Consider the following 55950-nt stretch of genomic DNA (forward strand, 5'->3'; position numbering starts at 1 on the left):
CCAGGGCGGCAAGATCCCCCACCGCCCTCAGAACAAGGCTCATTCAGTAAACCGTGACCTTCGTTCCGATCGGAACCTGATCGAAAAGCGCGATGACGTGATCGTTCACCATGCGGATGCACCCGTTCGAGACCGCATGGCCGATGGATTGCGGCTCGGTCGTGCCGTGGATGCGGATCGCGGTATCGCGGCCGTTCTGGTAAAGATAAAGCGCCCGCGCGCCAAGCGGGTTCTTGGGGCCGCCCGGCATGCCATCGGCATAGCGGGCATAGGCGCCGGGATTGCGCTGGATCATTTCGGGCGTGGGTTTCCAGCTTGGCCATTCGACCTTGCGTCCGACCTCTGCCTCGCCACGAAAGACCAGCTCTGCCCGGCCGACCGCCACGCCATAGCGCATCGCCTTGCGTTTCTCGATGACGTGATAAAGGAAAAAGCGATCCGAAAGGATGATGATCGAGCCGGGCTCGTATTCCGGCCGAACCGTCACTTTCGTCGGATAATACTGGGGCGCGATCGGCCATTTCGGCGCGGTTTCCACCTCGGGCGGCGCAGCGGCAACCGTGCGCACGGTCTGCGCCCGCGAAATGGCGGGAACCCCAAGGATCGGCAAAGCGGCAAAAGAAGCGACAAGCGTGCGGCGGTCCATCAAAATCTCCCAAAGACCCGAGAGTTAAGGCTAGCAAAGCCGGCCTTTTCTCTCAACCCGTCGCGCGCCGGAAGGTTCCTTACTGGAAAGCGCAGCCAGCCTTGACGCCGAACTTGGAAAAGATGCGGGCCGCGGGGCAGAAGCCGGTAAAGGCGGATTGCAGCATGTTGGCCCCGACGAAGACCGTAAACCACATGAAATAAGGCGACACGAACTGCGTCAGCACCACGCTCAGCAACACCATAGCGCCTGCGAAGGCGAACATCACACGGTCAAGCGTCATCGGGGTTCTCCTGATTGAATGGATCTTGGCTTCTACATAGCATCGCCCCAAAACAAATTCAATATATCGAATGTATATCGAGTCGCTGTTGACCCCGCCGCCTCTGGGGACCATTTCCATCTTTCGGAAGGAACGCATCATGACAGCCCAGACGACCTTCATCATCGACGGAATGCATTGCGGCGCCTGCACCGGCCGGGTGGAACGCGCCCTGCTGGCCGAGCCCGGCGTCCGCGCGGCCAATGCCAACCTGATCGCGCGCTCGGCCCATGTCGAATTCGATGCCCCCGCCACGCCCGCCTCGCTGGGGGCGGCGCTTCGGAAGGCGGGCTATCCCGCGGCGACGGCCGACATCCGGCTGACGATCGACGGCATGACCTGCGCCTCCTGCGCCGGGCGGGTCGAGCGCGCGCTTGCGGGCACGCCGGGCGTGTTGTCGGCGGCGGTGAACCTGGCGACGAATTCGGCACAGGTCAGCTATGCGCAGGGGGCGGTCGCGCCTTCGGAGCTGGCGCGGATCGTGACCGCGGCGGGCTATCCCGCGCAGGTGGCCGACGACGCAGCCCCCTCTCCCGCCGCGACCGACCGTCAGGCGCACGAGGTCGCGCGGCTGAAACGCGCGACGCTGATCGCGGCGCTGCTGACGCTTCCGGTGTTCGTGCTGGCCATGGGCGGGCACATGATCCCGGCCTTCCATCACTGGATCATGGGCACGCTCGGCACGCCGCTGAACCACGGCATCCAGATGGTGCTGACGGCGGCGGTGCTGGCCGGGCCGGGGCGCGTCTTCCTGCGCCTCGGCATCCCCGCGCTTCTGCGCGGGGCGCCCGAGATGAACTCGCTCGTAGCACTCGGGGCGCTTTCGGCCTTTGCCTATTCGGCGGTGGTGACGCTTGCGCCCGCCCTGCTGCCCCCCTCAGCGCGCGAGGTCTATTTCGAGGCCGCCGCGGTGATCGTGACGCTGATCCTTCTGGGACGCTGGCTTGAGGCACGGGCCCGCGGGCGCGCGGGTCAGGCCATCTCGCGCCTGATCGAGCTGCGCCCGGCAACCGCGCGCGTCGAGCGCGCCAGCGGCGTGGTCGAGCTTCCGGTCGAGGAACTCGCCCCCGGCGACATCGTGCAGCTTCTGCCCGGCGAACGGGTGCCCGTGGACGGGATCGTCACCGAGGGCCACGGCTGGATCGACGAGGCCATGCTGACGGGCGAGCCCGCCCCGGTCGAAAAGACCCAGGGCAGCCCGGTCACCGGGGGCACGGTGAATGGCGCGGCCGCGCTGTCCTTCCGTGTCACCGCGACCGGCGGCGACACGGTCCTGTCGCGCATCATCGCCATGGTCGAGGCCGCGCAGGGCGGCAAGCTGCCGGTGCAGGCGCTGGTCGACAAGGTCACGCGCGTCTTCGTGCCGGTGGTGATGGCGCTGTCGGTTCTGACCTTCATCCTGTGGATGGTCTTCGCGCCCGCCCCCGCGCTGACCCATGCGCTGGTGGCCGCGATCTCGGTGATGATCATCGCCTGCCCCTGCGCGATGGGGCTGGCCACGCCGGTCTCGATCCTCGTGGGGACGGGGCGCGGGGCGGAACTGGGGCTGCTGTTCCGGCGGGGCGACGCGCTGCAACGGCTGGCCGAGGCGCGGATCGTGGCCTTCGACAAGACCGGAACCCTGACCGAGGGGCACCCCGCCCTGACCGATCTGATTCCCGCCGAAGGCATCGACGCGGATGAGGCGCTGCGCCTTGCCGCCGGCGCCGAGGCGCGGTCCGAACACCCGCTGGCACAGGCGATCCTGTCGGCCGCGGCCGATCGCGGGCTGACCCCCGCCCGCGCGCGCAAGGTCACCTCGCTGCCCGGCCGCGGGCTGTCGGCCGAGGCCGATGGCCGGGCGCTGTTGCTGGGCAATGCCCGCGCCATGGCCGAGGCGGAGGTCGACATCTCGGCCCTTCAGGCCCGTGCCGCGCAACTGGCGGATGAGGGCAAGACACCGGTCTGGCTGGCGCTTGACGGCACGCTGGCCGCGCTGATGGCGCTTGCCGATCCGGTCAAGGCCGGGGCGCGGCAGGCGGTGCAGGATTTGCAGCATGCGGGGGTCGAGGTTGCGATGATCTCGGGCGATACGCAGGCGACGGCTGCGGCGGTCGGGCGCATGCTGGGCATCTCGCGCGTGGTGGCCGAGGTGCTGCCCGACGGCAAGGTCGCCACGATCGAGGATCTGGGGCGCGACGGCACGGTGGCCTTTGTCGGGGACGGCATCAACGACGCCCCCGCGCTTGCCGCCGCCGATATCGGCCTGGCCATCGGCACCGGCACCGATGTGGCCATCGAGGCGGCCGAGGTCGTGCTGATGCAGGGCGATCCGCGGGGCGTGGCACGCGCGCTGAACCTTTCGCGCGCGGTGATGCGCAACATCCGGCAGAACCTGTTCTGGGCCTTCGCCTATAACGCGGCGCTGATCCCGGTGGCGATGGGCGTGCTTGTGCCCTTTGGCGGCACCGGCCTGTCGCCCATGCTGGCGGCCGGGGCGATGGCGTTCTCGTCGGTCTTCGTGGTGACGAACGCGCTGCGCCTGCGGCGGGCGGGCAAGGCCGAGGGCTAGCTAGTCCGCCGCCTCCATGATCCCGATCAGCTCGCGCGGACCAAGCGCGACCGGGTTGCCCTTCATCGAACTCGACCCCAGCGCTGCTTCGGCCGCGGCGGCGCGGGCTTCGGGGGCAAGGCCAAGCGCGACCAGCCCCGGCAGCCCCTGATCGCGCGCCCACCGGGCAAGCGTCTCGAAGGCCGCACCCGGCGCCACGCGGAAGACGCGCGCGATCATGCCCCGCACTTCGGCCAGACGCTCGGCCGCGATCCCGGTCGCCCGCGCGCCATTGGCGGCCAGAACCGGGGCCAGCAAGGCCCCGCAGATCGCGCCATGGGGCGCCCCCGTCATGCCGCCGATCGGGCCTGCAAGGCCATGCACCGCCCCCAGCCCGCCATTGGCAAGCGCAAGCCCGCCGCAAAGGCTCGTCCAGGCCAGCTCGTCGCGCGCACGCGGGTCCTCGGCCTGCATCAGGCGCAAAAGCGCGCCCAGCCCCAGCCCGATCGCCGGACGCGCAAGCGCATCGGTGAAGGGCGTGGCCCGGACCGAGACATAAGGCTCGATCACCTGGGTGACCGCATCAAGCCCCGAGGTCAGCGTCACCGCGCGCGGGCAGCGATCGGTCAGGGCCGGGTCGACGATGGCCAGCCGCGCCAGCATCCTGTCATCGCGCAACGACACCTTGCGCGCGTGATCGGGCAATCCGATCACGGCGTTCTTCGTCACCTCGGCCCCGGTGCCCGCGGTGGTGGGGATGGCGATGAAGGGCAGCGGCGGGGCGGCAAGGGGCAGCCCCTTGCCGACCACCTCCAGATGATCCATCGCACCGCCCGGCGCGGGCACCAGCGCGGCAATGGCCTTGGCCATGTCCATGGCCGCCCCGCCCCCCAGCCCAAGGACGCATTCGGCCCCGAAGGCCCGCGCCTGCGCCACCGCCTGTTCCAGCCCCGGCAGGTCGGGTTCGGCCGCGCAGGCAAGCGCCTCGACCGCCACCCCCTGCGCGCGCAGCCCGGCAACCAGCCAGGCGGCCCGCGCGGGATCGGCGCCATGCACCAGAAGGCAGCGCGCGCCGAAAGCGGCGGCAAGGGCGGGGGCCTTCGCGGCCTCGCCCCGGCCGAACAGGATGCGGCCGGGTGCGGCGATCGAGAACGGCGTCATACGCCCATCGTGGCCTGAACGGCACGCCCCCAGCGGGCATATTTGTCGCGCCGCGTGTCTTCGTCCATGGCGGGGGCAAAGCGCCGCTCCAGCGCCCAGCCACGGGCGAAGCTGTCGGCATCGGGGTAAAGCCCGACCCGCATCCCCGCCAGCCAGGCCGCGCCAAGCGCGGTCGTTTCGGTGACCTCGGGGCGGTCCACCGGCGCGCCGATGATGTCCGACAGGAACTGCATCGCCCAGTCCGAGGCCGTCATGCCCCCATCCACGCGCAGCACGCCGTCGGCCGCCCGGCCCCAGTCCGCGCGCATCGCCTCGAGCAGGTCGCGCGTCTGATAGCCCACGCTCTCCAGCGCCGCACGCGCGAATTCGGCCGGGCCGGAATTGCGCGTCAGCCCATAGATCGCGCCGCGGCACTCGGGCCGCCAATAGGGCGCGCCAAGCCCGGTGAAGGCAGGGACCAGAACGACCCCTTGCGCGGGATCGGCGGCCTCGGCCAGGGGCTGGGTCTCGGCCGCGTCGCGGATGATCTTCAGCCCGTCGCGCAGCCATTGCACCACCGCCCCGGCGATGAAGATCGACCCTTCAAGCGCATAGGTGGGCTGGCCGTCGAACTGATAGGCGATGGTGGTCAGCAGCCGGTTCTTCGAGGCGACGAACTGATCGCCCGTGTTCAGTAGCGCGAAACAGCCCGTGCCATAGGTCGATTTCATCATGCCCGGCGCGAAGCAGGCCTGCCCCACCGTCGCGGCCTGCTGGTCGCCCGCCACGCCGGCGATCGCGATCTCATGGCCGAACAGATCGGCGCGGGTCATGCCGAAATCGGCGGCGCAATCCTTCACCTCGGGCAAAAGCGCCACGGGAATATCGAGAAGGGCGCAGATCTCTTCGTCCCAATGCCCCTCGCGGATGTTGTAAAGCATGGTGCGGGCGGCATTGGTGGCATCGGTGGCATGCACCCGCCCGCCGGTCAGCTTCCAGATCAGGAAGCTGTCGACCGTGCCGAAGGCGAGCGCCCCCGCCGCCGCGCGGTCCCTGGCACCGGGGATGGTGTCGAGCAGCCATTTCAGCTTGGTTCCCGAAAAATACGGATCGCATAACAGCCCGGTGCGCGCGGCAATCATCGCCTCGTGCCCCGCCGCGCGCAGCGCCGCGCAGGTATCGGCGGTGCGCCGGTCCTGCCAGACGATGGCATTGTGCAGGGGCTGGCCCGTGGCCCGGTCCCACAGCAGCGTGGTTTCGCGCTGGTTGGTGATGCCGATCGCGGCGATCTCATGCGCATCGATCCCGGCCTTTTCGATCGCGGCCCGCGCGGTGGCGGCCACCGTGGCCCACAGGTCGGTGGGGTCATGCTCGACCCAGCCGGGCTGCGGATAGATCTGGCGGAACTCTTCCTGCGCGACGGCCACCACGCTCAGCCCCGCATCGAACAGGATCGCGCGCGAGGATGTGGTACCCTGGTCGATGGCAAGGATATGGGTCATTGCGCCCCCCTTCTGCTCTTCTCCATGGGAAGCATATTCGCGCCACGGCGGGACGGGCCGCAAGTATGCTTGCCATGAAAAAGGGGGCGGAGGGATTTCCCCCGCCCCCGGCCGGGCAGCTTACTGCCAGGATTTGATCAGCTCGTCGTAATTCACGGTCATGGGCTGTTCCTTCTCGTTCTCGATCTTCAGCTGCGGCGCGAGTGAGCCCGCATCGGTCGCGACCTTGTTCCAGTAGGCAAGGTCGTGTTCCTCGTTCAGCTTCGGACCGATGTCGCCCATGATGCCGGCGCGCTCAAGACGCTCCAGCACGCGCTCCTGTTCGGCGCACAGGCTGTCCATGGCCTCCTGCGCGGTCTTCGCGCCCGAGGCCGCGTCACCGATCGCCTGCCACCACAGCTGCGCGAGCTTGGGATAGTCCGGCACGTTGGTGCCCGTGGGCGACCACTGAAGCCGCGCGGGCGAGCGGTAGAACTCGACCAGACCGCCAAGCTTCGGCGCGCGCTCGGTGAAGCTGTCGTGCTGAAGGGTGGATTCGCGGATGAAGGTCAGGCCGACATGGCTTTTCTTCACATCCACCGTCTTCGAGGTGACGAATTGCGCATAAAGCCAGGCCGCCTTGGCGCGATCCACCGGAGTGCTTTCCATCAGCGTCCACGACCCGGCATCCTGATAGCCAAGCTTCATGCCGTCCTTCCAGTAGACGCCATGCGGGCTTGGCGCCATGCGCCATTTCGGGGTGCCGTCCTCGTTCACCACGGGCAGGCCGTCCTTGACCATGTCGGCGGTGAAGGCGGTATACCAGAAGATCTGCTGCGCGATCTCGCCCTGTGCCGGCACCGGACCGGATTCCCCGAAGGTCATGCCGGCCGCCGCGGGCGGGGCGTATTTGTTCAGCCAGTCGAGGTATTTCTCGATCGCATAGACCGAGGCCGGGCCGTTCGTATCGCCGCCACGCGCCACGCAGGAACCGACGGGACGGCTGTTCTCGTCCACGCGGATGCCCCATTCGTCCACCGGCACGCCGTTCGGGATGCCCTTGTCACCGTTGCCCGCCATCGACAGCCACGCATCGGTGAAGCGCCACCCAAGCGAGGGGTCTTTCTTGCCATAGTCCATATGGCCGTAGATCTTCTTGCCGTCGATCTCGCGCCCGGTGAAGAACTCGGCAATATCCTCATAGGCCGACCAGTTCACGGGGACGCCAAGATCGTAGCCGTATTTCTCCTTGAACTCGGCCTGGATCGCGGGGTCGTTGAACCAGTCGTAGCGGAACCAGTAGAGGTTGGCGAATTGCTGGTCGGGAAGCTGGTAAAGCTCTCCGTCCGGGGCGGTGGTAAAGCTCTTGCCGATGAAATCGTCGATATCGAGGCCCGGATTGGTGACATCGGCACCTTCGCCCGCCATCCAGTCGGTCAGGCTGCGCGCCTGCTTGTAGCGCCAATGCGTGCCGATCAGGTCGCTGTCGTTGATATAGGCGTCATAGATGTTCTCGCCCGATTGCATCTGGGTCTGGAGCTTTTCCACGACATCGCCCTCGCCGATCAGGTCGTGGGTGATCTTGATGCCGGTGATCGCGGTGAAAGCCGGGGCCAGCACCTTGGATTCGTATTCATGCGTGGTGATCGTTTCGGACACGACCTTGATGTCCATGCCTGCAAACGGTGCCGCGGCATCGATGAACCACTGCATTTCGGCTTCCTGATCGGCGCGCGACAGCGCCGACATCTCGCCGATCTCGGCATCGAGGAACGCCGTCGCGGCCTCCATATCGGCCCAGGCGGGCGCGCCGCCGCTGACCATCAGCGCAAGCGCAATGGCGGTTGAGGTTCTGTTCAGTCTCATGTTCTCCTCCCTGAGAATTCAGACCTGGTGGTGGTAGGTTTCCCCGATCAGACCCAGCGGAACACCGCCGCGGCATAGATCAGGCACACGATCAGCGCCGCCCAGAGCGGGGCGCCGAAGACAGCAAGCCAGCCGATACAGATAAAGGCCGAGCCAAGCAGCGAAATGAACAGCCGGTCGCCGCGCGTCGTCTCGATGCGCAGGACACCCGGGCGCGGCGTTTCGGGATAGCGGATCGCCAGCACGGTGAAGATCACCAGAAGGCAGGCGATGGTTGCGAAGAAGATCGCGGTCGGAACGGTCCAGGCCATCCATGCCATGTCACACCCTCCCCAGGGCGAAGCCCTTGGCGATATAGTTGCGGACGAAATAGATCACGAGCGCGCCGGGAATGATGGTCAGCACCCCCGCCGCGGCCAGCACGCCCCAGTCCATCCCGCTGGCCGAGACGGTGCGCGTCATCGTCGCCGCGATCGGCTTGGCATTGACCGAGGTCAGCGTGCGCGATAGCAACAGTTCGACCCAGCTGAACATGAAGCAGAAGAACGCCGCCACCCCGATGCCGCTTGCGATGAGCGGCATGAAGATCTTCACGAAGAAGCGGCCGAAACTGTAGCCGTCGATATAGGCGGTCTCGTCGATCTCCTTGGGCACGCCGCGCATGAACCCTTCAAGGATCCAGACCGCCAGCGGCACGTTGAACAGGCAATGCGCAAGCGCCACCGCGATATGCGTGTCAAACAGCCCGACCGAGGAATAAAGCTGGAAGAAGGGCAGCGCGAAGACCGCGGGCGGCGCCATCCGGTTGGTCAGCAGCCAGAAGAACAGGTGCTTGTCGCCCATGAAGCGGTAGCGGCTGAAAGCATAGGCCGCGGGCAGCGCCACGGTGATCGAGATGACCGTGTTCATCACCACATAGATGATCGAGTTGACATAGCCCATATACCAGGCCGGATCGGTCAGGATCGTGCGGTAATTGGCGAAGGTCAGGTTGCGCGGCCAGAGCGAGAAGCTCGAGGTGATCTCGATATTCGTCTTCAGGCTCATGTTCACCAGCCAGTAGATCGGCACCAGCAGAAACAGCAGATACAGCGTCATCACGACGGCCGAGGATTTCATGCGCATCACGCGCCCTCCTGTTTGTCGAGATTGGTCATCACCGTGTAGAACACCCAGCTGACCAGCAGGATCACAAGGAAATACATGATCGAGAAGGCCGCCGCGGGGCCAAGGTCGAACTGCCCCACCGCCATCTTCACAAGGTCGATTGACAGGAAGGTGGTGGCGTTGCCCGGCCCGCCGCCGGTCACCACGAAGGGTTCGGTATAGATCATGAAGCTGTCCATGAAGCGCAGCAGGACCGCGATCAGCAGCACGCCCGACATCTTGGGCAATTCGATGAAGCGGAACACCGCCCACCGGCTGGCCTGGTCGATCTTGGCGGCCTGGTAATAGGCCTCGGGGATGGATTGCAGCCCCGCATAGCACAAAAGCGCCACAAGCGAGGTCCAGTGCCAGACATCCATCACGATCACCGTGGCCCAGGCGTCGACCTCGTCGTTAGTGTAGTTGTAGTCAAGGCCAAGCGCGGCCAGCGTATGGCCCAGAAGCCCGATATCGACACGGCCGAAGATCTGCCAGATCGTGCCCACCACGTTGAACGGGATCAGAAGCGGCAGCGCCATCAGCACAAGGCAGAAGCTGGCCCAGAAGCCCCGCTTGGGCATGTTGAGCGCCACGAAGATGCCAAGCGGCACCTCGATCGCCAAAATGATGGCCGAAAAGACCACCTGCCTGCCAAGCGCCGCGTGCAGCCGGTCGGAATGGATCATCTCTTCGAACCATTCGAGCCCGGCCCAGAAGAACTGGTTGTTGCCGAAAGTGTCCTGCACGGAATAGTTCACCACCGTCATCAGCGGGATCACCGCCGAAAAGGCCACCAGCGCCAGGACCGGCAGGACCAGAAACCACGCCTTGTTATTGGTTGTCTTGTCCATCACGCGGCCTCCGCCTTGACGCGCCAGTCGTCGGAATAAACGTTGATCTTCTGCCGGGCAAAGCTGACGCGGGTCATCTCGGGGCCGATCGGCATCCCCTCGGGCGCGATGATGTTGACCGGCTGGCCGAAGGCCTCGGCGCGCACGATGCGGTGGCGGCCGACATCCTCGACACGGCGGATCGTCACCGGCAGCCCCCCCTCGTCGCTGAGCGCGCAGAACTCGGGGCGGATGCCGATCTGGGCGCGGCCCCCTATCGGCCCATAGGCCGCGCCCAGCTGCACCGCATGACCGTTGACCACGGCCTGCGATCCCTTGATCTCTGCCTCGAAGAGGTTCATCCCCGGAGAGCCGATGAAATAGCCCACGAAGGTATGCTGCGGTGTCTCGAACAGTTCTTCGGGCGTGCCCATCTGCACGACGCGCCCGTCATACATAACCACGACCTTGTCGGCGAAGGTCAGCGCCTCGGTCTGGTCATGGGTGACATAGATCATCGTATGGCCGAATTCGCGGTGCAGCTTTTTCAGCTGCGTGCGCAATTCCCATTTCATATGCGGGTCGATCACGGTCAGCGGTTCGTCGAACAGGATCGCGTTCACGTCCTCGCGCACCATGCCGCGGCCAAGGCTGATCTTCTGCTTGGCATCCGCCGTCAGGCCGCGCGCCTTGTGATCCAGCGTCGCCTCCATGCCGATCATCTGCGCGATCTGCCCGACCCGCGCGCGGATATAGGCCGCATCCATGCCGCGGTTGCGCAGCGGGAAGGCCAGGTTGTCGCGCACGCTCATCGTGTCGTAGACGACGGGGAACTGGAACACCTGGGCGATGTTGCGCGCCGCGGTGGGCGCATCGGTCACGTCACGCTCGCCGAACAGCACGCGCCCCTGGCTGGGCCGCAGCAGGCCCGAGATGATGTTGAGAAGCGTGGTCTTACCGCAGCCCGACGATCCCAGAAGCGCATAGGCCCCGCCGTCCTGCCAGACATGATCCATCTGCTTGAGCGCGAAATCCGCCTCGGAACGCGGATCGGCCAAGTAGCTGTGCGCAAGGTTCGAAAGCGTGATCTGTGCCATGGTCCCTTCCCCCCTTCAGGCCGCGACCGCATAGGCGGCGGGCGTCACAAGCCGGCCGGCCTCGTCGAACAGGTAGACATGCGCGGGATCGAGCCAGACCGACAGCGCGGCCCCCGGCGCGATTTCCTGCACGCCATGCACCAGCGCGACCCAGCGTTCGCGGCCGTGATCGACATGCAGGAAGGTTTCCGCGCCGGTGATCTCGGACACGGCCAGCGTGCAGCTGAATTCCACCGCATTGCCGGAATGGCGGTTGATCTCCAGATGATTGGCGCGGAACCCGGCCAGGTAGCGCCCCTCGGGCAGGTCGGCAAAGGCCCCGTCGGCCGGTGCATTGGCGTTCTCGCCGAAATTCAGCCGATGCCCGGTTTTCACCACCGGCACGAAATTCATCGGCGGATCGGAAAAGACCCGCGCGGTGGTGGCATCGACCGGCTGGCGATAGACCTGCGGCGTGGGTCCGAACTGCGCAACCCTGCCCTGCCAGAGTGCCGCGGTATTGCCGCCCAGCAAAAGCGCCTCTTCGGGTTCGGTCGTGGCATAGACGAAGATCGCGCCCGAGGCCTCGAAGATGCGCGGGATCTCTGCGCGCAGCTCTTCGCGCAGCTTGTAGTCGAGGTTCGCAAGCGGCTCGTCCAGAAGCACCAGCCCCGCGCCCTTGACCAGCGCCCGCGCAAGCGCGCAGCGCTGCTGCTGGCCGCCTGAAAGTTCCAGCGGCTTGCGCGCAAGCATCGGCGTCAGCTTCAGCATCTCGGCGGTTTCATGCACTGCACGGTCGATCTCGGTGCGGGACCGGCCCATCAGCCGCAGCGGAGAGGCGATGTTGTCGTAAACGCTCATCGCCGGGTAATTGATGAACTGCTGATAGACCATGGCGACCTGCCGGTCCTGCACGCGCAGGCCCGTCACGTCCTGCCCGTGCCACAGGATGCGCCCGGCCGTGGGCACGTCCAGCCCCGCCATCAGCCGCATCAGGCTGGTCTTGCCCGCCAGCGTGGGGCCCAGAAGCACGTTCATCGTGCCCTTCTCCAGCACAAGATCGGTGGGGTGGATATGCACCCGCCCCTCGACCGTTCTGGACACCCCCTTCAACTCCAGAGCCATCGCTCCCCCCTTATTCCGCGGCCGGGCTGACGCAGCGCACAGGCCCCGCCGCCGTTGCCCCGGCCATGTAATCCGCAAGTTCCCCGATCTGGCCGGCATCCAGCCGCAGCCCCAGCTTGGAGCGGCGCCAGACGATATCCTCGGCGGTGCAGGCAAATTCGCGCGCAATCAGCCAACGCACCTCCGCCTCGCTCAGCGTGGCGCCGAAATCGCGCCCCAGATCCTCGGCCACCCGCGCATCACCCAGGATGGCGCGCGCCTCGGTGCCATAGGCGCGCACCAGACGGCCCGCCCAGTATTCCGTCAGGAAGGGATATTCGGCCCGAAGCGCCGCGATCAGCGCGGCCACGCCGTCCTGCGCGAAATCCCCCCCCGGCAGCGGCACCCGCGCGGTCCAGCGCCCCGTTGCCGCCGGAAAGAACGGCGCGAGCCTGGAAAGCGCGGCTTCGGCCAGCCGCCGGTAGGTGGTGATCTTGCCGCCGAAGACATTGAGCAAGGGCGGCCCGTTGCGATCGAGGCTCAGCACATAGTCGCGCGTGGCCGCCGTGGCCGATTTCGCCCCGTCATTGTAAAGCGGCCGGACGCCCGAATAGGTCCAGACGATCTGGTCGCGCGTCACGGGCTTGCGGAAATAGCGGCTGGCGAAGGCGCACAGATAGTCCTGCTCGGCCTCGGTGCAGGCGGCCGATCCGGGCGGGCCGTCATGGTCCTGGTCGGTGGTGCCGATCAGGGTGAAGTCCTGCTCATAGGGAATGGCAAAGATGATCCGGCCATCCTCGCCCTGGAAGAAATAGCAGCGGTCATGACCGAACAGGCGCCGCGTGACGATATGGCTGCCACGCACCAGCCGCACCCCTTCGGAGGAATCGATATGCAGCGTGTTGCGGATCACGTCCTCGACCCAGGGGCCGCCGGCATTGACCAGTGCCCGCGCGCGATAGGTCGCCCGGCCGCCCGGCCCTTCGGTGGTGATGATCCACAGCGCGCCCTGACGTTCGGCGCTGATCACCCTGGTGCGCACCATGATCTTCGCGCCCCGCGCCTCGGCATCGCGGGCGTTCAGCACGACAAGGCGCGAATCCTCGACCCAGCAGTCGGAATATTCGTAGGCACGCCGGAATTTCGGCTGCAAGGCTGCCCCCGCCGGATCGGAGTGCAGATCCAGCGTCCGCGTTCCGGGCAGGATCTTTCGCCCGCCCAGATTGTCATACATGAACAACCCCAGCCGGATAAGCCAGAATGGCCGCCGCCCGCGCATCCATGGCATGAAGAAGCCCAGCAACCGTGAGGTCGGCGTGTCGTTTTCGAACCGCATGTCGCGGTGCATGGGCAGCACGAAGCGCATCGGCCAGCTGATATGCGGCATCGCCACCAGAAGCGTCTCGCGCTCTTCCAGCGCCTCGCGCACAAGGCGGAACTCGAAATATTCCAGATAGCGCAGCCCGCCGTGGAACAGCTTGGTCGAGGCCGAAGAGGTCGCCTGCGCAAGATCGCCCATCTCGGCAAGGGCGACGGAGATGCCGCGCCCGGCGGCATCGCGGGCGATGCCGCAGCCGTTGATCCCGCCTCCGATGATGAACAGATCGAACGGCGTTTCGCCGGTCTGCGCCTTGTCCACGGACTCTCCCCCTAGATACCCGCCAAGGTAAGCGCGCCTCGGTGCGCTTTGTCAAAGATTATTTTCCTTTTTTTGCGTTTTTCACAAAAACGAACCTTTTATCGCAAAAACCGCAAACGCATGCTGGTCTTTCTTCATGACAGGGCTGTGGCGATATGCGAAGAAAGGGCATGTGAGGGGTGGCATGGCGCTCAGCTTCAGACAGTCCGAAATTCTCGACCTCGCCCGCACCGAGGGCCGCGTCGTCGTCGAATCGCTGGCCGAGCGGTTCAATGTCACGCTCCAGACGATCCGCCGCGACCTGAGCGAACTGGCCGATGCGGGCATGCTGGACCGGGTGCATGGCGGCGCGGTGATCCGCACCGGCGTTTCCAATATCGGCTATGGCGAAAGGCGGCGCATGAACGAGGCGGCGAAGGCCGCGATCGGGCGCGCCTGCGCGCAGGCCATCCCGAACAACTGTTCGATCATCCTCAACCTTGGCACCACAACCGAAGCCGTCGCGCGCGAGCTTCTGGGCCATCAGAACATCACCGTGGTGACCAACAACATCAACGTTGCCAATATCCTGCTGGCCAATGACGGCTGCGAGATCATGGTGGCGGGCGGGGCGCTGCGCCGCTCCGACGGGGGGCTGGTGGGCGACCTGACGGCCGATTTCATGCAGCAGTTCAAGGTGGATTACGCGATCATCGGCGTCTCGGCGCTGGACCGCGAGGGCGACCTGCTGGATTTCGACCTGGCCGAGGTGCGCGTCAGCCGCACCATCATCCGCCAGTCGCGCCACACCTTCCTTGTGACCGACGCCTCCAAGCTGGAGCGCTCGGCCCCGGTGCGGATGGCCTCGCTTGGCGATCTGGACGCGGTCTTCATCGACCGTCCCCTACCGCCCGAACTGATGCGCCAATGCGCGGAATGGGACACGCAGGTTCACCTTTGCCCGGCCTGATCGGCAAGGCGCCGCGTATCGCCCCCGGCACGCCCTTCACCGCAGGGCGCGAAAACGCTAAGACAGGTCAACCCCAAGGAGGTTTCATGACCCATCTTTCGCGTCGCTTCGTGTTGTTGTCCGGTCTTGGCATGCTCGCCGCCTGTGGCGGAAAGGGCCGCCGTTCGGACAAGGCCCCGCACAACCCGCAGCTTCACGCTGGCGAAACGCCCGAGCTGCGCGCGCTGATCAACCAGTATGCCGATCACTACGAGGTGCCGCGCAGCCTTGTGCATCGCGTGGTCCAGCGCGAAAGCGGCTATAATCCGGGGGCGCGCAACGGCCCCTATTACGGGCTGATGCAGATCCTGCCGCAGACCGCGGGCACGATGGGGTTCCGCGGCCAACCCTCGGACCTGCTGGATGCCGAAACCAACCTGAAATACGCGGTGAAATACCTGCGCGGCGCCTGGATGGTGGCCGACGGCTCCCAAGACCGCGCCGTCATGTGGTATGCCAAGGGGTATTACTACGAGGCCAAGCGGCGCGGCCTGCTTTACGAGACCGGCCTGCGCAGCTAAGGCGCGCGGGATCATTCCCGCGCGCGCAACACCTGTGCGGGACGCGCGGCCAGCGGGCGCAGCGCAAAGATCAACCCGGCCAGCAGCGTGGCAAGGATGCCCCCGGCCACGATCAGCACCGCGGGCAGCGGGGCAAAGTGGAACTCGGATTCCATCACCAGAACCAGCACCGCCCAGCCCGCAAGCGCGCCGAACAGGATCGCCACCAGACCCGCCGCCGCGCCCATCAGCGCCGCGCGCAGCGTGAAGGAGGCAAGGATCCGCCCGCGCGTGGCGCCCAGCACCTTCAGCACCGCCGCTTCCCATGCCCGCGCATGTTCGCCCGCCGCCGCCGCGCCGATCAGCACCACGAACCCCGTCAGCAGCGTGACCCCCGCCGCCAGCCCCGTCGCGCGGGCAATCGCGCCCAGGGCCTCGGTCACGCGGTCGATCGCATCGCGCACGCGGATCGCGGTGATATTGGGAAATTCGGTGGCCAGATCGCGCAGGATCGCGGCCTCGGCCTCGGGCGGGGCGTAGATCGTGGCGATATGGCTGTGCGGCGCCCCGGCAAGCGCCGCGGGGTTCAGCGTCAGAACGAAGCCGATCCCCGCGGTCGAGAAATCGACATCGCGCAGCGAGGTGATCTCGGCCTCGATATCGCGGCCAAGAACGTTCACGGTGATCCTGTCACCCAGTCCAAGGCCAAGCTCTTCGGCCTCTTGCGCGGCGAAGCTGGCCTGCGGCGGGCCGTCATAGCCTTCGGGCCACCAGGTGCCCGCCACGATCTTCGTCCCCTCGGGCGGACGGTCGGCATAGGTCACGCCCCGGTCGCCGCTCAGCACCCAGTGCTCGCCCGCAACCGCGCGCGCCTCCTGCCCGTTGATCTGCGTGATCACCCCGCGCAGCATCGGCGCCGTCTGAATCCGCGAGACATCCGCCATCCCGTCCAACCTCGCAAGGAAAGGCGTGATCTGGTCGGGCTGGATATCGACGACGAAATAGGCCGGAGCAACCTTCGGCAGATCGCGGTCGATCGCGCCGCGCAGGCCCGCGTCGATCTGGCCCACCGCAGCCAGGACCGACAGGCCCAGCCCAAGCGACAGGATGACGGGCGCGGCCTCGCTGCGCGGGCCGCCGATCGCGGCTAGCGCCGCGCGCAGGGCGGGCCTGCCCCGCACGCCGGAGGCGGCGCGCTTCGCGCCGCGCCGCACCAGTGCCGCCGCCGCCGCAAGGATGGCAAGCGCCACCGCGATTCCGCCAAGCGTGCCAAGCGCAAGCGCCCAAAGCCCCGAGAACAGCACCGAGGCCAGCACCAGAACCGCCACCAGCGCCACAATCAGCCCCAGCGTCCCCGCCCCCGGAAGCCGGCCGCGCGCGGGGCCCATATCCCGGTAAAGCGCGGCCGCGCGCACCTGCGTCATGCGCGACAGCGGCCAGAGCGTGAAGATCGCCGCCACGAGGATGCCGTAGATCGCCGCCTCCGCCAGTGCCATCGGGGCGAGGCGCAGCGCAATCGGGATCGGCATCTGCGCCGCGATCGCCCCCTGCGCAAGGATCGGCACGCCCGCACCAAGGATCAGCCCCAGCACGATCCCCACCGCCGTCAGCGCCGCCAGTTGCAGCAGGAACACCCGCCGGATCAGCCCGCCGGTGGCGCCAAGCGCCTTCAGCGTGGCGATGGTTTCCGTCTTGCGCTCCATCCAGGCGCGCACGGCCGCGGAAATGCCCACGCCCCCCACCGCAAGGCCCGCAAGCCCCACCAGCACCAGGAACGAGCCGATCCGATCCACGAACCGCTCGGCCCCCGGCGCGGCGCGGCGGCTGTCGCGCCAGCGCATGCCCGCGCCTTCGAAGGCGGTCTCGGCCTCGGCGCGCATCCGGTCCAGATCGCTGCCCGGCGGCAACAGCACGCGGTATTCGGTTTCATAAAGCGATCCGGGTTCAAGCAGGCCGGACCCTTCCAGCGCCACCGCCGGCACGATCGAGCGCGGACCAAGGCTGAACCCCGCCCCGGTGCTGTCCGGCTCGCGCAGCAACAGCGCGCTGAGCACGAATTGCGCCCGGCCCAGATGGAAGCTGTCGCCCACCTTCAGGCCCAGCCGATCCGCCAGAACCGGATCGAGCAACGCGCCATGGGCGCCGCCCGGCCGGGGCGCAAGCGCCTCGGCCACCGGCAGCGGCGGATCAAGCGAGAGCGCGCCCACAAGGGGATAGGCCCCGTCCACCGCCTTCACCTGGGTCAGCGCACGCTCGGCCTGCGCCCCCGCGCCCACGACCAGCATGGAGCGGAACTCGAACACCTCGGAGACCGCGGTGGCGCGCGCCTCGATCCAGCCGCGCTCGTCCGGGGTGGCCTTGCGATAGGTGAATTCATATTGCGCGTCGCCCCCCAGAAGCACCGCGCCCTGATCGTGCAGCCCGGCCTCGATCGCGCTGCGCACCGTGCCCACGCCCGCGATCGCGGCCACCCCCAGCATCAGGCACAGCAAAAACACGCGAAAGCCGCCAAGCCCGCCGCGCAGTTCGCGCCGCGCGATCCGAAACGCTAGGCTCATTCGATCATCCCGTCGGCAAGGCGCACGATCCGGTCGCAGCGCGCGGCGAGTTCGGGGGCATGGGTCACAAGTACAAGCGTCGCGCCATGCCGGTCACGCAGGCCGAACAGAAGCTCCATGATCGCCGCGCCATTGGCGGCATCGAGGTTTCCCGTCGGCTCGTCGGCCAGGAACAGCGCGGGCCGGGGCGCCGCTGCACGCGCAAGCGCCACGCGCTGCTGCTCGCCCCCCGACAGTTCCGCCGGATAATGGCCGGTGCGATGGCCAAGCCCCACGGCCTCGAGTTCTTCGGCGGCGCGGTCAAAGGCCGCGTCGACCCCGGCCAGCTCCAGCGGCAGGGCGACATTTTCCAGTGCGGTCATTGTCGGAATCAGGTGGAAGGATTGGAAAACGATCCCCATATTCCCCCTGCGGAACCGGGCCAGCGCATCTTCCCCCATCGCGGAAAGATCCTGCCCCAAGGCCGCAACCTTGCCCCCGGTGGCCCGCTCGAGGCCCCCCATGAGCATCAGGAGCGACGATTTGCCAGACCCCGATGGGCCGGTCAGCCCGACACTTTCCCCCCGTGCGATGTCCAGCGTGATGCCGCGCAGAATTTCCACCGGCCCGGCATTGCCCTGCAAGGTCAGCCGCGCGTCCTGCAACGATAGAACGGTTTCCGTCATGCCTGCCTTCTTTTCTGTTCTCTCAAGGGGATATGGGTCGATCCGCGCCCTGCGCAACCTTGCTGCGGCAACATTTATCGCCGCCGCGCCGGCGCTTGCCAACCCGGTCGAGCTGGTGGCGCTTGGCGACAGCCTGACGCAGGGCTACGGGCTGCCCCCGGAAGAGGGGCTCGTGCCGCAGCTTCAGGGCTGGCTGAACAGCCATGGCGCGGATGTGCGCGTGGTCAATGCGGGCGTTTCGGGCGATACCACGGCGGGGGGGCTGTCGCGGCTCGAATGGTCGCTCAGCGATCAGACGGACGCGCTGATGATCGCGCTTGGCGGCAATGACCTGCTGCGCGGCCTGCCCCCAGAAGAGGCACGCGCGAACCTTGATGCGATGCTGGAAAAGGCCCGTGCCCGCGGCCTTCCGGTGCTGCTGGCGGGGCTGCCCGCGCCGGGCAATTACGGCCCCGACTACAAGGCGGCCTTCGACGCGATCTGGCCCGATCTGGCCGCGAAATACGACATCGTCCTGCTGCCCAACCTGCTGGAGCCGATCATGCAGGCCACCCCCGAGGCACGCGCGCAAAACGACCTGATGCAGGATGACAACATCCACCCTGCCCCGGCGGGCGTGGCGATGGTGGTCGAGGCGCTTGGCCCGAAGGTGCTTGAACTGCTGGCCGAACTGCCCCCGGAAAGCGAGGGCGGCTAACGGGGGCGGCGATCCATCGCCCAAAGGCTTGCCGCGCCCGCCACCGCAAGCCCCGCACCAAGGGCTGCGGCCAAACCATAGCCGCCCAGCCCCGTCCCAAGCGCGAAGACCGCCGCGCAGACCGCATCCCCGATCAGCTTCTGAAGCGCCATGAGCGAGGCCCCCGCGCCTGGCCGCATCGCCATCAGGTCCTGAAGATAGGCCATCGGCAGGGTCAGCACGACCGCGCCCCCGGCCGCGGCCGGCACGACCAGAAGCCAGACGAGGGGCGAGGCCGCCAGAACCGGCAGGAAGGCCAGATGGGTCGCATAAAGCGCGGCCCCCACAAAGATCAGCACGGTCGGCGCGACCCGCCCCGTCACCAGCGGCAACGCAAGCATCAGCGGCACCTCGAGCCCGGCCACGAAGCCCGCATAAAGCGCGACATCGCCCGCCCCGCGTCCCGGCGTCACCGCAAAGACCAGCCCGATCAGCACCAGATAGAGCGTGACTGCACCGTTGATCGTGCCAAGCGCTGCAACGCGCACCGTCACATAGGGCTCTGCCATCTCGCGCAGGGCGGCGGCGAAGCTCAGCCCGGAACGCGGGTCCGGCCAGCGGGTAGCGCCATCGCGCGGCCAGTAGCGCTGCGTCAGGATCAGCATCAGCCCCGCCATCACCAGGCAGACCGGATAGACCGCCATCAGCGAGGCCCCGGCCTTGAAGGCCACCGACCAGAGCGGCAGCACCACAACCCATGGCAGCGCGAACAGCGCCCGCAGCGCCGCCAGAATCGCCACCCGTTCGTTTTCGGGATGCATCGAGGCCGCAAGCCGTGACAGCGCAAAAAGCTGCCCGAAGATCGAACTCGACAGCGGCAGCACCAGCGCATGGGCGATCACGAAGGCCCACAGGCTCTGCCCTGCCCAGACCATCCCCGTCCCCGCCGTCAGCAACCCCGCCGAGGCAAGCGCGATGGCGCGCCGGTTCGCGCGCTGATCGGCAAGGATGCCGAAGCCCACCGAAGAGGACACCGAAAGCACCGAGGCCACGACCAGAAGCGCCGAATAGGCGCCGTCATCCATCCCGAACACCGTCACCGCAAGCGCCGAGACATAGGGCATCATCGTCGCCGCATGCGCGCCGAACAGCACCAGAAGCGCCGCGGCAAGCGCAAGGGCGGGATCACGCAGGATCGGGCGGAAGGGGGCAAGGGCGCGGCGCAAGGCAGGTTTCCGGATCAGATACCGGCCTCATGCGGGCAAAGCGGCCGCTTCGCAAGCCCGGATGCGGCATTTCCCGGCCGCATCGGCCATTCTCAGCGCCAGTCGAAAAAGCCCTTGGGCGCACGGTCCAGAAGCCGCCGCGCCAGATCCTGCCCCAGGGCGGCCGCGTCGGCGACGGGCGCGCGACCCTCATCGGCGATCGCCTCGGAACCGTCGGGGCGCAGGATCTCTCCGCGCAGCCAGACCTCGGCGCCCTCAAGAACCGCAAGCCCCGCAATCGGGGTTTCACACGATCCGTCCAGCTCTTTCAGGAAGGCCCGCTCGGCGGCAAGGCGCTGCCCGGTGGGGCCGTCATGGATGGCCGCCAGAAGCGCCGCGGCGCGCGCATCGTCAGCCCGCCGCTCGATCCCGATCGCGCCCTGCGCTACGGCGGGCAACATCTCGTCGACGCCAATGGCCGAACGCGCGACATGCGCCATGCCCAGCCGGTTCAGCCCGGCCATTGCAAGGAACGTCGCCTGCGCCACGCCCTCTTCCAGCTTTTTCAGGCGGGTCTGCACGTTGCCGCGAAACTCCACCAGCTTCAGATCGGGCCTGCGGTTGGCAAGCTGCGCGCGCCGGCGCAGCGACGAAGACCCGACCACGGCGCCTTCGGGCAGGTCCGACAGCCGCCCGACCGTGGCAGAGACGAACGCATCGCGCACATCCTCGCGCGGCAGATAGCACTCCAGCAGAAGGCCGCCGGGCTGCACCGTGGGCATGTCCTTCATCGAATGGACCGCAATGTCGATGCCGCCTTGCAGCATCGCATCCTCGATCTCCTTGGTGAACAGCCCCTTGCCGCCGATCTCTTTCAGCGGCCGGTCCAGCACACGGTCACCCGTGGTCTTGATCACGACGATCTCGAAGGCCTCTTCGGGCAGGCCATGGGCCGCCATCAGGCGCGAACGGGTCTCATGGGCCTGCGCGAGCGCCAGGGGCGATCCGCGCGTGCCGATCCTGAGCGGCGATTGGGGGGTGGGCATCTGTTCCATGGCCATGGCATATCCGCGTCAAAAGGCCCGCGCAAGCGTGCATGGCTTGACATCGCGCCGCAGGGGGCGATGAAAGGGGCAACAAGGAGATGCCACATGACTGACAAGACGATCCTGCGCGCCCTTCGCGGCGAGGTGCTGCCCACGCCCCCGGTCTGGATGATGCGCCAGGCGGGGCGTTACCTTCCCGAATATCGCGCCACCCGCGCCGAGGCGGGGGATTTCCTGTCGCTGTGCTACAATTCCGATCTTGCCGCCGAGGTCACGCTGCAACCGATCCGGCGCTACGGCTTTGACGCGGCGATCCTGTTTGCCGACATCCTGCTGTTGCCGCAGGCGCTTGGCGCGGATCTGTGGTTCGAGACGGGCGAAGGCCCGCGGCTGTCCACGATCACCGGGGCCGAAGGGCTGGCGCGCCTGAAAGGCAAGGACGACATCCACGACAAGCTGGCCCCGATCTACAAGACGGTGCGCATCCTGTCGCGCGAACTGCCCCGCGAAACCACGCTGATCGGCTTTGCCGGCGCGCCCTGGACAGTGGCGACCTACATGATCGCCGGGCGCGGCACGCCCGATCAGGGCCCCGCGCATCGCCTCAAGGCGGAAGACCGCGCCACCTTCGCGGCCCTGATCGACCTTCTGACGGACTCGACCATCGAATACCTGTCCCGGCAGGTCGAAGCCGGCGCCGAGGTCATCAAGATCTTCGACAGCTGGGCCGGCAGCCTCAAGGGCGACGATTTCCGCGACTTCGCCGAAAAGCCCGCCGCGCGCATCATCGCCGCGCTGAAGGCCCGCCATCCGGGCCTGCCCGTGATCGCCTTCCCGCGCGAGGCCGGCGAGGGTTATGTGGGTTTTGCCAAGCGCACCGGCGCCGATTGCGTGGCGCTCGACAATTCGGTTTCAGCCGACTGGGCGGCGGCGAATGTCCAGAAGGACGGCTGCGTGCAGGGCAACCTGGACCCGCGCCACATGGTAACCGGCGGTCAGGCGCTGATCGACGAGACCCGGCGCATCGTGAAGGCCTTTTCCAGGGGGCCGCATATCTTCAACCTCGGCCACGGCATCACGCCCGATGCCGATCCCGAGAACGTCACCGCGATGATCGAAACGATCCGCAGCGGCGCCTGAGCGTTCTGCGGGCCGGGCAGGCTCAGGGCCATTTCGCCACGGGCGGAAGGCTCATGAGCACGGCATTGGCGTCATGCCCGGTTTCCAGCCCGAATTTCGTGCCCCGGTCGTAGACCAGGTTGTATTCGGCATAAAGCCCGCGATGCACCAGCTGCACCTCTTTCTCGGCCGCGCCCCAGGGCAGGTCGCGGCGGCGCCCGGTCACGGGCAGGAAGGCGGGCAGGAACGCCTCGCCCACCGAACGGGTGAAGGCGAAATCGGCCTCCCAGTCGCCGGTGTTCAGGTCGTCATAGAAAATCCCGCCCACGCCGCGCGCGCGCCCGCGATGCGGGACAAAGAAATACTCGTCCGCCCAGGCCTTGAACCGCGCATAGTAAGAGGCGTCATGCGAATCGCAGGCCGCCTGCATCTGCGCGTGGAAATGCGCCGTATCCTCGGGATATTCCAGGCAGGGGTTGAGGTCGGCCCCGCCGCCGAACCACCAGGCCTTCGGCGTCCAGAACATGCGCGTGTTCATGTGCACGGCCGGCGTATGCGGGTTTTGCATATGCGCCACAAGGCTGATCCCGCTGGCCCAGAAGCGCGGATCGCTGTCCATTCCGGGCACGCCGCGCGCGGCCATGGCACGCTGCGCACGTTCCCCCAGCGTGCCCCAGACGGTCGAGATGTTCACGCCGACTTTCTCGAAGACGCGCCCGCCGCGCATCACGCTCATCTTGCCGCCGCCCGCATCCGACCCGTCGGGCGCGCTGCGCCGGGTGGGGCTGACCTCGAAACGCCCGGCGGGAAGGCTGGCGAAGGGGCCGGTCTGCTGGCTGTCCTCCAGCGCCTCGAACGCGGCCACGATCCGGTCGCGCAGTTCTGCGAACCACCGGCTGGCCCGTTCCTTGCGGTCGGTGAAATCCTCGGTCATGGCGGTCCCTCCTGTTCACTCCGGCGTTATCTAGCAGGCCCCGGCCGCCTCTGGAATTGCGTTTTGCCCGCAGCGGCCTATGTTTGGGACATTCTGCCCGAAAGGTCCGCCATGCTGCCCGTTCGCCGCCTTGCCCTGCCCCTGGCCCTTCTAACCGCGCTTGGCGCCTGCGGCACGCCGCAGGAGCAATGCATCAACCGCTCCACGCGCGAGTTGCGCACCATCGACCGGCTTCTGGCCGAGGTCGAGGGCAATCTGGCGCGAGGATATGCCTGGGAAACCTATCAGGTCGTGCGGACCCGGTGGGAGGTGTGCGGCTATACCGAACGCCGAAGCCCCGACGGCACCGTGATACGCAAGCCGCGCATGTGCCTTGAGGATTATACCGATACCCTGCGCCGCCGCGTGCCGATCGACCCCGCCGCCGAACAGCGCAAGCGCGACGGCCTGATTGCCCGGCGCGCGCAAGAGGTGCGCCAGGCCGAAGCGAATATCGCCGCCTGCAAGACGACCTATCCCGAATAGGTGGCGATCAGTAGGCGGGCACGCGCACCGCATCAAGCAGCCCGCGCCCGCCATCCACGGTCAGGATCTGGCCCGTTATGAAGCCCGCACCGTCCGAGGCCAGGAACTGCACCGCCTCGACCAGCTCGTTCGGCGCGGCGATGCGGCCAAGCGGCGTGCCCTCGGTCACCGCCTCGCGCCAGTCGCCGTGCTCGCGCAGCGCCGATTGCAGCGACGCGCTCATCATCGAGGCAAAGGACACCCCGTTGACGCGGATCCGGTGCGGCGCAAGCGCAACGGCAAGCCCGCGCGTGGCCTGATCCTGCGCCGCGCAGGCAATGGAATAGGCAAGCGCCTCGGGCTGCACCCGCGTCGCGGCCAGCGAAGAGATATTGACGATCGAGCCGATCTCGCCTTCCGTGCGGCCATCCTTTTCGGCCTGCGCGATCATGCGCCGCGCCACCGCCTGCGACAGGCGCAGCCCGCCCTTCAGGTTCTGGCGCAGCATCGCCTCCAGCGCCTCTTCGTCAAGATCGAGCGGGTCGCAGGGCACGAAGCAGCGCGCCGCGTTCACCAGGATGTCGATCCGGTCGAACGCGTCCAGCGTGGCCGAGCACAGATTGTTCACCGACAGCTTCTGACACAGGTCCGCCGCGAAATAGCGCGCCGGGCCTTCGGACTTGGCCGCCTCGCCCAGTTCCGAGATCAGCTTCGCCTCGTCGATATCGGCGAACATCACATTGGCGCCGCGATCCAGGAAATGGCGGCCGATGGCCAGCCCGATCCCGTGGGCCGCGCCCGTGACGATGGCATTCTTGCCGGAGATGGAAAGAGACATGGTCCCCCGCTGTCTGATTCTGGCCGAAGCCTAGCCGATTTCAACGACGCGCAGAAGACACGCGCCGCCGCGTCACGCGGGGTTTCGCCGGCGCGGCGGGCCTGGCCGCCCCCACGATCGGCTTGCTTGCCCGGATCACCTTGAACCCGCCATCGCCGCCGATCTCCTCGATCTCATGGAAGGCGGCGCGCAGGGCGTCCTCGTAGGGCAGGTGCCGGTTGGCAACCATGTAAAGCGTGCCCGAAAGCGACAGCATCGCCCCCGCCGCGCGGATGAAGGCCGCCCCCAGCCCCGGATCGGCCGCGCGCGAGGTATGGAAGGGCGGGTTCATCACCACCGCGCCGAAACGCGCCTCGGGTGCAAAGCGCGTGGCATCGGCCCAGTGGAACCGGGCGCGCGGATCGGAGATATTGCGCCGCGCAAACTCCAGCGCCGCATGATCGGCCTCGACCAGATGCAGTTCTTCGATCCCGCGGCGGGCAAGGATCTGCGCCGAAAGCCAGCCCCAGCCCGCCCCCAGATCGGCCACCCGCGCCGGAAGCTCGGCCGGAAGCGCCGCCGCAAGCAAGGCCGAGCCCCGGTCCACGGCATCGGCGGAAAACACCCCCGGCCCGGTCACGAAACCCGGCGCGGGCGCCATCTCTTGCCCCTGCCAGTCGCGTAGCGCGTCCGGGGCCGCGGCAAAGGCGAAGATCCTGCCATGCGCCTTGGCGATCGGGGAGGACACATCCACCCGCTTGCGCAGATCCCTGAGGATGCTGTCCACCCCGTCATGCTTGGCCCCGTCCACCCAGACCGGCCCGCCGGGCAGGACGCGGGCGCAGGCCTCGGCCAGAATCGCGCGGGCCTCGGCCTTGGCGCGGGGCAGGAAAACGACGGCGGCGGCATAGGGCCCGCTGGCCTCTGGCGCCACATCGAACCCGCGCGCGGCCAATGCCGCGTGATCGGGGGCAAAGCCCTGAATCAGGTGCAGCCGGTCCTTGGGAAGATCCGACAGGTCGGTATCGGCCAACGGGCGATAGACCGCGATGCGGCCCTCGGGCGGCAGGGCGCCCGGCGCATCAAGCGCAAGGGAAAGGCGGGGATGGCTCATGTCGGGGCGGCGCGGGGCCTATTCCTTTTCCATCGTGCATTGCAGCGGATGCTGGTGACGGCGCGCGAAATCCATCACTTGTGCAACTTTCGTCTCGGCCACCTCGAAGGAAAAGACGCCCACGACGGCAAGCCCCTTCTTGTGCACCGTCAGCATGATCTCGAAGGACTGGGCATGCGACAGGCCGAAGAAACGCTCCAGGATATGCACGACGAATTCCATCGGGGTATAGTCGTCATTCAGAAGCAACACCTTGTAAAGCGGCGGACGCTGCGTCTTGGGCCGCGTCTTGGTGGCAACACCGGATTCTCCTTCGGCATCGTCCTGTCGGTCGGACATCATGTGAAGGGGCTGCAACAAGGGATCGCTCTCCGATATGGAATCGTGGCATGGGTTCGTGTGGAATATAGGCGGATCACACAATATGAAAAGCCCGGAGCGCCCCGAAATCCGCCATGACGGCGCATCCCACCCCGCGGAGGGCCAATGCCACTGACCACCATCGGCTTCGATGCAGACGACACGCTCTGGCATAACGAACGCTTTTTCAAGCTGACGCAGGACCGCTTTCAGGCGCTTCTGGCAGACCACGCCGACAGCGATCACCTGACCGAGCGGCTGTTGGCAGCAGAGCGGCGCAATATCGGCCATTACGGTTTCGGCGTCAAAGGCTTCACCCTGTCGATGATCGAAACCGCGATCGAGGTGACCGAGGGCCGCGTGCCCGCGACCGTCATCGCCGAGATCATGCAGGCCGGACGAGAGATGCTTGCCCATCCGATCGAGATCCTGCCCCATGCGCGCGAGGCGGTCATGGCCCTGGCCGGGGATTATCGCATCGTCCTGATCACCAAGGGCGACCTGATGGATCAGGAACGCAAGCTGGCGCAATCGGGCCTGGGCGACATGTTCGACGCCGTCGAGATCGTGTCGGACAAGCAGCCCGATACCTACCGGCGCATCTTCGCCCGCCATGGCGACGGGGCGCAGAACGGCGTCATGATCGGCAACTCGTTAAAATCCGACGTGATCCCGATGATCGAGGCAGGCGGATGGGGGCTTCATGTGCCCCACGCCCTGACCTGGGCGCTGGAACATGCCGAGCCGCCGCGCGAACATCCGCGCTTCGTGGAGCTTCACGATCTGGGCGAGGTGCCGCGGATCATCGCCGGGATCGGCGGGGACAGAAACTGACCCACCAGACCTGCCAAGAACGGGCATACCCACCACGATATCTAGTCGCGCCCATGCACAATCGTGACGGGTTGCATGAAAGTCGCACTGAAACACATTGAAAATATGGTGTTTTCAGTATGCATAAGCCGTGCTACGGTTTTTCCAGAGCAGATAAGCCCCACAAAACAAAACGGGGGCAAGAGGCAGTAAAAGGGCAGGAACCGTGACCACGCTTATGCGATGGGTCCGCTACGGGATTTGGGCAGTCCTGATCGGACTTGCGCCCCTGATGGCGCTTGGCGCACCCTATGCGGCGCTCGTGATGGATGCCCGTACGGGCGAAGTTCTCTATGAAAAGAACGCGGATACGCGCCTGCATCCCGCATCGCTGACCAAGATGATGACGCTTTACATCGCGTTCGAAGCCGTCGAGCGTGGCGAGATCAGCCTGGACAGCATGATCACCGTCAGCGCCAACGCGGCCAAGCAGCCACCCTCGCGCCTTGGGCTGAAGGCCGGGCAGAAGATCGCGCTGCGCTATCTGATCCGTGCGGCGGCGATCAAGTCGGCCAACGACGCGGCCTCGGCCATCGGCGATGCGATCGGCGGCGACGAGGCCGCCTTCGCCGCACGCATGAACCGCACCGCCAAGGCGCTTGGCATGCGCAACACCTCGTTTCGCAACGCCAACGGGCTGACGCGCGACGGCCACCTGTCGACCGCGCGCGACATGACCCTTTTGGGGCGCCGGCTGTTTTACGATTTCCCGCAATATTACAACATCTTCTCGCGCCGCACCGCGGATGCGGGCATGGCCAAGGTGGCCAATACCAACCGCCGCTTCCTGGATGCCTATGAGGGCGCCGACGGCATCAAGACAGGCTATACCTCGGCGGCGGGCTTCAACCTGACGGCCTCGGCGCAGCGCGGCCAGAAGCGCATCATCGCAACGGTTTTCGGCGGCACCTCGACCCCGCAGCGCAATGCCAAGATGGCCGAGCTGCTGGATATCGGCTTTGGCCGCGCGCCGGGCCGCGTGAAAGAGGTCAAGCCCACCGCCCCGCAATATGTGGCCGAGGCGCCGAGCACATCTTCGGGTTCGCGGGCCTCCGGTAAAACCATCCGCGTTGTGGCCGCCCCCGCGCGCAGCCCGCGCCCGCTTGCCCGGCCGGGCGTTGCTTCGCATGACGCGGATGCGATCGCACTCGCGCTGGCTTCGGCGCAAGCGGCGGTGGCAAGTGCCACGGCCGCAGAACCGGCGCCGCAAGCCCCGGCCGTGGCAGAGGCCACCCCTGCCGGGGAAACCGTGCTGGCCGCGGCCGAGGTTGCCCCCTTGCCGCGTCCCGAGGATCTGGCGCCCGAAGCGGTGGCGGTGGCCGAAGCGGCGCCCGCAGCCGCGCCCGAACCCGAGGCCCCTGCCGCCATCGTCGCCTCGGCCGATATTCCGCGCCCTGTTCCGGCCCCGCGCCCGGCCGCCGCGGCGGTGGAAGCCCCGGCCGAGACCTTCGCACAACAGACCGAACCGCAGCCCGAAACGCTCGTCCTTGCAGAGGCCGCCGCCTATGACGACGCCCTTGCCGAAGGCGACGCCAGCGAGCCGGGGCCGGTTTTCGAACAGGTCAGCGCGCCGCAGCCCGAAACCCTTGCCATGGCCGCGGCCCCCGAAACGATGATCCTTGCCGCCCTGACACCGCCCGCCCCCGCCCCGCGTGCCGAACCCGAGGTGATAGCCCGCATCTCGTCTTCCGGTGGGCGCCACTGGGGGGTCAGCCTGGGCAAGTTCGGCTCGATGTATCAGGCCGAAAGCGTGCTTCTGAAAACCGCGCTGATGGAAAGCGACGCGCTTGGCGATGCGCTGCGCAAGGTCACGAAACGCAAGACCGGCTTCGAGGCAACCTTCGTGGGCCTCAGCAAGCAGGGCGCGGAACTGGCCTGCGCACGGCTGAGCGCGCGCGCCACGGATTGCGACGTGATCGGCCCCTGAGCCGCGTCCCTTCTTCGCAAACGGCAAAGCCGCGCCTTCGGGCGCGGCTTTCGATTTCCAGACAGGCGGGATGACCGGGCCTTAAACCTTCGGCTTGTCGTCGAATTCCTTGGACAGGATCCGCTCGCTGTCGCCCTTCGGATCGTCATACTGGCGCGACCGAAGCGACCAGAAGAATGCCGCAAGCCCGACCCCGCCCAGAAGCAGGGAAATCGGTATGGAGTAGGTCAGAGCTTCCATCCTGCCCTCATTTCAGCCGCAGCGAATTCAGCGACACCGTAATCGAACTGAGCGACATGGCCAAGGCCGCGGCCAGCGGCGTCGCCAGCCCCACAAGCGCGATCGGCACAGCAACCACGTTATACATCAGCGAGATCGCAAAATTCTCCTTGATCCGGCGGCGGGCCTTGGTGCTGATCCGCACCGCCTCGGCCACCGGGGCCAGATCCTGCCCCAGAAGCACGATATCCGAGGCCGTGCGCGCCGCATCCAGCGCCGAAGCCGGCGAGATCGACACATGCGCCGCGGCAAGCGCGGCGGTGTCGTTCAGCCCGTCGCCCACCATCAGGACGCGGTGCCCCCCGGCCGTCAGATCGCCGACCAGCGCAGCCTTCTCCAGCGGCAGAACCCCCGCGCGCCAGTTGGTGATGCCCAGCCGTTCGGCCAGCCGCGCCACGGCGCCCTCCACATCGCCGGAAACCAGCCAGACGGGCTTGCCCTGCGCCTGAAAGGCGCGCACCGCATCCTCAGCTCCGGGGCGAAGCCGGTCGGCAAAACGGATGGACACGGGGGGCTGCCCCTCGATGCCCAGATGGGTCGCGGTCACATCGCCCGCCTCGGCTCCAAGCCAGTCCGCGCGGCCCAGCCGGACGCGGCACCCCTGCCATTGCCCCTCAATCCCATAGCCCGGCACTTCGCGCAGATCGGTCACCCCGGCCGGCGTGACCCCCATCGCGGCCGCGCCATCGGCAAGCGCGCGCGCAAGCGGATGCGAGGACGCCCCGGCAAGTGCCGCCGCCACCGGCAGCACCTTTGGCGACAGGTCGGACAGGTTGACGGGCTCGGGCGTGCCCTGGGTCAGCGTGCCGGTCTTGTCGAAGACCACGGTGTCGACCTCGGCCAGACGCTCCAGCGCGGTGCCGTCCTTGATCAGCATGCCGCCGCGAAAGAGCTTGCCCGAGGCGGCGGTCACCACCGCAGGCACGGCGAGGCCAAGCGCGCAAGGACAAGTGATGATCAGGACAGCGGCCGAGATGTTCACCGCATAGCGCATATCGCCCCCGGTCCGCCACATCCAGAAGGCGAAGGCCGCAAAGGACAGAAGATGCACCAGCGGCGAATAGGCGCGCGCCGCGCGCTCGGCCAGCGAGGTGTATTTGTTCTTGGCGCTTTCGGCCAGTGACACCAGCTCCGCCATGCGATGCAGCGAACTGTCCCGCCCGGCCGCCGTGACCCGCAGGGTCAGCGGGCCGGTCAGGTTGACCTCGCCCGTCGACAGCGTAACGCCCGGCCCGGCCCAGACCGGCAGGCTTTCGCCCGTCAGGACCGAGCGGTCCATCTCGGACGTGCCCTCGACCACCTCGCCATCGGCGGGCACGCGTGCGCCGGGGCGGATGCGCACCAGATCACCGGGCACCAGCTCGCCCACCGGCACCACATGCTCGGCCCCGTCACGCAGCACCGTGGCGCGCGCAACCTCAAGCGCTGCCAGTTCTTCGGCGGCGGAACGGGCCACCGCGCGCGTGCGATAATCCAGATAGCGCCCGACAAGCAGGAAGAAGGTCAGCATCACCGCCGCGTCGAAATAGGCGTGATGGCCCGAATGCATCGTCTCATAGACCGAAATCGACGAGGCCAGGATGATCGCCAGAGAGATCGGCACATCCATCCCCAGCCGCCGCGCCTTCAGCGAGGTCCAGGCCGACGCGAAAAAGGGCTGACCGGCAAAGATCACCGTCGGCAGCGCGATCGCCGCCGAGATCCAGTGGAACAGGTCGCGCGTGGCGTCCTGCGCGCCCGACCAGACCGCGATGGACAGCAGCATGATGTTCATCATGGCAAAGCCCGCAACCCCGATCCGCATCAGCAGATCGCGCCCGCGCCGGTCGGTTTCGGTGGCCGACAGCATGCCGGGGTCAAGCTCATGCGCCTCGTAGCCGATGCCGTCCAGCGCCGCGATCAGGTCCTCGGCGGTGACATCCGGTTCGGCCTCGACGCTGACGCGCTTCATCGTCAGGTTGACGCGCGCCGAGCGCACGCCGGGATAGCCGCCCAGCGTGCGTTCCACATCGCTGATGCAGACGGCGCAATGCGCGGTGGGCAGGGACAGCACGAGCCGCGCGTCCTTCAGATCGCCCGAGGCCGCCAACCGCTCGGCCGATGGCGCAGCGATGCAGGCCGGGCAGGCCGAGGCAGTTGCGCGTTCCGCCAGAACCGGCGATGCCGTCATGGCCTTATCCCTTCACCACGAAATCGATCCGCTGACGGAACGGGGTTCCATCGGCGGCACTGGCCTCCAGATGGATCAGCCAGATGCCGGGCGCCAGATCCAGCGGCGCCGAATAGACCCCGCCGCGATTGACCAGCACCGGGGTCCGGTCGTCGCGCACATGGGTGGTGCGGCCGACCAGGACCGAGATATCGGTCACCGGCGCGGGCAGACCGTCGCGGTCACGCAGCGTGATCGAGAAGGTGCCGTTCTCGTAGGCAGGTTCCGCGGTCCAGCCCAGTGCCTCCTGGGCGGCACGTTCGGCATCGAAGCTTTGCGAGGCAACATAGGAGTTCTTCACCTCCAACCCCGGAAAGGTCGAGATCGCCTGCCAGGCCATCACCAGATTGACCCCGATGATGATGCCGAAGGCCCCCACCGCGATGGCCAACACATGACGGCCTGTCAGACGACGTTCGCTCATGACTCAGTTGGCCTTTCCGTTGAACACCGTATCCTCGCTCACGCGGTCGGTGCTGTTCATGTCCTCGACCCAGAGGCGGAGCGCGGTCCGATCCTCTGTCGCCATCTTCGTGCCGGCAGGGGCTTCGATGTAAAGCCGCTGCGTCAGCGTTTCATCCGGCGGCACCACTACCGTATTGGCCTGCTGCCCCTCAAGCGAGATCCGAAGCCCGCTGGCCGCCTCGGCATCGTCCGAGGTCAGCGTGATGCGGAATTCGGTCGGCTCGCCCTGCTTGTTACGAAGCCGCAGGGTGTAGATATTGCGAATACCGCCATCGGCAAGCTGCACATAAAGCGGATCGCGCGCCGGCGTGATGTTGAAGTCGATCGGCGAGCGCATGAAAAGCGCAACGATCAGCGCGACACCGATGCCGCCCCAGAGCGTGAAATACAGCAAGGTGCGCGGGCGCAGTATGTGTTTCCAGACATTGACGGGCTTTTTACCGGCACGCTCGCGCGTCTCGTCCTTGAGGGCGATATAGCCGATCAGGCCGCGCGGCTTGCCGATCTTGTCCATCACCTCGTTGCAGGCGTCGATGCACAGGCCGCAGGTGATGCATTCCATCTGCTGGCCATCACGGATGTCGATCCCCATCGGGCACACGTTGAAACAGGCCATACAGTCGATGCAATCGCCCTGCGTAGGATCGTGTTCGCCCTTCTTCAGCTTGCCACGCGGTTCGCCCCGCCATTCCCGATAGGCGATGGTGATGGTATCCTCGTCCATCATCGCCGCCTGAATCCGCGGCCATGGGCAGGCATAGATACAGATCTGCTCACGCGCGAAACCGCCAAAAACAAAGGTCGTGGCTGTCATGACTGCGATGGTCGTGTAGGCGATGGGTGAGGCAGCGCCGTGGAACAGGTCGCGCAGCAGGGTCGGCGCATCGGTGAAGTAAAACACCCACGCCCCGCCGGTTGCCGCCCCAATCAGAAGCCACAGCACCCATTTCGTCAGGCGCTTGCGCCACTTCTCGAAGTTCCAATTTTGCCGCAGAAGGCGGATACGGGCGTTCCGGTCCCCCTCGACCCAGCGTTCGACCAAGATGAACAGGTCGGTCCAGACCGTCTGCGGACAGGCATAGCCGCACCAGACGCGTCCCATGGCCGAGGTGAACAGGAACAACCCCAGCCCCGCCATGATCAGAAGGCCCGCGACAAAGTAGAACTCGTGCGGCCATATCTCGATCATGAAGAAGAAGAAGCGACGGTTTGCAAGGTCGATCAGCACCGCCTGGTCAGGCAGCGCGGCCCCGCGATCCCACCGGATCCAAGGCGTGATGTAATAGATGCCCAGCATCACGGCCATCAGAATCCATTTCAGGTTCCTGAAGTTCCCCTTGACCCTACGCGGAAAGACCGGCTCTCGGGCGGCGTAAAGGGGGGCGGGTTCGCTGGGTTCGGTCGCGCTCACGGGATATCTCCGTTGGCTATGTCAGTTGAGAACAGTTCTGATATGGCCTGAACCCGTCAGCTTTGACATGCGTCAAAAAGACAGATTTTGAATACAGGTTTTTTCAGTGCTATCCTTGGCAGCGTTTCCGATGCGCTTCTGGCAGATTTTCTATTGCCAGCGTGCGACTTATGGAAAAGAAGTCACCGGCGCCCCCAGGAAACGCGCGAACAGGACGGGGCGCCGGTGCTACCCGGGGGGGCCGAGGCCCCCCCGAATCTCGTGTTATTCGCCACCACCGAGGCTGTGCACATAGGCCGCCACGGCGCGAATCTCCGCCTCGGAAAGGCGGGTGTTCCAGTTCGGCATCACGCCGAAACGCGCATTGGTCACGGTTTCGGTCAGCGTGTCGACATCGCCACCATAAAGCCAGATGGCATCGGTCAGGTTCGGCGCGCCTTGCATGCGGTCGCCCGTGCCGTCTTCCATATGGCAGCTTGCGCAGTTGTCGACGAAGACCACCGCGCCTTCGGTCGCGGCCGCCGCATCATGGTCCTGCCCCGAGATCTGGCGCACGTATTGCACGACCTGTGCGATTTGCGCAGACTCCAGCAGCTCGTCACGGCCGAAGGCCGGCATTTCCGAGTAGCGCGCATCGGCATCGTCGGTATTGCGGATGCCATGCGTGACCGTGAGGTGGATATCCTCGATCGAACCGCCCCAGAGCCAGTCGTTGTCCAGCAGGTTGGGGTAGCCGACGTTGCCGCCGGCCCCTGCCCCGTGGCACTGCGCACACCAGGTGCCGAACACGGCGCGCCCGGCATTTGCGGTGTAGTTGGCAAGCTCTTCGTCGGTGTTGATTGCGGTCAGGTCCGCAGCCACAAGCTTGGCTTCGATCGGCTCGTTTGCTTTCGCATACTCTGCGATCTCTGCGGCCACGTCGGCGCGGGTCGAATGGCCCAGAAGGCCCGGCGTGGCACCGTTGATCAGCGGCCAGGCCGGATAGGCGACGGTATACAAGACGCCCCAGATGACGGTTGCGTAGAAGGTCCACAGCCACCAGCGCGGAAGCGGGTTGTTGTATTCCTCGATGCCGTCCCATTCATGGCCCGTCGTGTGGACCTCTTGCTTCTTTGCAGTCGGTTTTTTGCTCATCTCCACGCCTCCTTACAACGTGGCGCCGTCGGTCGGACGGCCACCGGAGTGGCTGTCCGCACTGGCGGGTTTGTCTTCGTGCCGAAAGGGGATGTTTGCCGTATCCTCGTGCGTCTTGCGGCTGCCGGGCCGCCAGGCCCAGAACACCGCGCCGAGAAACACAGCCATGAGGCCGATCACGGCCCAGCTGTCGGCAAATTCCCTGAGGATGTGATAGTCCATCCCCGCCCCCTTAGCGGCTTGCCACGGGTTCGAAGGTCGAGAAGTCGACCATCGTGCCAAGCACCTGCAGATAGGCAACCAGCGCATCCATTTCGGAAATGCCGGGCTTGCCGTCGAAGTTGCGGACCTGCGCTTTCGGGTAACGCTCCATCAGCCCGTCATAATCGCTGTCGGGATCTGCTTGCGCCGCGAAATCGGCCTTCGCCGCCTCGATCATCTCCGAGCTGTAGGGAACCCCCACCAGGGCGTCGGTCTTCAGACGGTCCTCGATGTAGGTCGGCTCGATCATCCGGTTCAGCAGGAAACCATATTTCGGCATGACCGATTCCGGAACCACGGATTGCGGGTTGGTCAGGTGATCGACATGCCAGCCGTCCGAGTAGCGGCCGCCGACGCGGGCAAGGTCGGGCCCCGTCCGCTTCGAGCCCCACTGGAACGGGTGGTCATACATCGACTCGGCCGCCAGCGAATAGTGGCCGTAACGCTCCACCTCGTCGCGCATCGGGCGGATCATCTGGCTATGGCAGACGTAGCAGCCCTCGCGGATGTAGATGTCGCGCCCGGTCAGTTCCAGCGGCGTGTAGGGACGCACGCCTTCCACCTTCTCGATCGTATTCTCGAGGTAGAAGAGCGGTGCGATCTCCACGATGCCGCCGACGGTGACGACCAGGAAAGAGAACACCAGAAGAAGCGTCGCGTTCTTTTCGATGACGCCGTGTTTATCAAGAAGTCCCATATCTGGTTCCCTCCCTTATTCGGCCGGAACCGCGGAGACCGACACGCCCGCATTGCGAGGCTGCCGGGCAACCGTTGCCCACAGGTTGTAGCACATGATCAGCGCGCCGGTGAGATACAGAACCCCACCCAGCCCCCGGACCACATACATCGGGAACTTCGCGGACACGGTGTCGGCAAAGGCGTTCACAAGGAAGCCCTGGCTGTCGACTTCGCGCCACATCAGGCCTTCCATGATGCCCGTGACCCACATCGAGGACGCGTAAAGCACGATCCCGATCGTTGCGAGCCAGAAGTGCCACGACACCAGCGTCAGCGAATAGAGCCGCTCACGCGCCCAGAGCTTCGGCACAAGGAAGTAAAGCGCGCCGAAGGTGATCATGCCGTTCCAGCCAAGCGCGCCGGAATGGACGTGACCGATGGTCCAGTCGGTGTAGTGCGACAGCGAGTTTACCGCCTTGATCGACATCATCGGGCCTTCGAAGGTCGACATGCCGTAGAAACCGACCGACACCACCATCATGCGGATGATCGGATCGGTGCGCAGTTTGTCCCAGGCGCCCGAAAGCGTCATCAGGCCGTTGATCATGCCACCCCAGGACGGCATCCACAGGATGATCGACATCACCATGCCCAGCGTCGAGGCCCAGTCGGGCAGCGCGGTATAGTGCAGGTGGTGCGGACCGGCCCAGATATACAGGAAGATCAGCGCCCAGAAGTGCACGATCGACAGCTTGTAGCTGTAGACCGGGCGCTCGGCCTGCTTCGGCACGAAGTAATACATCATGCCCAGGAAGCCCGCCGTCAGGAAGAAGCCCACCGCGTTATGGCCATACCACCACTGCGTCATGGCATCCTGCACGCCGGCAAAGACCTGAACCGATTTCGAACCGAAGACCGACACCGGGATCGACAGGTTGTTCACCACATGCAGCATCGCGATCGTCACGATGAAGGACAGGTAGAACCAGTTCGCCACATAGATGTGGGGTTCCTTGCGCTTCAGGATCGTGCCGAGGAAGACCAGCAGGTAGACGACCCATACGGCGGTCAGCCACCAGTCCACATACCATTCCGGCTCCGCGTATTCCTTGGACTGCGTGGCGCCAAGGATGTAGCCCGTCGCGGCCAGAACGATCATCAGCTGGTAGCCCCAGAACACGAACCACGCGGCATTTCCACCCCAGAGGCGCGCCGCCGAAGTCCGCTGGACCACATAGAACGAGGTAGCGATCAGTGCGTTGCCCCCGAAGGCGAAGATCACGGCCGAGGTGTGCAGCGGCCGCAGCTTGCCGAAGTTCAGGTAACCCTGCGTCAGGTCGGACAGGTTCAACTCGGGAAAGGCAAGCTGGAAAGCCGCCGTGGTGCCGACCAGAAAGCCGACAACACCCCATAGCGCGGTGGCAATCACCCCGGCGCGGATAACCCCGTCGTTATACTCGTTCTGCGGGGCCGGACCCCGGTCTCCCATCGTGCGCAATACCCAGATGAACGTGCCCGCCGCCACCAGCATGACGGTCAGCGCATTCACCAGATACGCAAGATCGCGCGCATAGCTGGCCGCGATTGCGGCAAGCACCGCAACCAGACCAAGCGCAATCAGCTTGAAATAATCCCACATTGTGCGTCCCTTCGTCTTGTCTTCGTCCCACCGAGTCGGAATCCGAGCGGGGGTTGGTTGACTGATGTCCTTCTCTGCCTAGGGTATGCAATATGCCTTGATCTGTATCAAATACTTCAACCGGCTTTGTGATGTTTCGCCGCATGGGCGAAAAAAGTGGCCCATCGGCCTTGATCCGCATCAAGGCTCCCCTACTGGAACGACGTTAAGGTAATCTGGACTATATCTCTGGGAGAATCCTCAATGGCCTACAAATCCATTCTCACGATCGTCACCGATATCGACGCCGCCAAGGTCCAGATTGACACGGCGGTCGCCTTGGCACGCCGGGAAGACGCGCATCTGGAGGTGCTGTGCCTCGGTGTCGACCGCACCCAGACGGGCTATTACTACGCGGGCGCGACGGCCTTCATTCAGCAGGAAACGGTCGAGCGCGCCCAAGAGGACGCCAAGAAGGTGGAAAGCTGGGTTGCCACACGTCTTGGCGCCGAAGACATCCGCTGGGCCTCGGAAACGGTGGTTTCGCAACTAGGTGCGATCGCGGCGGTGGTCGGTCTGCGCGCCCGCTTCTCCGATCTGGTCGTTCTTGGGCAACCCTATGGCAACGGCCGCGGGCAAGAGCTTGAGGCGATCGTGGAGGCCGCGATGTTCGAAGGCCAGGTGCCCGTTCTTGTGGTGCCCGACGGCTTCACGGGCGAAATCTCGGGGCGGCGCATCGTTGCAGCCTGGAACCAGTCCAACGAAGCCATGAGCGCGATCCGCAAGGCGCTGCCGCTGCTTAAGGCTGCCGATCTCGTCGACATCACGATCATCGACCCGCCCGCCCATGGCCCCGAACGTTCGGATCCCGGCGGTCAGCTGTCGCAGCTTCTGGCACGCCATGGCGTGCATGCCGAAGTGTCGGTCCTTGCCAAGACGATGCCGAGGGTATCCGACGTGATCACCCGCCATGTAGGCGACACCGATGCCGATATGGTCGTCATGGGCGCCTATGGCCATTCGCGCTTCCGCGAGGCCATCCTGGGCGGTGCCACGCGCAACATGCTGGAAAAGGCAACCGTGCCGGTCCTGATGGCGCACTGATCCCCAAAAACAAGGGCGGGCAAATGCCCGCCCTTCGCTATTCGCGGCGCAGACGGTCAGGCCAGCATGCCGCCGTCGCTGTCATCCCCCGCCTCGGCCATGAGGCGGTCCATGTCCGGTACCGTGACATGGCGCTTGCCCTCAAGCTCAATCACGCCATCCCGCTTCAGCGCCGACATCTGGCGACTAACGGTTTCCAGCGTCAGGCCAAGATAGTCGGCCATCGCCTCGCGCGTCAGCGGCAGATCGAAGGTCATCCGTCCCTTCGAGGCCCGAAGCTGCACCATCGCATCGCGCCGCGCCACAATCGCCAGAAGCGAGGCGATCTTCTCGCGCGCGGTCTTGCGCCCCAGAAGCAGCATCCATTCGCGCGCGGCATCCAGCTCGTCCAGCGTCATCTCAAGCAGACGCTGCGCGATATGGGGCGTGCGGATCATCATCTCTTCGAAGGGCTTTTTGCGAAAGCAGCACATCAGGATATTGGTCGTGGCGGTGACGTTGTAGGCCGCCGCCTCGCGCCCCGGCCGACCCACGAAATCCGAAGGCAGCAACAGCCCCACCATCTGCGTGCGCCCATCCTCGAGCGTCTGGGTCAGCGTGGCGATGCCCGACACCACGGAGGCCACGAAATCCATCTTGTCGCCCGACCAGATGACCGTCTGCCCCGCCTCGAAGCTGCGGTAATACTTGATCTCTTCCAGCAGCTCGAGCTCGTCCGATTCGCATCTGGCACAAACGGCGCGATGGCGGATCGGACAGTCCCCGCATTGCAGCGAGACCGGGTGAACATCGTCAGGGGCCATCATGGCTTTCTTGATTTGGGTCAAGTTCTGTTGCGCGTTTCTATCCTAAAGATACCGGTATGGAACAGGAATCGCAACTCACCCGGCTCGGGCTTTTCGACGCACGGGTGCCCCGCTATACCAGCTACCCCACGGCGCCGCATTTTTCGGTCGATGTCGGGGCGGCTCAGTTTGAAAACTGGATCTCGGCGATCCCCGCCGGGTCCTCGATCTCGCTTTACATGCATGTGCCGTTCTGCCGGCGGCTGTGCTGGTTCTGCGCCTGCCGCACGCAGGGCACGCAAAGCGACGATCCCGTGCGCGCCTATGCCGAAGTGCTGCTGGCGGAACTCGAGATGCTCAAGGCGAGGCTGGCGCCCGGCGTCACGCTGTCGCGCCTGCATTGGGGCGGCGGGACACCGACGCTGATGCCCGCCGACATGATGCGCCGCGTCGCCCGGGCCGTGTTCGAGGCCGTCCCCATGGGCGAAGGCGCCGAATTCTCGGTCGAGATCGACCCGAACGAGATCGACGATGCGCGGATGGATGCCCTTGCCGAAGCGGGCATGAACCGCGCCTCGATCGGCGTGCAGGATTTCGACGAACAGATCCAGAAGGTGATCGGCCGCGACCAGAGCTACGAGGTGACGCGTCGTGCGGTCGAGATGATCCGCGCGCGCGGCGTGGCCAGCCTCAACGCCGATATCCTTTACGGCCTGCCGCACCAGACCAACCGCAAGATCGCGGAAAGCGTGCAGAAGCTTCTGTCGCTCGGCCCCGACCGGGTCGCACTTTATGGCTATGCACATGTGCCATGGATGGCACGGCGCCAGACGATGATCCCCTCGGACCACCTGCCCACCCCGCAGGAACGGCTTGCGCTGTTCGACACCGCGCGCGCGCTTTTCGTGGCGGATGGCTATGACGAGATCGGCATCGACCACTTCGCGCTGCCCTCTGACGGATTGTCCAAAGCGCAGAAATCCGGGCTGCTGCGCCGCAACTTCCAGGGCTATACCGACGATCTCGCCCCGGTGCTCGTCGGCATGGGGGCCTCGTCCATCTCGCGCTTCCCGCAAGGGTTCGCCCAGAACGCCTCGGCCACCTCGGCACATATCAAGGCGATACGGGACCAGCGCTTCTCGACCGCACGCGGGCATGTCTTCTCCGACGAAGACCGCCTCCGCTCGCGCATGATCGAGGCGCTGATGTGCGATTTCCGCATCTCCTCGGCCGAGATCCTGCACGATTTCGCAATAACGCCCGCACGCCTGGGCGAGATGTTCGCCAGCTGCGCGCAGCAATTCGAGGATATGGTCGAGATCACGCCCGAGGGGCTTTTCATCCCCGAAAAAGGCCGCCCGCTGACCCGCATGATCGCGCGCAGCTTCGATGCCTATGATCTGTCGAAAGCCGGCCACTCCTCGGCGATCTGACCCCGCCCGCGCGCCCGTGGGCGGCTTCGGAAGCCTCCGGCGGGGATATTTGTCGCTCTGAAGAAGGCGCATGTTTCTTCAGAGTATCAAATATCCCCCGCGGAGCGTCCGCCATGCCTCTGATGCACGGCGCTGGTTCATTGGCCCGCGTTTTCCACGAAATCCATCAGGCAGGGCAAGGATTGGCTGCGCAGGTCATAGCGCGCGATCACGTCACGGCGTGCCGCGGCGCGCAGCGGTGCCCCTGCTGCGGGATCGGCCAGAGCCTCGGTCAGGGTGCGTGACCAGCCCTCGATATCGAAGAAATCCACGAGCCGCCCGTTCCGCCCGTCCTCGATCACCTCGCGCACCGGCGCGGTATCCGAGGCGATGACATGCGCTTCCGCCGCCATCGCCTCGAGCAGCGACCATCCCAGGACAAACGGATAGGTCAGGTACGCATGCGCGCGGCTGACCTGCAGAAGCGAAAGATACCGGGCATAGGGCACGCGGCCGAGAAAATGGACGCGCGACAGGTCGCACCTGTCCCGAATCTCGTCGAGGTAGCGCGCTTTCCAGCTGAGTCCGTCACGCGGCGCGGGGCCGTAGCTTTGGCCTTCGGCCCCGACGATCACCACATGCGCGCCGGGGCGCGTGGCAAGGACCTGCGGCAGGGCGCGCATGAAGCTGTGATAGCCACGATAGGGTTCGAGCGATCGGCTGACGAAGCTGATCACCTCATCCCCCGACCGGAAGCTGAGCGTGGTGCCCGGAATATCCAGCCGTGCCTCGGGGTTCGGACGCACGACATCGGTGTCGATACCGTCATGGCAGATTGTGATCTTGTCGCGCAGTATCTTCGGGAAGGTCGCGGCCTGAAACGCGGTCGGGCAAAGCGCCGCATCGGCCTGCACCATCGCCTGCACGAGATGCGCGGAACGCGCCGTGATCAGCAGGCGGGCATCGAGTTCGTTCCTGGGGAATTCTGGGTCGAAGCCGCTGTCGAGCCCGGTCGCGCGATACATGAGTTCGGCATAGATCAGGAGGCGGGCCTCGGGCCAGATCTCCTTGAGAAACAGCGTCTCGCCCCAACCGGAATGCCCGAAGATCACATCGGGCACAAAGCCGTGGCGGTCGCGCAACTGGCGGGCCGCGAGCGCCGCCTTGGCGCCGCGTTCGGCGCAGCTGGCGAAATGGCGCGACAGGCCCGGCCCGGTATTGACCTTCGGCGGAGTGCGATATTTGGCAACCTCGACTGGCGAGGGGCGGGTGTTGCTTTCGCAGGTCAGCGCCAGCACCTGATGGCCGCGCTGCTTCAGGGCGGGCGCAAGGTGAACGAACTGGCCCGGGAAATTCTGGTGAACGAACAGGATCTTCACGCGGCGCTCTCGCCCAGGGCCGCGCGCATCAGGGTGCGGGTGTAATCGGTTTGCGGGGCGCCGAAGATCTGCGCGGCGGGGCCTGCCTCGACGATATCGCCGCGCTTCATCACCAGGACCTTGTGCGCCATGGCGCGCACCACCCGCAGATCGTGGCTGATGAAAAGATAGGCCAGCCCGTGGCGGCGCTGCAATTCGCGCAAGAGATCCACGATCTGCACCTGCACCGTCATGTCGAGCGCCGATGTCGGCTCGTCCAGCACCACGACGCGGGGGCGCAGGATCATGGCGCGCGCGATGGCGATGCGCTGCCGTTGCCCGCCCGAGAATTCATGCGGATAGCGGCTCATCGCGGCGGGGTCGAGGCCGACCTCTTCCATGATTTCGGTGACCATCTCGCGCCGGTCGCGCCCCGGATCGGTGCCGTGCACGCTCAGCCCCTCGGCGATGATCTGCTCGACCGTCATGCGCGGCGACAGGCTGCCATAGGGGTCCTGAAAGACGATCTGCATGTCGCGGCGCAGGCGGCGCAACTGGCCCGCGCCCCAGCCCGAGATGTCCTGCCCGTCATAGAGGATCGGCCCCTCGGACCCGATCAGGCGCATGATCGCAAGCGCCAGTGTCGTCTTGCCCGAGCCGCTTTCCCCCACGATCCCAAGGGTTTCTCCCGCGCGCAGGGCGAAGGAGGCATCGTTGACCGCCTTCACATGGCCCACCGTCCGGCGCAACAGCCCGCGCTGGATCGGGAACCAGACCTTCAGGTGCTCGGCCCGCACCAGTTCGGGCGCATCCTCGGCAACCGGATCGGCAAGCCCCTTCGGCTCGGCCGCCAGAAGCTTGCGGGTATAGGGGTGTTGCGGGTCCGCGAAGATCTTCTCGACGGGGCCCTGTTCGACGATCTCTCCGTTCTGCATGACGCAGACCCGGTCGGCGATGCGCCGCACGATGCCCAGATCGTGGCTGATGAACAGAAGGCTCATGCCCTCGCTGCGTTTCAGATCGCTCAGCAGATCGAGGATCTGCGCCTGGATCGTCACGTCGAGCGCGGTCGTCGGTTCGTCCGCGATCAGCAGCTCGGGGCCGTTGGCAAGCGCCATGGCGATCATCACGCGCTGCCGCTGCCCGCCCGAAAGCTGGTGGGGATAGTCCTTCAGCCGGCGTTCGGGGCTGTCGATCCCGACCTTGTCCAGAAGCGCCACGATACGGGCCTGGGCGGGCTCTCCGGTCACGCCCTGATGCAGCGCAAGGCTTTCGCCCAGTTGCTTCTCGATCGTGTGCAGCGGATTGAGCGAGGTCATCGGCTCCTGGAAGATGAAGCTGATGTCGTTGCCCCGCACCTGCCGCAGCCGCGCCTCGGGGGCGCCGATCATCTCTTGCCCCTCATAGCGGACCGAGCCCGACATCTCGGCGTTCGAACCCAGAAGCGCCACGGTGGACAGCGCCGTCACCGATTTGCCCGAACCGGATTCGCCCACCAGCGCCACGGTTTCGCCCTTGCCCACGGTGAAGCTGACCCCCTTCACCGCGGGGATCACCTTGCCGTCCTGCCGGAACGAGATGCGCAGATCGCTGACTTCCAGCACCGCCGTCATTTGAACACCTTGCGCGGATCGAACGCGTCGCGCACCCCTTCGAAGATGAAGACCAGAAGCGACAGCATGATCGCGAATGTGAAGAAGGCCGCAAAAGCCAGCCACGGCGCCTGAAGGTTCTGCTTGGCCTGTAGCGCAAGCTCTCCCAGAGAGGGCGCCGAGGAGGGCAGCCCGTAACCCAGATAATCCAGCGAGGCGAGCATGGAGATCGTGCCGGTGATGACGAAGGGCAGCATCGTCAGCGTGGCCACCATGGCGTTGGGCAGGATATGGCGGAACATGATAACCCTGTCCGATACGCCAAGCGCGCGCGCCGCGCGGACATATTCGAAGTTGCGCGCGCGCAGGAACTCGGCCCGCACCACGCCGGTCAGCGCGGGCCATCCGAAAAGGATTGCCACGAAGACCAGAAGCCAGAAGCTGCGCCCGAGGATCGCGAACAGGATGATGATGACGTAAAGCGAGGGCGTCGAGGACCAGATCTCCAGCGCGCGCTGAAAGATCAGGTCGGTACGCCCGCCGAAATAGCCCTGCACCGCGCCTGCCGCGATCCCGATCACCGAGGCGACGGTGGTCACGATCAGCGTGAACAGGATCGAGGTGCGGAACCCGTAGATCACCCGCGCGGCCACATCGCGCGCGGTATCGTCGGTGCCCAGCCAGTGGTCCGCATCCGGCGCCGAGGGCGCGGTGCCCACATTGTTGATGGTGCGGTAGTGATAGGGGATCGGCGGCCAGATCATCCAGCCCGCCTCGATCGCCTCTCCCGAGACGCTGCCGGTGCGCGCCTCTTCGATCACGCCTTCGGGGTCGTCCCAACATTCCTCGCGCCCGCCGGTGCGGATCAGGCATTGCACCGCCTCGTCACGATAGATCGCCTCGGTTCGGAAATCGCCGCCGAAGGCGGTTTCGGGATAGAAGCGATAGGCGGGAAAGTAGAACTCGCCCCGATAGTTCACCACGATGGGTTTGTCATTGGCCAGCATCTCGGCGCAGAGCGAGCCCAGAAACAGCGCCAGAAACACCCACAGGGACCAGAACGCCCGGCGATTGGCCTTGAAGTTTCGCCAGCGGCGCGCATTGAGCGGGGAAAGCGCCATCAGCCGGCCCTCCGCTCGAAGTCGATGCGCGGATCGACGAAGACATACATCAGGTCCGACAGGATGCCGACCAGCAGCGAGATCAGGCCAAAGACGTAAAGCGTGCCGAAGATCACCGGATAGTTCCGCTCGACCGCGGCCTGAAAGCCCAGAAGGCCCAGCCCGTCAAGCGAGAAGATCGTCTCGACGATGATGGAGGCGCCGAAGAACACGCCCAGGAAGGTGGCCGGAAAGCCCGCGATGACGATCAGCATGGCGTTGCGGAACACATGGCCGTAAAGCACCGCATGTTCCGACAGCCCCTTGGCGCGCGCGGTCACGACATATTGCTTGTTGATTTCGTCAAGGAACGAGTTCTTCGTCAGAAGCGTCATCGTGGCAAAGCTGGCGATCGTCGTCGCGGTGACCGGCAGCGCGATATGCCATAGATAGTCCAGCACCTTGCCGAACGCGCTCAGGCTGTACCAGTCATCCGAGGTCAGGCCGCGCAGCGGGAATATCTTCCAGTAGGAGCCCCCCGCGAACAGCACCATCAGAAGCACCGCGAACAGAAACCCCGGAATGGCATAGCCCACGATGATCGCGCCCGAGGTCCATGTGTCGAACGGGGTGCCGTCGCGCACCGCCTTGCGGATGCCAAGCGGGATCGAGATCAGATAGGCCAGCAGCGTCGACCACAGCCCCAGCGTGATCGAGACGGGCATCTTCTCCAGCACCAGGTCGATCACCGATTTCGAGTGGAAGAAGCTCTGACCGAAATCGAAGGTCAGGTAATTGCCCATCATGATGAAGAAACGCTCGACCGCGGGAATTGCCTCTTTCGAACATTCCGGAGCTTTCAGGTCAGGCGTGCCCTGATAGCCCTTCTCGCAGGCGATGCGGGCAAAGCCCATCTGCACCTCAAGCCTGGCCAACTGGTCGGGGGAGATGCCGCGCGCGCCCTGATAGCCGCTTTGCTCGGCCCCGCCGCCGCCGGCCCCCGCGTCGCCGCCGCCTGCAATGTTGCGCAGGCTGTCGGCGTCGCCCTCGACGCGGGCAATGATCTGTTCGATCGGCCCGCCCGGCACGAACTGGGTCAGCGTGAAGTTGACCACCATGATCCCGATCAGCGTCGGAATGATCAGCAGCAACCGCCGCAGGATATAGGCGCCCATATCTGCCCTGCTCTTGTCATCGCACGGGTCAGAACGCGCCCGCGGCTTTCAGTTTTTCGGCCTTTTCGGCGTTGTACCACCAGAAGTCCAGCTCGCCCAGAGAATAGGGCGGCAGGGTCTCGGGATGCTCATACATGTCGTAATAGGCAACCGTATGGGTCAGTTTCACCCATTGCGGCACCCAGAAGCGCAGCGACCGCAGCGCACGGTCCAGCGCCCGCACGCGGACGGTCAGTTCCTCGCGGGTCTCGGCCTCTTCCACAAGGCGGATCAGCGCGTCGATGGCGGGATTGGCAAGGCCCATCGAGTTGAACGCATCATTCACCCCGCCCGAGCCGAAATACTGCTGCAAACCCGCGCCGGGGATATAGTCCTGGCCAAGCTGGTCGGTCACCACGTCGAAATCGTGACCACGCTCGCGGTTGGTGAATTGCGCGTCGTCCACCCGCGAATGCACCGCATCCACCCCGAGCGCGCGCAGGTTTTCCACATAGGGGTTGATCACCCGGTCGAAGGTCTGGCTGTCGTTGAGGAACTCGACGCGCAGCGTCTCGCCGCGCTCGTTGCGGCGCAGCCCGTCATTGCCCACGATCCAGCCCGCATCATCCAGAAGGGCCGCGGCCTTGCGCAGGTTGCCCCGGTCCAGCTGGCGCACCCCCGAAACCGGCGGCTCCACGGCGGGCGCGATCAGGATGTCGGCGGGCAGATCGGCGGCCAGCGGTTCCAGCAGCGCCACCTCTTCGGGCGAGGGCAGCCCCTCGGCGGCCAGTTCCGAATTGTCCCAGAACGAACGGGTGCGGTCATAGATGCCATAGAACAGCGTCTCGTTCGACCATTCGAAATTGAACATCAGCCCGATCGCCTCGCGCACGCGGATGTCCTGGAACCGTTCGCGGCGCAGGTTGATTGAAAAGGCCTGCCCGGTGCCGATCGCGCCCGAGGGCAGTTCGCGCTTGACCACCTGCCCCGCCTTCAGCGCCGGGAAATCATATCCCGTCGCCCAGATGATCGAGGAGGCTTCGTTGCGAAATGTATAGGCGCCGGCCTTGAACCCCTCGAACGCGGCCTGATAATCACCGAAATATTCAATCCGGATGCGGTCGAAATTGTTGCGGCCACGATTGATCGGCAGATCCTGCCCCCAGTAATCGGGATTGCGCTTCCAGATCACCCGCGCGCCGTTTTCGGCCCTGTCCAGAAGGTAGGGCCCCGACCCGAGGAACGGGATGTTGGAACTTTCCTCAAGGTCGCGGTTGTTGCGTTCGAAATCCGCGCGGGAAAAGACCGGCAGGCCGCCCACGGCCTGAATAATGTCGCGGCGCGGATAGCCCGGCACGAAGGTGAAGCGGATGCGCCGTTCGTCCAGCACTTCGGCCGATTGCACCTGCTGCGACAGCACCGCGCGGAACGAGGACAGGCCCTTGTCACGGAAGGTCTCGTAGGAAAACAGCACGTCATCCGCGTGCATCGGGCTGCCGTCGGAAAACCGGATGCCCTCGCGCAGCGTGAAGATTACCCAGTCTCGGCTTGGCGGATATTCCAGCGTCTCGGCCAGAAGCCCGTAGGCCGCGCCGATCTCATCCGCTGTCGAGACCAGCAGCGATTCAAGCATCCCCGAGGATAGCGCCGCCGCCCGCCCCTTGAGCGTGAAGGGATTGAGGCTGTCGAAGCCGCCCGGCGCCCATTCGGAAATCTCGCCGCCCTTCGGGGCATCGGGGTTGACGTAATCGAGATGCTCGAAATCGGCCGGGTATTTCAGATCGCCGAAGGTCGAGATGCCATGCGAGACAATGGTTTCCTCGGACCGCGCGGGGGCGACAAGCCCCACCCAAAGCGCCAGCGCCAGCACCGTGACGGCAACCAGTGCCTGCCCGATCGCCCCGTCCTGCGCGCGCGCCTGCGCGGCCATTGCCTTCGCCATCCGGCCTCTCCCCTTTGTCATGCACCCGTTCGGGTTGCTGCTGGCTTCCATTGGTAAAGGTCCGCGGGCGCGGGGTTCAAGTTGCGATTGCGTGAGAGCCGCCGAAAAACAAAAAAGCCGCGCCCCCGGGGGCGCGGCCTGAAATTCGCCGATCGCGATGCGATCAGTTCGAGATGCTTTGCAGATAAGCCAGCAGGTCCACGCGGTCCTGCTCTTTCGGAAGGCCGGCGAAGGCCATCTTGGTATCGGCAACCACGGCCTTGGGCTTGATCAGGAACTCGTTCAGCGCCTCAAGCGTCCAGTCGCCGCCATGCGCGACCATGCCGTTGGAATAGGCAAAGCCGTCGACCGAGGCGACCGGGCGGCCCACGACGCCGTCCAGATGCGGGCCGGTGGCGTTCGCGCCATCGACCTTGTGGCAGGCCTTGCACTTGCCGAAGACCTTCTCGCCCGCGGCCGCATCGCCCGAATCGAGCGCGAGCGCGGCAACTTCCTCTTGTTCCTCGGCCGCACCGTCCTCTTCGCCGCTGTCCAGAAGATCACCCGGCGTCGCCGTCATGCCGGCATGCGCCTCGGCTTCGCCATGGGCATCGCCGCCGATTGAGTAAAGCGCACTGGCCGCCCAGTTGCCGAGAAGGAAGAACAGAAGCGCGCCAAGCACCGCCCCCGCTGCCTTCGTGATAGTCATCGTGTTGAACATGGCTCTTCCCTGATGTGGCTGTTCAGTTGTGCGCATCTACCCGTTTCACGCCCCGCTTTTCAAGGCATGTTTCTGCACGATCCACTCAAATCGCGGCGATGCGGCGCATTTTCCGCGCCCGGGCGCCCCGCAGCGCCGGTGCGCGGCGTGGCGCGAATGCCGCGCCGGTGCGCCCGGATCGCCGCGCCGGGGTTTCGCATCTTCCCCCCGCCGGGCTTCCGGGTATAGCTATGCCCGGCACCGGACCATGGCCCCCACCACCGGCACAGGGAACAGCACGAAGGAAGGATATTGGCATGAGCGCTCGGACCAACGGCAAGATCGCCTTTCAGGGCGAACCCGGCGCCTATTCGCATCAGGCCTGCCGCGATGCCCGCCCCGACATGGAGGCGCTTCCCTGCCGCACCTTCGAGGATGTCATCGAAACCGTGCGCAAGGGCGAGGCCGACCTGGCCATGCTCCCGGTCGAGAATTCGACCTATGGGCGGGTGGCCGACATTCACCACCTGTTGCCCGAAAGCGGCCTGCACATCGTCGACGAGGCCTTCGTGCGGGTCCATATCAACCTGCTGGCCGTGCCCGGCACGCGCCTCGAAGAGGTCGAGTCCGCGATGAGCCACACCGTCCTTCTGGGACAGTGCCGCGGCTTCCTGCAACAACACCGGCTGGAGCGCATCACAGGCGCCGATACCGCAGGCTCGGCCCAGATCGTGGCGCAGAAGGGCGACCGCAAGCTTGCCGCGCTTGCCTCCGAACTCGCCGGAGAGATCTACGGCCTCGACGTGCTGGCCCGCCATATCGAGGACAAGCAGAACAACACCACGCGCTTTCTTGTCATGTCGCGCGAGCCGAACCTCACGCGGCGCGGCGAGGGGCGCATGATGACCACCTTCGTGTTCCGCGTGCGCAACATTCCCGCGGCGCTCTACAAGGCGATGGGCGGGTTTGCGACCAACGGCATCAACATGACCAAGCTGGAAAGCTACATGGTGGACGGCAATTTCACCGCGACGCAGTTCTATGCCGATGTCGAGGGCCATCCCGACGATACGAACCTGCGCCTTGCGCTGGAAGAGCTGCGCTATTTCACCTCGAGCATGACGCTTCTGGGCGTCTACCCGGCCGATCCGCGGCGTCACACCGTCTGAGATCCGGCCCGCGCCTCGATATCGCGCGCAAGGGCCGCGATGCGCTTGCTGTAGCGGGTGTTCAGGCTGGCCCGGCCCAGCTTTGCCGACTGGACCATCAGCCGGGCGCCAAGGCTGCGCGGGCGGATTTCAAATTCCGCGTGCAGGCGCGTCCGTTGGCGCGACAGTGCAACCAGCGTGAAGCCCAGAGCCATCTCGAAATTCGGCGAGACACCGGCGAATTCGATCACCTCGGGCCGCTCGAACCGGCGCAGATCGGCGATCATCTGGCGCTGCTTGCCGCGAAACGGGAAGGTGACATCCCATGACAGGCCCGCACCGGGCTGGCGCAGGCTGTCCAGGCGGCGCAGCCGGGCCCCGCGCCGCAGCGCCGCACGCTCGAACGCCGCGAAATCGCTCAGGCTGTCGAAGACGGCTTCGGCTGGGGCGGAGACATCTTCGCGGCAGGAAAATTTCATCGGGTGCGGCCTGTGGCTGGCTGGGTCTTTATCGGCATCCCTTGTGCCGTCAATCCAGCCTGTCCGCAAGCCAGCGGCGCAACAGCGCACCCGCGATGGCACCGCGGCGCGGCGGGCGGATCCGGGCGTCGCTGCCCGCGAATATTTCCGCCAGCCTTTCGCGCGAAACCCAGACGGCATCCTCAAGCTCTGCCGGATCGAGGGTGATCGTGCGGTCCAGCGCCACCCCGCGGCATCCCAGCATCAGCGAGGCCGGAAACGGCCAGGGCTGCGAGGCGACATAGCCCACCGCCCCCACAGTCACGCCGGTTTCCTCGAACACCTCGCGCCGGACGGCGGCCTCCATCGTCTCGCCGGGTTCCATGAAGCCCGCAAGGCAGGAATACATCCCCTCGGGCCAGCCCGGAGAGCGGCCCAGAAGCGTTGCATTGCCCTGCGTGACCAGCATGATGACCACCGGATCGGTGCGCGGAAAATGCGCCACGCCGCACTCGGGGCAGCGCCGCTGCCAGCCTGCCTGCACGACCTCCGAGGCCGCGCCGCAGGCCGCGCAAAAGCGGTGGCTGGCATGCCAGCCGGTGATCGCGCGGGCGGTCGCGGCAAGTTCGGCATCGCGCGCGCCCAGCAACATCATGCGGCCACGCAGCTCGGCGAAGACATGGCCATCGGGCAGGTCGGGATGGGTTTGCTCGGACGGGTCGAAAAAGGCCTGCGCCGGCATGTCCTGGCCCTGCGGCTTCCAGTTCGACAGATCGAGGCAGAACCGCGCGCCCTCCTCGGACAGGCCCAGAAAGACCGGCGGTGCCGCGCCGTCCCGCAATGCAGGGAGGTCCGGCGCGATCCAGCCAAGCCCGGCCCCGCCGGGCGCGAAAAGCGGCTTGCCGCGCCAGACCGGCATGACCCGCGCCCCCGGATCCGCCCATAGCCGCGCGATCGCGTCGGGATCGGCGCGCAGATGCCCCGCGCGGTCCAGTCCCGAATCGTCGAATGCCATTCCGGACATCTCTGCCTTGTGCCGCATCCGTCCCTCCGCTGGCCGCGCATCTTGCCCGAGGTGATCGCACAGGCGCCGAAGGCTGACCAGCCCCCCGCCCCGACAAAGCACCCCGACAAAGCGCGGGGGCCGGAATTTTTGGGGTAGCTGGACGCAACGATTCGCCTTAAGGTTGCATATGGGTGGGGGCGCTTTCACCGGGAAACCGGGGTTGGGGTCCACGAATTGAAAGCAATTCATTCAGAAAGATCCGTGGCGAACAACGCGGGCAAGACATCTTCGGGCAGGCTTCTCCCTGACCGCCCCGGCAAGGCTCCGGGCGGGGCGGTGGTTCATGTGCGGGTCATGGAAACGAATGACCTGCACATGAACATCCTGCCCTATGACTATTTCGCAGATCGCCCCAGCGACACCCGCGGCCTTGCGCGCACCGCGACGCTGATCGCGCAGGCCCGCGCCGAGGTTGCCAATGCGCTGCTGTTCGACGCGGGCGATTTCCTTCAGGGCTCTCCCATGGGTGACTACTTCGCGCATGAACGCGGCGCCGCGCCCCACCCGATGATCGCGGCGATGAATGCCGTGGGCTATGACGCCGTAACGCTTGGCAACCACGAATTCAGCTATGGCCTCGAGCCCCTGCTGCGCGCGCTGAAACAGGCCCGATTTCCCGTGGTCTCGGCCAATGTCCTGCGCCGGCAGGGCGCCGCGCCGCACGAGGACGAGGCGCTTTTCGCCCCGACCGTGCTGCTGGACCGCGTCTTCACGGATACCGAGGGGCAGAGCCACCCCCTGCGGGTCGGGGTGATCGGGTTGCTGCCCCCGCAAAGCGCCTTGCGCGATCTGGGCGCACGCGGGGCCTTGCAGACCCGCAGCATGATCGCGGCGGCGCGCGCCCATGTACCCGCCTTGCGCGCGGCCGGGGCTGATCTGGTGATCGCGCTTGCCCATACCGGCATCGGCGCGCCCGACGCGGACGAGGACGAGGCCGCCCTTGCCCTTGCCGGGATCGACGGGATCGACGCGCTGCTGTGCGGCCATCGTCACCAGGTCTTTCCCGATCCGGGCTTTGCGGCGCTGCCGGGTGTCGATCCGCTGCGCGGAACGGTGGCGGGCAAGCCCGCACTGATGGCGGGGTTCTGGGGCTCGCATCTGGGGGTGCTGGACCTGGAACTGACGCAGGACGGCACCGCCTGGCGCGTGACCGGCTTTCACGGCGAGCAGCGCGCGATCTTTCGCCGCGATGCCGAGGGGCGGGCGCAGCCCACCGTCGCCTCGGACCCGGTTGTCGAGGCCACCGTCGCGCGCGCGCATGATGAAACGCTTGCCCATATCCGCAGCCCCATCGCCCATACGCGGGTGCCGATCCACAGCTATTTTTCGCTGGTGGCGCCCGATGCGGGCCTGTCGCTCGTGGCCGAGGCGCAGCGCAGCCATGTCGCGCGCAGCCTTGCCGGGCGGCCCGAATCCGGCCTTCCGATCCTGTCGGCGGTGGCGCCCTTCAAATGCGGCGGGCGCAGCGGGCCGGAATTCTTCATCGACATTCCCGCCGGCGCGATCCGGCGCAGCCATGTGGCGGACCTCTACATCTATCCCAACACGATCGGCGCGGTGCAGCTGAGCGGGACCGAGGTCGCCGAATGGCTGGAACGCTCGGCCGGGATCTTCAACAGGATCGCGCCGGGCCGGCACGACCAGCCACTCGTCAACCCCGAGGTGCCCAGCTACGCGTTCGACGTGATCGCCGGCCTGACCTACGAGATCGACCTGACCCAGCCCGCACGCTATGCGGCCTGCGGCGCACTTGCCGAACCCTCCGCGCGGCGGATCCGCGCGCTGCGCCACAACGGCCGCCCCGTCCATCACGACGACCGCTTCATCGTCACCTCGAACAGCTACCGCATTGCCGCCAGCGGCGCGGGCGCCGCCCCCGCCCAGATCCTCCTCGACGAGGTCAAGACCACCTGCGAGGCCCTTCTGGAACAGGTCGGACAGGTTGGCACGCTGTCGCCCGCCCCGGAGCGGATCTGGCGCTTCGCCCCGATCCCCGACGCAAGCGCGGTGTTCGAAACCGGCCCCCGCGCGCTGGAGCATCTTGACCGCCTGGCGGGCCTTCGGCTTGAGGCGCTTGGCCTTGCCGCCAACGGCTTCGTGCAGATGCGGCTGCATTTCTGAACACCCGTCCTGCCCCCCCACGGGCCGCGCATGTCCATTCTTGCGAATCCGTGCCCCCTGACCTATATGACCCCCGAGAGGTTGGCGCGGGCGAGCGCCTCGCCAACCCGGTCAGGTCCGGAAGGAAGCAGCCGCAACGAGCCCCGCTTGGGTCGCTGTCCAGCCTCTCACCCCATCCCCCGCATCGGTTTGACTTGACCGCCCCGCCGACTAGACTGCGCCGCGTAGATCAGGAGCGTGCCCATGTCCGATACGCCCGAGGCCGGTTACCAGGTTCTCGCCCGCAAATACCGCCCCGCCACCTTCGCCGACCTGATCGGCCAGGAGGCGATGGTGCGCACGCTGAAAAACGCCTTCGCCGCAGACCGCATCGCCCATGCCTTCGTGATGACCGGCGTGCGCGGGGTGGGCAAGACCACCACCGCCCGGATCATCGCCAAGGGACTGAATTGCGTGGGCCCCGACGGCAAGGGCGGCCCGACCACCGATCCCTGCCTTGAATGCGAACATTGCAAGGCCATCGCAGAGGGCCGCCATGTCGACGTGATGGAGATGGACGCCGCTTCGCGCACCGGGGTGAACGACATCCGCGAAATCATCGAGAGCGTCCATTACCGGGCGGCCTCGGCGCGCTACAAGGTCTATATCATCGACGAGGTGCACATGCTTTCGACCAGCGCGTTCAACGCGCTGCTCAAGACGCTGGAAGAGCCGCCGGCGCATGTGAAGTTCATCTTCGCCACGACCGAGATCCGCAAGGTGCCCGTGACGGTTTTGAGCCGCTGCCAGCGCTTCGACCTCAGGCGCATCGAGCCCGAGGTGATGATGGCCCATCTTGCCGCCATCGCCGCCAAGGAGGGTGCAAGCCTTGCGCCCGACGCCTTCGCGCTGATCACCCGCGCCGCCGAAGGATCGGTGCGCGACGCGATGAGCCTGATGGACCAGGCGATCGCCCATGGCGCGGGCGAAACCACCGCGGCGCAGGTGCGCGCGATGCTGGGGCTTGCGGATCGCGGGCGGGTGCTCGATCTGTTCGACATGATCTTGAAGGGCGCGGCCGCCGAGGCGCTGACCGAGCTTTCGGGCCAGTATGCCGATGGCGCGGACCCGATGGCGGTGCTGCGCGATCTGGCCGAGATCACGCACTGGATCTCGGTCATCAAGATCACGCCCGAGGCCGCCGACGACCCCACCGTGCCCCCCGACGAACGAGCGCGCGGACAGGCGATGGCGGCGGCGATCCCGATGCGGGTGCTTACCCGGATGTGGCAGATGCTGCTCAAGGCGCTTGAAGAGGTGGCGGCGGCCCCGAACGCGATGATGGCCGCCGAGATGGCCCTGATCCGCCTGACCCATGTCGCCGACCTGCCGGACCCGGAAGCCCTGATCAAGCGGGTGCAGCAGGGGCCGGGCACCGGGGCGGCGGCACCCGGCCGCGGCGGCCCCGCGCCGGGCGGCGCCCCGATGCAGGGCGCGCCGCAGGCCGGCATGGCCGCGCCCCACCCCGCGCCGCGCGGCGGGACCGTGGCATCCTCGGGCGCGGCCACCGCGCTTGCCGTCGCCCCCGAGGTCGCCCTTGCGCGCTTTGGCCGGTTCGAGGATGTGGTGGAGCTGATCCGGCGCATGCGCGACGTGAAGCTGCTGGTCGAGGTCGAGGAACATCTGCGCCTTGCGCGCTATGCCCCCGGCCGGATCGAATTCCAGCCCTCGGACAATGCCCCGCGCGATCTGGCCGCGACGCTGGCCGCCCGGCTTCAGGCATGGACCGGGGCCCGCTGGGGCGTTTCGGTGGTCTCGTCCGGCGGGGGCGACACGATCGCCGAGCAGCGCAACGCCGAACGCCGCGCGGCCGAGGCGGACGCCATGGAGAACCCGCTGGTCCAGGCGATCTTCGCCACCTTCCCCGAGGCGAAATTCGAGGATATCAGAACCGCAGAGACCCTGACCGAAGAGGCACGCGCCGAAGCGCTGCCCGAGGTCGAGGATGAATGGGATCCTTTCGAGGACAACTGAGGAGAGCAGCATGTTCAAGGGTTTGGGCCAGCTTGGCGATATGACCAAGATGATGAAGGCCGCCAAGGAAATGCAGGAAAAGATGGCCGCCCTGCAAGAAGAGCTGACGCGCATCACCGTCGAGGGCCAGGCCGGCGCCGGCCTGGTCAGGGCCACGGCCACCGCGAAGGGGGTTCTGACCTCGCTGTCGATCGACCCGTCGATCCTTGTCGCCTCGGAAAAGGAAGTGGTCGAGGACCTGATCCTTGCCGCGATCAAGGACACCCAGCTGCGCGCGCAGGAACGCACCCAGGCCGAGATGCAGAAACTGGCCAGCGAAATGGGCCTGCCGCCCGACATGAACCTGCCGGTCTGAGGCCCGATGGCACGCGCCACCGACGAGATCGAGGATCTGATCGCGCTGATGGCGCGGCTGCCGGGGCTTGGGCCGCGCTCGGCCCGGCGGGCGGTTTTGCACCTGATCCGCAAGCGCGGCGCGCTGATGGCGCCGCTGGCCGCGACGATGGCCCATGTGGCGGAAACCGCGCGCGAATGCGCGCGCTGCGGCAATATCGCGGCCGGCGACATCTGCGACATCTGCGCCAACCCCGCCCGCACGGGCACCGAGATCTGCGTGGTCGAGGATGTGGCCGATCTTTGGGCGATGGAGCGCGGACAGGCCTTCAAGGGCCGCTATCACGTTCTGGGCGGCACGCTGTCCGCGCTTGACGCGATCGGCCCCGAGGATCTGGGCATCCCGAAACTGCTGGAGCGGATCGCCAGCGAGGGCGTGAGCGAGGTGATCCTTGCGCTCAACGCGACCGTGGACGGGCAGACCACCGCGCATTACATCGCCGATGCGCTGGAAGGGCGCGGCGTCACCGTCACCAGCCTGGCCCAGGGCGTGCCGATCGGCGG

Annotated in this window: 52 protein-coding genes and 1 other RNA gene (2 of these 53 running past the window's edge); 16 read left to right on the forward strand and 37 right to left on the reverse strand. The window is 66.3% G+C overall.

Features of this window, described 5'->3' with window-relative positions:
- From mnmH to AC4PTO_RS13260, 3 genes are all read right to left on the reverse strand, one after another.
- On the reverse strand, nucleotides 1-43 hold the 5' portion of the coding sequence (mnmH, locus tag AC4PTO_RS13250) for a tRNA 2-selenouridine(34) synthase MnmH (protein WP_492729193.1). 1016 nt of this gene lie to the left of the window's left edge; 43 of the gene's 1059 nt are visible here — the first part of the coding sequence; the start codon lies at nucleotides 41-43; its stop codon lies off the left edge, out of view.
- Nucleotides 44-646 carry a L,D-transpeptidase gene (locus tag AC4PTO_RS13255; RefSeq protein WP_492729195.1) on the reverse strand — a complete coding sequence of 201 codons (603 nt, stop codon included), beginning with the start codon at nucleotides 644-646 and terminating at the stop codon, nucleotides 44-46.
- 79 nt (nucleotides 647-725) lie between these two features.
- On the reverse strand, nucleotides 726-929 hold the full coding sequence (locus AC4PTO_RS13260) for a YgaP family membrane protein (protein ID WP_492729197.1): 204 nt from the start codon (nucleotides 927-929) through the stop codon (nucleotides 726-728).
- Between the two features lie 139 nt (nucleotides 930-1068).
- Between AC4PTO_RS13260 and AC4PTO_RS13265 the strand changes: the two genes are divergently transcribed.
- Nucleotides 1069-3519 carry a heavy metal translocating P-type ATPase gene (locus tag AC4PTO_RS13265; RefSeq protein WP_492729199.1) on the forward strand — a complete coding sequence of 817 codons (2451 nt, stop codon included), beginning with the start codon at nucleotides 1069-1071 and terminating at the stop codon, nucleotides 3517-3519.
- On the opposite strand, the gene AC4PTO_RS13270 is transcribed toward AC4PTO_RS13265, so the two are convergent.
- The 9 genes from AC4PTO_RS13270 to glpD form a co-directional block, all read right to left on the reverse strand.
- On the reverse strand, nucleotides 3520-4659 hold the full coding sequence (locus AC4PTO_RS13270) for an iron-containing alcohol dehydrogenase (protein WP_492729201.1): 1140 nt from the start codon (nucleotides 4657-4659) through the stop codon (nucleotides 3520-3522).
- Nucleotides 4656-6140 carry a glycerol kinase GlpK gene (glpK, locus tag AC4PTO_RS13275; RefSeq protein ID WP_492729203.1) on the reverse strand — a complete coding sequence of 495 codons (1485 nt, stop codon included), beginning with the start codon at nucleotides 6138-6140 and terminating at the stop codon, nucleotides 4656-4658. Before glpK ends, AC4PTO_RS13270 begins: the two co-directional genes overlap by 4 nt.
- 120 nt (nucleotides 6141-6260) lie before the next feature.
- A complete protein-coding gene (locus tag AC4PTO_RS13280) occupies nucleotides 6261-7985 on the reverse strand; it encodes an ABC transporter substrate-binding protein (RefSeq protein ID WP_492729205.1) in 1725 nt (574 codons plus the stop codon).
- A gap of 47 nt (nucleotides 7986-8032) precedes the next feature.
- A complete protein-coding gene (locus AC4PTO_RS13285) occupies nucleotides 8033-8305 on the reverse strand; it encodes a DUF2160 domain-containing protein (RefSeq protein ID WP_492729206.1) in 273 nt (90 codons plus the stop codon).
- 1 nt (nucleotide 8306) lies between these two features.
- Complete coding sequence (locus AC4PTO_RS13290) at nucleotides 8307-9110, reverse strand: carbohydrate ABC transporter permease (RefSeq protein ID WP_492729208.1); 804 nt, start codon at nucleotides 9108-9110, stop codon at nucleotides 8307-8309.
- Nucleotides 9110-9982, reverse strand: coding sequence for a carbohydrate ABC transporter permease (locus tag AC4PTO_RS13295; RefSeq protein WP_492729210.1), 873 nt, complete (start codon nucleotides 9980-9982; stop codon nucleotides 9110-9112). Before AC4PTO_RS13295 ends, AC4PTO_RS13290 begins: the two co-directional genes overlap by 1 nt.
- The gene (locus AC4PTO_RS13300; protein WP_492729212.1) at nucleotides 9982-11058 is read right to left on the reverse strand and encodes an ABC transporter ATP-binding protein; all 1077 of its coding nucleotides are present in this window, start codon (nucleotides 11056-11058) and stop codon (nucleotides 9982-9984) included. Before AC4PTO_RS13300 ends, AC4PTO_RS13295 begins: the two co-directional genes overlap by 1 nt.
- Before the next feature lie 15 nt (nucleotides 11059-11073).
- Nucleotides 11074-12162, reverse strand: coding sequence for an ABC transporter ATP-binding protein (locus tag AC4PTO_RS13305; protein ID WP_492729214.1), 1089 nt, complete (start codon nucleotides 12160-12162; stop codon nucleotides 11074-11076).
- Between the two features lie 10 nt (nucleotides 12163-12172).
- Nucleotides 12173-13780 carry a glycerol-3-phosphate dehydrogenase gene (gene glpD, locus AC4PTO_RS13310; RefSeq protein ID WP_492729216.1) on the reverse strand — a complete coding sequence of 536 codons (1608 nt, stop codon included), beginning with the start codon at nucleotides 13778-13780 and terminating at the stop codon, nucleotides 12173-12175.
- A 184-nt stretch (nucleotides 13781-13964) separates the two neighbouring features.
- Here glpD and AC4PTO_RS13315 point away from each other — a divergent pair, with 184 nt between their 5' ends.
- Nucleotides 13965-14729, forward strand: coding sequence for a DeoR/GlpR family DNA-binding transcription regulator (locus tag AC4PTO_RS13315; protein ID WP_492729218.1), 765 nt, complete (start codon nucleotides 13965-13967; stop codon nucleotides 14727-14729).
- An 86-nt stretch (nucleotides 14730-14815) separates the two neighbouring features.
- A complete protein-coding gene (locus tag AC4PTO_RS13320; protein ID WP_492729220.1) occupies nucleotides 14816-15289 on the forward strand; it encodes a transglycosylase SLT domain-containing protein in 474 nt (157 codons plus the stop codon).
- Between the two features lie 11 nt (nucleotides 15290-15300).
- Here the strand turns inward: AC4PTO_RS13320 and AC4PTO_RS13325 are convergent, their stop codons facing one another.
- Entirely contained in the window at nucleotides 15301-17826 is a 2526-nt protein-coding gene (locus AC4PTO_RS13325; protein ID WP_492729222.1) for an ABC transporter permease, read from the reverse strand.
- Nucleotides 17823-18491, reverse strand: a complete 669-nt coding sequence (locus tag AC4PTO_RS13330) for an ABC transporter ATP-binding protein (RefSeq protein WP_492729224.1) — start codon at nucleotides 18489-18491, stop codon at nucleotides 17823-17825. The genes AC4PTO_RS13325 and AC4PTO_RS13330 overlap by 4 nt, the downstream gene beginning before the upstream one ends.
- Between AC4PTO_RS13330 and AC4PTO_RS13335 the strand changes: the two genes are divergently transcribed.
- On the forward strand, nucleotides 18490-19188 hold the full coding sequence (locus AC4PTO_RS13335) for an arylesterase (protein ID WP_492729226.1): 699 nt from the start codon (nucleotides 18490-18492) through the stop codon (nucleotides 19186-19188). The two genes, AC4PTO_RS13330 and AC4PTO_RS13335, sit on opposite strands and share 2 nt — an antisense overlap.
- On the opposite strand, the gene AC4PTO_RS13340 is transcribed toward AC4PTO_RS13335, so the two are convergent.
- Nucleotides 19185-20393, reverse strand: a complete 1209-nt coding sequence (locus AC4PTO_RS13340) for an MFS transporter (RefSeq protein WP_492729228.1) — start codon at nucleotides 20391-20393, stop codon at nucleotides 19185-19187. The genes AC4PTO_RS13335 and AC4PTO_RS13340 overlap by 4 nt on opposite strands.
- A gap of 92 nt (nucleotides 20394-20485) precedes the next feature.
- Nucleotides 20486-21427, reverse strand: a complete 942-nt coding sequence (gene hemC, locus AC4PTO_RS13345) for a hydroxymethylbilane synthase (RefSeq protein ID WP_492733620.1) — start codon at nucleotides 21425-21427, stop codon at nucleotides 20486-20488.
- Between the two features lie 96 nt (nucleotides 21428-21523).
- Here hemC and hemE point away from each other — a divergent pair, with 96 nt between their 5' ends.
- Nucleotides 21524-22558: a uroporphyrinogen decarboxylase gene (hemE, locus tag AC4PTO_RS13350; RefSeq protein ID WP_492729230.1), complete on the forward strand. Its 1035-nt coding sequence runs from the start codon at nucleotides 21524-21526 to the stop codon at nucleotides 22556-22558.
- Between the two features lie 22 nt (nucleotides 22559-22580).
- Here the strand turns inward: hemE and hemF are convergent, their stop codons facing one another.
- The gene (gene hemF / locus AC4PTO_RS13355) at nucleotides 22581-23471 is read right to left on the reverse strand and encodes an oxygen-dependent coproporphyrinogen oxidase (RefSeq protein WP_492729232.1); all 891 of its coding nucleotides are present in this window, start codon (nucleotides 23469-23471) and stop codon (nucleotides 22581-22583) included.
- 111 nt (nucleotides 23472-23582) lie between these two features.
- Between hemF and AC4PTO_RS13360 the strand changes: the two genes are divergently transcribed.
- A complete protein-coding gene (locus AC4PTO_RS13360) occupies nucleotides 23583-23996 on the forward strand; it encodes a hypothetical protein (RefSeq protein WP_492729234.1) in 414 nt (137 codons plus the stop codon).
- Nucleotides 23997-24003: 7 nt separating this feature from the next.
- Here the strand turns inward: AC4PTO_RS13360 and AC4PTO_RS13365 are convergent, their stop codons facing one another.
- The 3 genes from AC4PTO_RS13365 to clpS are packed head-to-tail and all read right to left on the reverse strand — an operon-like array spanning nucleotide 24004 to nucleotide 26245.
- Nucleotides 24004-24813, reverse strand: coding sequence for an SDR family NAD(P)-dependent oxidoreductase (locus AC4PTO_RS13365; RefSeq protein ID WP_492729236.1), 810 nt, complete (start codon nucleotides 24811-24813; stop codon nucleotides 24004-24006).
- Between the two features lie 40 nt (nucleotides 24814-24853).
- Nucleotides 24854-25906, reverse strand: a complete 1053-nt coding sequence (locus tag AC4PTO_RS13370; protein ID WP_492729237.1) for a class I SAM-dependent methyltransferase — start codon at nucleotides 25904-25906, stop codon at nucleotides 24854-24856.
- 18 nt (nucleotides 25907-25924) lie between these two features.
- On the reverse strand, nucleotides 25925-26245 hold the full coding sequence (clpS, locus tag AC4PTO_RS13375) for an ATP-dependent Clp protease adapter ClpS (RefSeq protein WP_492733622.1): 321 nt from the start codon (nucleotides 26243-26245) through the stop codon (nucleotides 25925-25927).
- A gap of 147 nt (nucleotides 26246-26392) precedes the next feature.
- On the opposite strand from clpS, the gene AC4PTO_RS13380 reads away from it, so the two are divergent.
- A complete protein-coding gene (locus AC4PTO_RS13380) occupies nucleotides 26393-27100 on the forward strand; it encodes an HAD family hydrolase (RefSeq protein WP_492729239.1) in 708 nt (235 codons plus the stop codon).
- A 217-nt stretch (nucleotides 27101-27317) separates the two neighbouring features.
- Nucleotides 27318-29066 carry a D-alanyl-D-alanine carboxypeptidase family protein gene (locus tag AC4PTO_RS13385; protein WP_492733624.1) on the forward strand — a complete coding sequence of 583 codons (1749 nt, stop codon included), beginning with the start codon at nucleotides 27318-27320 and terminating at the stop codon, nucleotides 29064-29066.
- 81 nt (nucleotides 29067-29147) lie between these two features.
- Here the strand turns inward: AC4PTO_RS13385 and ccoS are convergent, their stop codons facing one another.
- The 8 genes from ccoS to ccoN all read right to left on the reverse strand — a co-directional run bounded on the left by ccoS (nucleotide 29148) and on the right by ccoN (nucleotide 37142).
- A complete protein-coding gene (gene ccoS, locus AC4PTO_RS13390; protein WP_492729241.1) occupies nucleotides 29148-29306 on the reverse strand; it encodes a cbb3-type cytochrome oxidase assembly protein CcoS in 159 nt (52 codons plus the stop codon).
- A gap of 7 nt (nucleotides 29307-29313) precedes the next feature.
- The gene (locus AC4PTO_RS13395) at nucleotides 29314-31515 is read right to left on the reverse strand and encodes a heavy metal translocating P-type ATPase (RefSeq protein ID WP_492729243.1); all 2202 of its coding nucleotides are present in this window, start codon (nucleotides 31513-31515) and stop codon (nucleotides 29314-29316) included.
- Between the two features lie 4 nt (nucleotides 31516-31519).
- Complete coding sequence (locus tag AC4PTO_RS13400; RefSeq protein WP_492729245.1) at nucleotides 31520-31978, reverse strand: FixH family protein; 459 nt, start codon at nucleotides 31976-31978, stop codon at nucleotides 31520-31522.
- A 3-nt stretch (nucleotides 31979-31981) separates the two neighbouring features.
- A complete protein-coding gene (ccoG, locus tag AC4PTO_RS13405; protein WP_492729247.1) occupies nucleotides 31982-33430 on the reverse strand; it encodes a cytochrome c oxidase accessory protein CcoG in 1449 nt (482 codons plus the stop codon).
- 264 nt (nucleotides 33431-33694) lie between these two features.
- On the reverse strand, nucleotides 33695-34564 hold the full coding sequence (ccoP, locus tag AC4PTO_RS13410) for a cytochrome-c oxidase, cbb3-type subunit III (protein ID WP_492729248.1): 870 nt from the start codon (nucleotides 34562-34564) through the stop codon (nucleotides 33695-33697).
- A gap of 12 nt (nucleotides 34565-34576) precedes the next feature.
- Entirely contained in the window at nucleotides 34577-34786 is a 210-nt protein-coding gene (locus AC4PTO_RS13415; RefSeq protein WP_492729250.1) for a cbb3-type cytochrome oxidase subunit 3, read from the reverse strand.
- A 10-nt stretch (nucleotides 34787-34796) separates the two neighbouring features.
- A complete protein-coding gene (gene ccoO / locus AC4PTO_RS13420) occupies nucleotides 34797-35522 on the reverse strand; it encodes a cytochrome-c oxidase, cbb3-type subunit II (RefSeq protein ID WP_492729251.1) in 726 nt (241 codons plus the stop codon).
- A gap of 15 nt (nucleotides 35523-35537) precedes the next feature.
- Nucleotides 35538-37142, reverse strand: coding sequence for a cytochrome-c oxidase, cbb3-type subunit I (ccoN, locus tag AC4PTO_RS13425; protein WP_492729253.1), 1605 nt, complete (start codon nucleotides 37140-37142; stop codon nucleotides 35538-35540).
- A gap of 243 nt (nucleotides 37143-37385) precedes the next feature.
- Between ccoN and AC4PTO_RS13430 the strand changes: the two genes are divergently transcribed.
- On the forward strand, nucleotides 37386-38225 hold the full coding sequence (locus tag AC4PTO_RS13430; protein WP_492729255.1) for a universal stress protein: 840 nt from the start codon (nucleotides 37386-37388) through the stop codon (nucleotides 38223-38225).
- A 56-nt stretch (nucleotides 38226-38281) separates the two neighbouring features.
- Here the strand turns inward: AC4PTO_RS13430 and fnrL are convergent, their stop codons facing one another.
- Nucleotides 38282-39028, reverse strand: a complete 747-nt coding sequence (fnrL, locus tag AC4PTO_RS13435; protein ID WP_492729258.1) for a transcriptional regulator FnrL — start codon at nucleotides 39026-39028, stop codon at nucleotides 38282-38284.
- 59 nt (nucleotides 39029-39087) lie between these two features.
- Between fnrL and hemN the strand changes: the two genes are divergently transcribed.
- Nucleotides 39088-40443, forward strand: a complete 1356-nt coding sequence (hemN, locus tag AC4PTO_RS13440; RefSeq protein WP_492729261.1) for an oxygen-independent coproporphyrinogen III oxidase — start codon at nucleotides 39088-39090, stop codon at nucleotides 40441-40443.
- Nucleotides 40444-40580: 137 nt separating this feature from the next.
- Here hemN and AC4PTO_RS13445 read toward each other — a convergent pair whose 3' ends face one another.
- The 6 genes from AC4PTO_RS13445 to AC4PTO_RS13470 form a co-directional block, all read right to left on the reverse strand.
- Nucleotides 40581-41801: a glycosyltransferase gene (locus AC4PTO_RS13445; protein WP_492729264.1), complete on the reverse strand. Its 1221-nt coding sequence runs from the start codon at nucleotides 41799-41801 to the stop codon at nucleotides 40581-40583.
- Nucleotides 41798-43393: an ABC transporter ATP-binding protein gene (locus AC4PTO_RS13450; protein WP_492729266.1), complete on the reverse strand. Its 1596-nt coding sequence runs from the start codon at nucleotides 43391-43393 to the stop codon at nucleotides 41798-41800. The genes AC4PTO_RS13445 and AC4PTO_RS13450 overlap by 4 nt, the downstream gene beginning before the upstream one ends.
- Nucleotides 43390-44493: an ABC transporter permease gene (locus AC4PTO_RS13455; RefSeq protein ID WP_492729269.1), complete on the reverse strand. Its 1104-nt coding sequence runs from the start codon at nucleotides 44491-44493 to the stop codon at nucleotides 43390-43392. Before AC4PTO_RS13455 ends, AC4PTO_RS13450 begins: the two co-directional genes overlap by 4 nt.
- Nucleotides 44493-45647: a microcin C ABC transporter permease YejB gene (locus tag AC4PTO_RS13460; RefSeq protein WP_492729271.1), complete on the reverse strand. Its 1155-nt coding sequence runs from the start codon at nucleotides 45645-45647 to the stop codon at nucleotides 44493-44495. Before AC4PTO_RS13460 ends, AC4PTO_RS13455 begins: the two co-directional genes overlap by 1 nt.
- A gap of 28 nt (nucleotides 45648-45675) precedes the next feature.
- Entirely contained in the window at nucleotides 45676-47589 is a 1914-nt protein-coding gene (locus AC4PTO_RS13465; RefSeq protein ID WP_492729273.1) for an extracellular solute-binding protein, read from the reverse strand.
- 142 nt (nucleotides 47590-47731) lie between these two features.
- A complete protein-coding gene (locus tag AC4PTO_RS13470) occupies nucleotides 47732-48268 on the reverse strand; it encodes a c-type cytochrome (RefSeq protein WP_492729275.1) in 537 nt (178 codons plus the stop codon).
- 296 nt (nucleotides 48269-48564) lie between these two features.
- On the opposite strand from AC4PTO_RS13470, the gene AC4PTO_RS13475 reads away from it, so the two are divergent.
- Complete coding sequence (locus AC4PTO_RS13475; RefSeq protein WP_492729277.1) at nucleotides 48565-49416, forward strand: prephenate dehydratase; 852 nt, start codon at nucleotides 48565-48567, stop codon at nucleotides 49414-49416.
- Here AC4PTO_RS13475 and AC4PTO_RS13480 read toward each other — a convergent pair.
- Both AC4PTO_RS13480 and nudC read right to left on the reverse strand, forming a co-directional pair.
- Nucleotides 49404-49874, reverse strand: coding sequence for an SRPBCC family protein (locus AC4PTO_RS13480; protein ID WP_492729279.1), 471 nt, complete (start codon nucleotides 49872-49874; stop codon nucleotides 49404-49406). The two genes, AC4PTO_RS13475 and AC4PTO_RS13480, sit on opposite strands and share 13 nt — an antisense overlap.
- Before the next feature lie 49 nt (nucleotides 49875-49923).
- Nucleotides 49924-50868, reverse strand: a complete 945-nt coding sequence (gene nudC / locus AC4PTO_RS13485; RefSeq protein WP_492729281.1) for an NAD(+) diphosphatase — start codon at nucleotides 50866-50868, stop codon at nucleotides 49924-49926.
- Nucleotides 50869-51120: 252 nt separating this feature from the next.
- Here nudC and AC4PTO_RS13490 point away from each other — a divergent pair, with 252 nt between their 5' ends.
- The 5 genes from AC4PTO_RS13490 to recR form a co-directional block, all read left to right on the forward strand.
- Nucleotides 51121-53040 carry a bifunctional 2',3'-cyclic-nucleotide 2'-phosphodiesterase/3'-nucleotidase gene (locus AC4PTO_RS13490; RefSeq protein WP_492729283.1) on the forward strand — a complete coding sequence of 640 codons (1920 nt, stop codon included), beginning with the start codon at nucleotides 51121-51123 and terminating at the stop codon, nucleotides 53038-53040.
- A gap of 75 nt (nucleotides 53041-53115) precedes the next feature.
- An RNA gene (gene ffs, locus AC4PTO_RS13495) (signal recognition particle sRNA small type) lies at nucleotides 53116-53212 on the forward strand.
- Nucleotides 53213-53283: 71 nt separating this feature from the next.
- Complete coding sequence (locus tag AC4PTO_RS13500) at nucleotides 53284-55053, forward strand: DNA polymerase III subunit gamma/tau (RefSeq protein ID WP_492729285.1); 1770 nt, start codon at nucleotides 53284-53286, stop codon at nucleotides 55051-55053.
- Nucleotides 55054-55063: 10 nt separating this feature from the next.
- Nucleotides 55064-55408, forward strand: a complete 345-nt coding sequence (locus AC4PTO_RS13505; RefSeq protein WP_492729287.1) for a YbaB/EbfC family nucleoid-associated protein — start codon at nucleotides 55064-55066, stop codon at nucleotides 55406-55408.
- Nucleotides 55409-55414: 6 nt separating this feature from the next.
- Nucleotides 55415-55950, forward strand: partial view of a recombination mediator RecR gene (gene recR / locus AC4PTO_RS13510; RefSeq protein ID WP_492729289.1) — the 5' portion only. The gene runs 64 nt beyond the window's last position; only the first 536 of its 600 coding nucleotides appear in the window; it begins with the start codon at nucleotides 55415-55417; its stop codon lies off the right edge, out of view.

It is taken from the genome of Rhodobacter maritimus, from assembly GCF_058747975.1.

What these genes read in the sequence shown, in the direction of transcription:
- AC4PTO_RS13305 (WP_492729214.1), bottom strand. Translation starts at nt 12,162, where the DNA reads ATGGCTCTGGAGTTGAAGGGGGTGTCCAGAACGGTCGAGGGGCGGGTG.
- ccoN (WP_492729253.1), bottom strand. Translation starts at nt 37,142, where the DNA reads ATGTGGGATTATTTCAAGCTGATTGCGCTTGGTCTGGTTGCGGTGCTT.
- AC4PTO_RS13315 (WP_492729218.1), top strand. Translation starts at nt 13,965, where the DNA reads ATGGCGCTCAGCTTCAGACAGTCCGAAATTCTCGACCTCGCCCGCACC.
- AC4PTO_RS13465 (WP_492729273.1), bottom strand. Translation starts at nt 47,589, where the DNA reads ATGACAAAGGGGAGAGGCCGGATGGCGAAGGCAATGGCCGCGCAGGCG.
- AC4PTO_RS13430 (WP_492729255.1), top strand. Translation starts at nt 37,386, where the DNA reads ATGGCCTACAAATCCATTCTCACGATCGTCACCGATATCGACGCCGCC.
- AC4PTO_RS13330 (WP_492729224.1), bottom strand. Translation starts at nt 18,491, where the DNA reads ATGACGGAAACCGTTCTATCGTTGCAGGACGCGCGGCTGACCTTGCAG.
- AC4PTO_RS13260 (WP_492729197.1), bottom strand. Translation starts at nt 929, where the DNA reads ATGACGCTTGACCGTGTGATGTTCGCCTTCGCAGGCGCTATGGTGTTG.
- AC4PTO_RS13480 (WP_492729279.1), bottom strand. Translation starts at nt 49,874, where the DNA reads ATGAAATTTTCCTGCCGCGAAGATGTCTCCGCCCCAGCCGAAGCCGTC.
- AC4PTO_RS13300 (WP_492729212.1), bottom strand. Translation starts at nt 11,058, where the DNA reads ATGGCACAGATCACGCTTTCGAACCTTGCGCACAGCTACTTGGCCGAT.
- AC4PTO_RS13325 (WP_492729222.1), bottom strand. Translation starts at nt 17,826, where the DNA reads ATGAGCCTAGCGTTTCGGATCGCGCGGCGCGAACTGCGCGGCGGGCTT.
- AC4PTO_RS13450 (WP_492729266.1), bottom strand. Translation starts at nt 43,393, where the DNA reads ATGACGGCGGTGCTGGAAGTCAGCGATCTGCGCATCTCGTTCCGGCAG.
- AC4PTO_RS13335 (WP_492729226.1), top strand. Translation starts at nt 18,490, where the DNA reads ATGCCTGCCTTCTTTTCTGTTCTCTCAAGGGGATATGGGTCGATCCGC.
- hemF (WP_492729232.1), bottom strand. Translation starts at nt 23,471, where the DNA reads ATGACCGAGGATTTCACCGACCGCAAGGAACGGGCCAGCCGGTGGTTC.
- AC4PTO_RS13290 (WP_492729208.1), bottom strand. Translation starts at nt 9,110, where the DNA reads ATGCGCATGAAATCCTCGGCCGTCGTGATGACGCTGTATCTGCTGTTT.
- AC4PTO_RS13365 (WP_492729236.1), bottom strand. Translation starts at nt 24,813, where the DNA reads ATGTCTCTTTCCATCTCCGGCAAGAATGCCATCGTCACGGGCGCGGCC.
- hemN (WP_492729261.1), top strand. Translation starts at nt 39,088, where the DNA reads ATGGAACAGGAATCGCAACTCACCCGGCTCGGGCTTTTCGACGCACGG.
- AC4PTO_RS13265 (WP_492729199.1), top strand. Translation starts at nt 1,069, where the DNA reads ATGACAGCCCAGACGACCTTCATCATCGACGGAATGCATTGCGGCGCC.
- ccoP (WP_492729248.1), bottom strand. Translation starts at nt 34,564, where the DNA reads ATGAGCAAAAAACCGACTGCAAAGAAGCAAGAGGTCCACACGACGGGC.
- AC4PTO_RS13460 (WP_492729271.1), bottom strand. Translation starts at nt 45,647, where the DNA reads ATGGGCGCCTATATCCTGCGGCGGTTGCTGCTGATCATTCCGACGCTG.
- AC4PTO_RS13455 (WP_492729269.1), bottom strand. Translation starts at nt 44,493, where the DNA reads ATGGCGCTTTCCCCGCTCAATGCGCGCCGCTGGCGAAACTTCAAGGCC.
- AC4PTO_RS13395 (WP_492729243.1), bottom strand. Translation starts at nt 31,515, where the DNA reads ATGACGGCATCGCCGGTTCTGGCGGAACGCGCAACTGCCTCGGCCTGC.
- AC4PTO_RS13280 (WP_492729205.1), bottom strand. Translation starts at nt 7,985, where the DNA reads ATGAGACTGAACAGAACCTCAACCGCCATTGCGCTTGCGCTGATGGTC.
- glpK (WP_492729203.1), bottom strand. Translation starts at nt 6,140, where the DNA reads ATGACCCATATCCTTGCCATCGACCAGGGTACCACATCCTCGCGCGCG.
- nudC (WP_492729281.1), bottom strand. Translation starts at nt 50,868, where the DNA reads ATGGCATTCGACGATTCGGGACTGGACCGCGCGGGGCATCTGCGCGCC.
- AC4PTO_RS13415 (WP_492729250.1), bottom strand. Translation starts at nt 34,786, where the DNA reads ATGGACTATCACATCCTCAGGGAATTTGCCGACAGCTGGGCCGTGATC.
- AC4PTO_RS13475 (WP_492729277.1), top strand. Translation starts at nt 48,565, where the DNA reads ATGAGCGCTCGGACCAACGGCAAGATCGCCTTTCAGGGCGAACCCGGC.
- AC4PTO_RS13500 (WP_492729285.1), top strand. Translation starts at nt 53,284, where the DNA reads ATGTCCGATACGCCCGAGGCCGGTTACCAGGTTCTCGCCCGCAAATAC.
- AC4PTO_RS13285 (WP_492729206.1), bottom strand. Translation starts at nt 8,305, where the DNA reads ATGGCATGGATGGCCTGGACCGTTCCGACCGCGATCTTCTTCGCAACC.
- AC4PTO_RS13380 (WP_492729239.1), top strand. Translation starts at nt 26,393, where the DNA reads ATGCCACTGACCACCATCGGCTTCGATGCAGACGACACGCTCTGGCAT.
- AC4PTO_RS13370 (WP_492729237.1), bottom strand. Translation starts at nt 25,906, where the DNA reads ATGAGCCATCCCCGCCTTTCCCTTGCGCTTGATGCGCCGGGCGCCCTG.
- AC4PTO_RS13400 (WP_492729245.1), bottom strand. Translation starts at nt 31,978, where the DNA reads ATGAGCGAACGTCGTCTGACAGGCCGTCATGTGTTGGCCATCGCGGTG.
- AC4PTO_RS13470 (WP_492729275.1), bottom strand. Translation starts at nt 48,268, where the DNA reads ATGTTCAACACGATGACTATCACGAAGGCAGCGGGGGCGGTGCTTGGC.
- AC4PTO_RS13360 (WP_492729234.1), top strand. Translation starts at nt 23,583, where the DNA reads ATGCTGCCCGTTCGCCGCCTTGCCCTGCCCCTGGCCCTTCTAACCGCG.
- clpS (WP_492733622.1), bottom strand. Translation starts at nt 26,245, where the DNA reads ATGTCCGACCGACAGGACGATGCCGAAGGAGAATCCGGTGTTGCCACC.
- fnrL (WP_492729258.1), bottom strand. Translation starts at nt 39,028, where the DNA reads ATGGCCCCTGACGATGTTCACCCGGTCTCGCTGCAATGCGGGGACTGT.
- hemC (WP_492733620.1), bottom strand. Translation starts at nt 21,427, where the DNA reads ATGGAACAGATGCCCACCCCCCAATCGCCGCTCAGGATCGGCACGCGC.
- ccoS (WP_492729241.1), bottom strand. Translation starts at nt 29,306, where the DNA reads ATGGAAGCTCTGACCTACTCCATACCGATTTCCCTGCTTCTGGGCGGG.
- AC4PTO_RS13270 (WP_492729201.1), bottom strand. Translation starts at nt 4,659, where the DNA reads ATGACGCCGTTCTCGATCGCCGCACCCGGCCGCATCCTGTTCGGCCGG.
- AC4PTO_RS13295 (WP_492729210.1), bottom strand. Translation starts at nt 9,982, where the DNA reads ATGGACAAGACAACCAATAACAAGGCGTGGTTTCTGGTCCTGCCGGTC.
- AC4PTO_RS13255 (WP_492729195.1), bottom strand. Translation starts at nt 646, where the DNA reads ATGGACCGCCGCACGCTTGTCGCTTCTTTTGCCGCTTTGCCGATCCTT.
- AC4PTO_RS13385 (WP_492733624.1), top strand. Translation starts at nt 27,318, where the DNA reads ATGCGATGGGTCCGCTACGGGATTTGGGCAGTCCTGATCGGACTTGCG.
- AC4PTO_RS13505 (WP_492729287.1), top strand. Translation starts at nt 55,064, where the DNA reads ATGTTCAAGGGTTTGGGCCAGCTTGGCGATATGACCAAGATGATGAAG.
- AC4PTO_RS13320 (WP_492729220.1), top strand. Translation starts at nt 14,816, where the DNA reads ATGACCCATCTTTCGCGTCGCTTCGTGTTGTTGTCCGGTCTTGGCATG.
- ccoO (WP_492729251.1), bottom strand. Translation starts at nt 35,522, where the DNA reads ATGGGACTTCTTGATAAACACGGCGTCATCGAAAAGAACGCGACGCTT.
- hemE (WP_492729230.1), top strand. Translation starts at nt 21,524, where the DNA reads ATGACTGACAAGACGATCCTGCGCGCCCTTCGCGGCGAGGTGCTGCCC.